Annotated in this window: 55 protein-coding genes, 1 rRNA gene and 1 pseudogene (1 of these 57 cut by a window edge); 24 read left to right on the top strand and 33 right to left on the bottom strand. The window is 69.3% G+C overall.

Features of this window, described 5'->3' with window-relative positions:
- The first annotated feature begins 4 nt into the window (after nt 1-4).
- A 5S ribosomal RNA gene (gene rrf / locus ABD331_RS55965) occupies nt 5-121 on the top strand.
- A gap of 104 nt (nt 122-225) precedes the next feature.
- Nucleotides 226-1173 carry a serine hydrolase gene (locus ABD331_RS55970; RefSeq protein WP_344494917.1) on the top strand — a complete coding sequence of 316 codons (948 nt, stop codon included), beginning with the start codon at nt 226-228 and terminating at the stop codon, nt 1171-1173.
- Here the strand turns inward: ABD331_RS55970 and ABD331_RS55975 are convergent.
- Genes ABD331_RS55975 through pstS form a run of 5 tightly spaced genes read right to left on the bottom strand, consistent with a single transcriptional unit; the run spans nt 1142 to nt 5633 of the window.
- Nucleotides 1142-1840 carry a winged helix-turn-helix transcriptional regulator gene (locus ABD331_RS55975; protein ID WP_344494919.1) on the bottom strand — a complete coding sequence of 233 codons (699 nt, stop codon included), beginning with the start codon at nt 1838-1840 and terminating at the stop codon, nt 1142-1144. The two genes, ABD331_RS55970 and ABD331_RS55975, sit on opposite strands and share 32 nt — an antisense overlap.
- 26 nt (nt 1841-1866) lie before the next feature.
- Nucleotides 1867-2646 (bottom strand): phosphate ABC transporter ATP-binding protein PstB, encoded by a 780-nt coding sequence (pstB, locus tag ABD331_RS55980; protein ID WP_344494921.1) that lies wholly within the window; start codon nt 2644-2646, stop codon nt 1867-1869.
- Nucleotides 2647-2661: 15 nt separating this feature from the next.
- Nucleotides 2662-3537 carry a phosphate ABC transporter permease PstA gene (gene pstA, locus ABD331_RS55985; protein WP_344494922.1) on the bottom strand — a complete coding sequence of 292 codons (876 nt, stop codon included), beginning with the start codon at nt 3535-3537 and terminating at the stop codon, nt 2662-2664.
- Nucleotides 3534-4514, bottom strand: a complete 981-nt coding sequence (gene pstC / locus ABD331_RS55990; RefSeq protein ID WP_344494924.1) for a phosphate ABC transporter permease subunit PstC — start codon at nt 4512-4514, stop codon at nt 3534-3536. Before pstC ends, pstA begins: the two co-directional genes overlap by 4 nt.
- 6 nt (nt 4515-4520) lie before the next feature.
- Nucleotides 4521-5633 carry a phosphate ABC transporter substrate-binding protein PstS gene (gene pstS, locus ABD331_RS55995; RefSeq protein WP_344494926.1) on the bottom strand — a complete coding sequence of 371 codons (1113 nt, stop codon included), beginning with the start codon at nt 5631-5633 and terminating at the stop codon, nt 4521-4523.
- 120 nt (nt 5634-5753) lie between these two features.
- On the opposite strand from pstS, the gene ABD331_RS56000 reads away from it, so the two are divergent.
- Both ABD331_RS56000 and ABD331_RS56005 read left to right on the top strand, forming a co-directional pair.
- Nucleotides 5754-6236: a low molecular weight protein-tyrosine-phosphatase gene (locus tag ABD331_RS56000; RefSeq protein ID WP_344494929.1), complete on the top strand. Its 483-nt coding sequence runs from the start codon at nt 5754-5756 to the stop codon at nt 6234-6236.
- Nucleotides 6223-7011, top strand: coding sequence for a fructosamine kinase family protein (locus ABD331_RS56005; protein WP_344494931.1), 789 nt, complete (start codon nt 6223-6225; stop codon nt 7009-7011). Before ABD331_RS56000 ends, ABD331_RS56005 begins: the two co-directional genes overlap by 14 nt.
- 16 nt (nt 7012-7027) lie before the next feature.
- Here the strand turns inward: ABD331_RS56005 and ABD331_RS56010 are convergent, their stop codons facing one another.
- Entirely contained in the window at nt 7028-7858 is an 831-nt protein-coding gene (locus ABD331_RS56010; protein WP_344494933.1) for a TetR/AcrR family transcriptional regulator, read from the bottom strand.
- Between the two features lie 60 nt (nt 7859-7918).
- Between ABD331_RS56010 and ABD331_RS56015 the strand changes: the two genes are divergently transcribed.
- Nucleotides 7919-9607: a right-handed parallel beta-helix repeat-containing protein gene (locus tag ABD331_RS56015; RefSeq protein ID WP_344494935.1), complete on the top strand. Its 1689-nt coding sequence runs from the start codon at nt 7919-7921 to the stop codon at nt 9605-9607.
- Here ABD331_RS56015 and hisN read toward each other — a convergent pair.
- Complete coding sequence (hisN, locus tag ABD331_RS56020; protein ID WP_425566278.1) at nt 9604-10437, bottom strand: histidinol-phosphatase; 834 nt, start codon at nt 10435-10437, stop codon at nt 9604-9606. The genes ABD331_RS56015 and hisN overlap by 4 nt on opposite strands.
- Nucleotides 10438-10500: 63 nt before the next feature.
- On the opposite strand from hisN, the gene ABD331_RS56025 reads away from it, so the two are divergent.
- Nucleotides 10501-10947 (top strand): DUF4442 domain-containing protein, encoded by a 447-nt coding sequence (locus tag ABD331_RS56025; protein WP_344494938.1) that lies wholly within the window; start codon nt 10501-10503, stop codon nt 10945-10947.
- Between the two features lie 308 nt (nt 10948-11255).
- On the opposite strand, the pseudogene rsgA reads toward ABD331_RS56025, so the two are convergent.
- Both rsgA and aroA read right to left on the bottom strand, forming a co-directional pair.
- Nucleotides 11256-12287 (bottom strand): annotated as a pseudogene (gene rsgA / locus ABD331_RS56030) (ribosome small subunit-dependent GTPase A); the annotation flags it as partial.
- 427 nt (nt 12288-12714) lie between these two features.
- Nucleotides 12715-14100, bottom strand: coding sequence for a 3-phosphoshikimate 1-carboxyvinyltransferase (gene aroA / locus ABD331_RS56035; protein ID WP_344494940.1), 1386 nt, complete (start codon nt 14098-14100; stop codon nt 12715-12717).
- Between the two features lie 209 nt (nt 14101-14309).
- Here aroA and ABD331_RS56040 point away from each other — a divergent pair, with 209 nt between their 5' ends.
- Both ABD331_RS56040 and ABD331_RS56045 read left to right on the top strand, forming a co-directional pair.
- The gene (locus ABD331_RS56040) at nt 14310-15056 is read left to right on the top strand and encodes an SOS response-associated peptidase (protein WP_344494942.1); all 747 of its coding nucleotides are present in this window, start codon (nt 14310-14312) and stop codon (nt 15054-15056) included.
- 156 nt (nt 15057-15212) lie between these two features.
- On the top strand, nt 15213-15545 hold the full coding sequence (locus ABD331_RS56045; protein ID WP_344494944.1) for a TraR/DksA family transcriptional regulator: 333 nt from the start codon (nt 15213-15215) through the stop codon (nt 15543-15545).
- A gap of 134 nt (nt 15546-15679) precedes the next feature.
- On the opposite strand, the gene ABD331_RS56050 is transcribed toward ABD331_RS56045, so the two are convergent.
- A complete protein-coding gene (locus ABD331_RS56050) occupies nt 15680-16423 on the bottom strand; it encodes a methyltransferase domain-containing protein (RefSeq protein WP_185101009.1) in 744 nt (247 codons plus the stop codon).
- A gap of 233 nt (nt 16424-16656) precedes the next feature.
- Here ABD331_RS56050 and ABD331_RS56055 point away from each other — a divergent pair, with 233 nt between their 5' ends.
- The 6 genes from ABD331_RS56055 (at nt 16657) to ABD331_RS56080 (ending at nt 21575) form a co-directional block, all read left to right on the top strand.
- Nucleotides 16657-17262, top strand: coding sequence for a sigma-70 family RNA polymerase sigma factor (locus tag ABD331_RS56055; RefSeq protein WP_043624264.1), 606 nt, complete (start codon nt 16657-16659; stop codon nt 17260-17262).
- Entirely contained in the window at nt 17259-17525 is a 267-nt protein-coding gene (rsrA, locus tag ABD331_RS56060) for a mycothiol system anti-sigma-R factor (protein WP_148442147.1), read from the top strand. Before ABD331_RS56055 ends, rsrA begins: the two co-directional genes overlap by 4 nt.
- Nucleotides 17526-17535: 10 nt before the next feature.
- Complete coding sequence (locus ABD331_RS56065) at nt 17536-18477, top strand: NAD-dependent epimerase/dehydratase family protein (RefSeq protein ID WP_344494951.1); 942 nt, start codon at nt 17536-17538, stop codon at nt 18475-18477.
- A gap of 221 nt (nt 18478-18698) precedes the next feature.
- A complete protein-coding gene (locus tag ABD331_RS56070; RefSeq protein ID WP_344494953.1) occupies nt 18699-20054 on the top strand; it encodes an HD-GYP domain-containing protein in 1356 nt (451 codons plus the stop codon).
- Complete coding sequence (locus ABD331_RS56075) at nt 20051-21346, top strand: HD-GYP domain-containing protein (RefSeq protein ID WP_344494955.1); 1296 nt, start codon at nt 20051-20053, stop codon at nt 21344-21346. Before ABD331_RS56070 ends, ABD331_RS56075 begins: the two co-directional genes overlap by 4 nt.
- A 16-nt stretch (nt 21347-21362) precedes the next feature.
- Nucleotides 21363-21575, top strand: coding sequence for a biotin/lipoyl-binding carrier protein (locus ABD331_RS56080; RefSeq protein ID WP_344494957.1), 213 nt, complete (start codon nt 21363-21365; stop codon nt 21573-21575).
- Here ABD331_RS56080 and ABD331_RS56085 read toward each other — a convergent pair.
- The gene (locus ABD331_RS56085; RefSeq protein ID WP_344494959.1) at nt 21565-21945 is read right to left on the bottom strand and encodes a thioesterase family protein; all 381 of its coding nucleotides are present in this window, start codon (nt 21943-21945) and stop codon (nt 21565-21567) included. The genes ABD331_RS56080 and ABD331_RS56085 overlap by 11 nt on opposite strands.
- A 241-nt stretch (nt 21946-22186) precedes the next feature.
- Between ABD331_RS56085 and ABD331_RS56090 the strand changes: the two genes are divergently transcribed.
- A complete protein-coding gene (locus ABD331_RS56090) occupies nt 22187-23905 on the top strand; it encodes a serine/threonine-protein kinase (protein ID WP_344494961.1) in 1719 nt (572 codons plus the stop codon).
- Between the two features lie 10 nt (nt 23906-23915).
- Here ABD331_RS56090 and ABD331_RS56095 read toward each other — a convergent pair whose 3' ends face one another.
- The 6 genes from ABD331_RS56095 to ABD331_RS56120 form a co-directional block, all read right to left on the bottom strand.
- Complete coding sequence (locus ABD331_RS56095; protein WP_344494963.1) at nt 23916-25562, bottom strand: acetolactate synthase; 1647 nt, start codon at nt 25560-25562, stop codon at nt 23916-23918.
- A gap of 40 nt (nt 25563-25602) precedes the next feature.
- Nucleotides 25603-26379, bottom strand: coding sequence for a DUF4097 family beta strand repeat-containing protein (locus ABD331_RS56100; protein ID WP_344494965.1), 777 nt, complete (start codon nt 26377-26379; stop codon nt 25603-25605).
- Nucleotides 26376-27032 carry a response regulator transcription factor gene (locus tag ABD331_RS56105; RefSeq protein WP_344494967.1) on the bottom strand — a complete coding sequence of 219 codons (657 nt, stop codon included), beginning with the start codon at nt 27030-27032 and terminating at the stop codon, nt 26376-26378. The genes ABD331_RS56100 and ABD331_RS56105 overlap by 4 nt, the downstream gene beginning before the upstream one ends.
- Nucleotides 27023-28183: a sensor histidine kinase gene (locus ABD331_RS56110; RefSeq protein ID WP_344494969.1), complete on the bottom strand. Its 1161-nt coding sequence runs from the start codon at nt 28181-28183 to the stop codon at nt 27023-27025. The genes ABD331_RS56105 and ABD331_RS56110 overlap by 10 nt, the downstream gene beginning before the upstream one ends.
- A gap of 65 nt (nt 28184-28248) precedes the next feature.
- Complete coding sequence (bioD, locus tag ABD331_RS56115) at nt 28249-28965, bottom strand: dethiobiotin synthase (RefSeq protein WP_344494971.1); 717 nt, start codon at nt 28963-28965, stop codon at nt 28249-28251.
- The gene (locus tag ABD331_RS56120; protein WP_148442136.1) at nt 28962-29681 is read right to left on the bottom strand and encodes a GntR family transcriptional regulator; all 720 of its coding nucleotides are present in this window, start codon (nt 29679-29681) and stop codon (nt 28962-28964) included. The genes bioD and ABD331_RS56120 overlap by 4 nt, the downstream gene beginning before the upstream one ends.
- A 462-nt stretch (nt 29682-30143) precedes the next feature.
- On the opposite strand from ABD331_RS56120, the gene ABD331_RS56125 reads away from it, so the two are divergent.
- Nucleotides 30144-31613 (top strand): histidine kinase N-terminal domain-containing protein, encoded by a 1470-nt coding sequence (locus ABD331_RS56125; RefSeq protein WP_344494973.1) that lies wholly within the window; start codon nt 30144-30146, stop codon nt 31611-31613.
- Nucleotides 31614-31686: 73 nt separating this feature from the next.
- Here the strand turns inward: ABD331_RS56125 and ABD331_RS56130 are convergent, their stop codons facing one another.
- Nucleotides 31687-31941 carry a WhiB family transcriptional regulator gene (locus ABD331_RS56130; protein ID WP_344494975.1) on the bottom strand — a complete coding sequence of 85 codons (255 nt, stop codon included), beginning with the start codon at nt 31939-31941 and terminating at the stop codon, nt 31687-31689.
- A gap of 272 nt (nt 31942-32213) precedes the next feature.
- Nucleotides 32214-33179, bottom strand: coding sequence for a diacylglycerol/lipid kinase family protein (locus ABD331_RS56135; protein WP_344494977.1), 966 nt, complete (start codon nt 33177-33179; stop codon nt 32214-32216).
- Nucleotides 33180-33267: 88 nt separating this feature from the next.
- On the opposite strand from ABD331_RS56135, the gene ABD331_RS56140 reads away from it, so the two are divergent.
- The gene (locus ABD331_RS56140; RefSeq protein ID WP_344494979.1) at nt 33268-33675 is read left to right on the top strand and encodes a hypothetical protein; all 408 of its coding nucleotides are present in this window, start codon (nt 33268-33270) and stop codon (nt 33673-33675) included.
- A 75-nt stretch (nt 33676-33750) separates the two neighbouring features.
- Here ABD331_RS56140 and ABD331_RS56145 read toward each other — a convergent pair whose 3' ends face one another.
- From ABD331_RS56145 to sodN, 3 genes are all read right to left on the bottom strand, one after another.
- Entirely contained in the window at nt 33751-34530 is a 780-nt protein-coding gene (locus ABD331_RS56145; protein ID WP_171074665.1) for an RNA polymerase sigma factor SigF, read from the bottom strand.
- A gap of 17 nt (nt 34531-34547) precedes the next feature.
- Nucleotides 34548-34985 carry an ATP-binding protein gene (locus ABD331_RS56150; protein WP_148442131.1) on the bottom strand — a complete coding sequence of 146 codons (438 nt, stop codon included), beginning with the start codon at nt 34983-34985 and terminating at the stop codon, nt 34548-34550.
- 128 nt (nt 34986-35113) lie between these two features.
- Nucleotides 35114-35515 carry a superoxide dismutase, Ni gene (gene sodN / locus ABD331_RS56155; RefSeq protein ID WP_148442130.1) on the bottom strand — a complete coding sequence of 134 codons (402 nt, stop codon included), beginning with the start codon at nt 35513-35515 and terminating at the stop codon, nt 35114-35116.
- A gap of 17 nt (nt 35516-35532) precedes the next feature.
- On the opposite strand from sodN, the gene ABD331_RS56160 reads away from it, so the two are divergent.
- Nucleotides 35533-35898: a S24 family peptidase gene (locus ABD331_RS56160; RefSeq protein ID WP_344494985.1), complete on the top strand. Its 366-nt coding sequence runs from the start codon at nt 35533-35535 to the stop codon at nt 35896-35898.
- A gap of 36 nt (nt 35899-35934) precedes the next feature.
- Here ABD331_RS56160 and ABD331_RS56165 read toward each other — a convergent pair whose 3' ends face one another.
- The 4 genes from ABD331_RS56165 to ABD331_RS56180 form a co-directional block, all read right to left on the bottom strand.
- On the bottom strand, nt 35935-36360 hold the full coding sequence (locus ABD331_RS56165; RefSeq protein WP_344494987.1) for a CGNR zinc finger domain-containing protein: 426 nt from the start codon (nt 36358-36360) through the stop codon (nt 35935-35937).
- Nucleotides 36361-36503: 143 nt separating this feature from the next.
- The gene (locus tag ABD331_RS56170) at nt 36504-37250 is read right to left on the bottom strand and encodes an amino acid ABC transporter ATP-binding protein (RefSeq protein ID WP_344494989.1); all 747 of its coding nucleotides are present in this window, start codon (nt 37248-37250) and stop codon (nt 36504-36506) included.
- Complete coding sequence (locus ABD331_RS56175) at nt 37247-38074, bottom strand: amino acid ABC transporter permease (protein ID WP_344494991.1); 828 nt, start codon at nt 38072-38074, stop codon at nt 37247-37249. Before ABD331_RS56175 ends, ABD331_RS56170 begins: the two co-directional genes overlap by 4 nt.
- Nucleotides 38075-38077: 3 nt before the next feature.
- The gene (locus ABD331_RS56180) at nt 38078-38929 is read right to left on the bottom strand and encodes an ABC transporter substrate-binding protein (protein WP_344494993.1); all 852 of its coding nucleotides are present in this window, start codon (nt 38927-38929) and stop codon (nt 38078-38080) included.
- 263 nt (nt 38930-39192) lie between these two features.
- Between ABD331_RS56180 and ABD331_RS56185 the strand changes: the two genes are divergently transcribed.
- Both ABD331_RS56185 and ABD331_RS56190 read left to right on the top strand, forming a co-directional pair.
- Nucleotides 39193-40401: an NAD(P)-dependent malic enzyme gene (locus ABD331_RS56185; RefSeq protein WP_344494995.1), complete on the top strand. Its 1209-nt coding sequence runs from the start codon at nt 39193-39195 to the stop codon at nt 40399-40401.
- 286 nt (nt 40402-40687) lie between these two features.
- The gene (locus ABD331_RS56190; RefSeq protein ID WP_344494997.1) at nt 40688-42046 is read left to right on the top strand and encodes an NsdA family TPR-like regulatory protein; all 1359 of its coding nucleotides are present in this window, start codon (nt 40688-40690) and stop codon (nt 42044-42046) included.
- Between the two features lie 46 nt (nt 42047-42092).
- Here ABD331_RS56190 and ABD331_RS56195 read toward each other — a convergent pair whose 3' ends face one another.
- The 7 genes from ABD331_RS56195 to ABD331_RS56225 all read right to left on the bottom strand — a co-directional run bounded on the left by ABD331_RS56195 (nt 42093) and on the right by ABD331_RS56225 (nt 52142).
- Complete coding sequence (locus ABD331_RS56195) at nt 42093-43595, bottom strand: trypsin-like serine peptidase (RefSeq protein WP_344494999.1); 1503 nt, start codon at nt 43593-43595, stop codon at nt 42093-42095.
- A 176-nt stretch (nt 43596-43771) separates the two neighbouring features.
- On the bottom strand, nt 43772-45277 hold the full coding sequence (locus ABD331_RS56200; protein WP_344495001.1) for a trypsin-like serine peptidase: 1506 nt from the start codon (nt 45275-45277) through the stop codon (nt 43772-43774).
- 434 nt (nt 45278-45711) lie between these two features.
- Nucleotides 45712-47223 carry a trypsin-like serine peptidase gene (locus ABD331_RS56205; protein WP_344495003.1) on the bottom strand — a complete coding sequence of 504 codons (1512 nt, stop codon included), beginning with the start codon at nt 47221-47223 and terminating at the stop codon, nt 45712-45714.
- 427 nt (nt 47224-47650) lie between these two features.
- Nucleotides 47651-48076 (bottom strand): transposase, encoded by a 426-nt coding sequence (locus ABD331_RS61215; protein WP_425566279.1) that lies wholly within the window; start codon nt 48074-48076, stop codon nt 47651-47653.
- 110 nt (nt 48077-48186) lie between these two features.
- Nucleotides 48187-49350, bottom strand: coding sequence for a trypsin-like serine peptidase (locus ABD331_RS56215; RefSeq protein WP_344495005.1), 1164 nt, complete (start codon nt 49348-49350; stop codon nt 48187-48189).
- Between the two features lie 196 nt (nt 49351-49546).
- The gene (locus ABD331_RS56220; protein WP_344495007.1) at nt 49547-50680 is read right to left on the bottom strand and encodes a trypsin-like serine peptidase; all 1134 of its coding nucleotides are present in this window, start codon (nt 50678-50680) and stop codon (nt 49547-49549) included.
- Nucleotides 50681-51017: 337 nt separating this feature from the next.
- Nucleotides 51018-52142 carry a trypsin-like serine peptidase gene (locus ABD331_RS56225; protein WP_344495009.1) on the bottom strand — a complete coding sequence of 375 codons (1125 nt, stop codon included), beginning with the start codon at nt 52140-52142 and terminating at the stop codon, nt 51018-51020.
- A 283-nt stretch (nt 52143-52425) separates the two neighbouring features.
- Between ABD331_RS56225 and ABD331_RS56230 the strand changes: the two genes are divergently transcribed.
- The 4 genes from ABD331_RS56230 to ABD331_RS56245 form a co-directional block, all read left to right on the top strand.
- Nucleotides 52426-53856, top strand: coding sequence for an acetyl-CoA synthetase (locus ABD331_RS56230; protein ID WP_344495011.1), 1431 nt, complete (start codon nt 52426-52428; stop codon nt 53854-53856).
- A 96-nt stretch (nt 53857-53952) separates the two neighbouring features.
- Nucleotides 53953-54216, top strand: coding sequence for a hypothetical protein (locus ABD331_RS56235; protein ID WP_344495013.1), 264 nt, complete (start codon nt 53953-53955; stop codon nt 54214-54216).
- Nucleotides 54203-54631 (top strand): type II toxin-antitoxin system VapC family toxin, encoded by a 429-nt coding sequence (locus ABD331_RS56240; protein WP_344495015.1) that lies wholly within the window; start codon nt 54203-54205, stop codon nt 54629-54631. Before ABD331_RS56235 ends, ABD331_RS56240 begins: the two co-directional genes overlap by 14 nt.
- 46 nt (nt 54632-54677) lie before the next feature.
- Nucleotides 54678-54982, top strand: partial view of a hypothetical protein gene (locus tag ABD331_RS56245; RefSeq protein WP_344495017.1) — the start only. It continues 577 nt past the right edge of the window; the window shows 305 of its 882 coding nt (coding positions 1-305); it begins with the start codon at nt 54678-54680; the stop codon falls past the right edge of the window.

Below are 54982 nucleotides of genomic sequence, written 5' to 3' on the forward strand. Positions count from 1 at the left end.
GGGTTACGGCGGTTATGGCGGGAAGGAAACACCCGGTTACATTCCGAACCCGGAAGTTAAGCTTCTCTGCGCCGATGGTACTGCACTCGGGAGGGTGTGGGAGAGTAGGTCACCGCCGGACAATCTTCAGATAAGGGCCCCGACCCCAACGCGTCGGGGCCCTTTCTTGTTTCGTTCTCGTTTCGCGTCTAGCGGTGGCTCGCGATTTTTCGTGATAATGCTGCAGTGATCGCGGTCGGGGCGAGAGCGATACCACGACTGATCATCGTGCTAGCCCTGGTCGCTCCGCTGCTGACGGCCAAGAACCAGGCGCCGGCCGAGGTCGGTGCCGCCACCGTGCCCTCTCCTGTCGCGGCGTCCACTGTGCGCCAGTCCGCGGCCGTTCAAGGGCTACGGCTGGCCGAGGAGAGCCTGAACAGCGAGACGGTGGTGAAGGTGCCGGCCAAGCGGATCTCCAAGCGGCTCGACGGCTTCCTGGCCGGCCGGCCTGGGGCGGTCGCGGCGATGGTGAAGGAGCTGGAGACCGGGCGGGTCTACCGGTACCACGCGGGCGAGCGGCTCATCACGGCCAGCACGGCCAAGGTGCAGATCCTCATGGCGTTGCTGCTGCGTACGCCGTGGAAGAAGCTTCCCGCGCAGGTGCGGCGCGACGCCGAGCAGATGATCCGCTACAGCGACAACCACGCGGCCGACCGGCTGTGGGTGCGGATCGGGGGCGCGGAGGGGTTCAGCGCGGCGGGGAAGGCGTTCGGGTTGAAGCACACCCGGGGCGTGCCGGGGAGCTGCGTCGACCTGTACTGCTGGGGCATCACGCAGACGTCCGTGGACGACCAGGTGCGGCTCATGCAGGCGCTGGTGTCCGGGAAGAGCCCGCTCAAGGCGGCGGAACGCGAGCAGGTGCTCAGGCTCATGGGCGCGGTCGTGGACGGCCAGGACTGGGGCGTCAGCGCCGCCGCGTGCCGGGGCGAACGGGTGGCGCTGAAGAACGGCTGGCTCAAGCGCGTCTCGAACAAGCTCTGGGCCACGATCAGCGTCGGGCTGATCAGAAGTGACGGGCGCGACTACGCCGTTGCCGTACTCACCGAGGGCAGCCCTGAGGTGGGGTACGGCATCGCGACGGTCGAAGGCGTGGCCGAGCGGATCATGCGTGACTTCCGGCGATGCCGGGCGTGACGAGCCGGTAGCCCACGCCGCGCACGGTCTGGATGAGCTGGTCGTCCTCGTCGCCCAGGCGGGCCCGCAGCCGCTTGACGTGCACCGCGATGGTGTTCGTCGAGGTGTTGGCGGCGGCGTGCCAGACGTGACGCATGATCTGCTCGCGGGTGACCGTGCGGTCGGCGTTGCGCATCAGGTACTGCAGCAGCTCGAACTCGCGCAACGGCAGGTGCACGGCCCGCCCGGCGACGCGTACCTGATAGGCCTGTACGTCCAGCTCGACCCCGCCCACGGCCAGCACCTTGCGGGACTCGGGCGAGGCCGCCTGGATGAACGGCAGCAGCTCAGGCACCCTGTAGGGTCTGGCCACGCAGGCGGCGGCGCCGGCCGCGAGCGCGCGTACGGCCTGCTCGGCGTGCCCCTCGCCGACGCCGAGCAGCACGGGCACGGCCCGGGCCCCCCGTACGGCGCGGACGAACTCGACCGCGTCGATGACCGGCAGCGTGGCCGAGACGAGAACCACGTCCGGCTGGAGGGCGCCTGCCTGCAGCAGCCCCTGCGCGCCGTCAGGGGCTCCGGTCACGGCCACGCCCTCGCGTTCGAGGGCCGTGGCCACGTCGTCCACGACGGAGTCGTCGGGGTCGGCGATGAGCAGTACGGGCTTGGTCCTCGTGTCCCCGTTCATCGTGGATGCCGCCTGCTGTCGGGTCATCAGCCGAAGCGCCCCGTGATGTAGTCCTCGGTCGCCTTCTGCGTCGGGTTGGTGAACATGCGCGACGTCTCGTCCATCTCGATGACCTTGCCGGGTTGCCCCTGCGCGGCCAGGTTGAAGAAGGCCGTGCGGTCGCTGACGCGGGCGGCCTGCTGCATGTTGTGGGTGACGATGACGATCGTGTACTGGTCCTTCAGCTTGGCCATCAGGTCCTCGATGGCCAGCGTGGAGATCGGGTCGAGGGCCGAGCACGGCTCGTCCATCAGCAGGACCTCGGGCTGCACCGCGATGGCGCGGGCGATGCACAGCCGCTGCTGCTGACCGCCGGACAGGCCGGCGCCGGGCTTGCTGAGGCGGTCCTTGACCTCGTTCCAGAGGTTGGCGCCCTTGAGGGAGGTCTCCACGATGCCGTCCAGCTCGGACCTGGCGATGCGGCCCCTGTTGAGGCGGAGGCCGGCGGCCACGTTCTCGTAGATCGACATCGTCGGGAACGGGTTGGGGCGCTGGAAGACCATGCCGATCGAGCGGCGCACGGAGACGGGCTCCACGGTGGGGGCGTAGAGGTCCTCGCCGTCGAGCAGCACCTTGCCCTCCACGCGCGCGCCGGGGATGACCTCGTGCATGCGGTTGAGCGTGCGCAGGAAGGTCGACTTGCCGCACCCGGAAGGGCCGATGAAAGCGGTGATCGAGCGGGGCTCGATGGTCATGGACACGTCCTCGATCGCCTTGTGCGACCCGTAGTACGCGTCCAGCCCCGAGACCTGGATCTGCTTGGACATTGTGGCGGTTTCCCCCTATCGGCCCCTGGCAGGCGAGCGCCACCAGGCGATCAGGCGCGCCACCAGGTTGAGCAGCATGACGATCAGGATGAGCGTGAGCGCTCCGGTCCACGCCCGGTCGATGGCGGTGTCGTTCGGACGGGCCGCCTGGTCGAAGACGAAGAGCGGAAGACCCATCTGCGGCCCGGTGAACGGGTCGTTGTTGATGGAGTTGGTGAAGAACACCGTCATCAGCAGCGGCGCCGTCTCGCCGGCGACGCGGGCCACGGCCAGCATGACGCCGGTGACGATGCCGGTGAACGCGGTCGGCAGCACGACCTTGACGATGGTGCGCCACTTCGGCACGCCCAGCGCGTACGACGCCTCACGCAGGTCGCCCGGGACCAGGCGGAGCATCTCCTCGGCGGATCGCACGACCGTCGGCATCATCAGGATGGACAGCGCCATCGCGCCCGCCCAGCCGGAGTAGTCGAAGCCGAGGAAGAGGATCCAGAACGCGAGGATGAACAGGCCCGCAACGACGGAAGGGACGCCGGTCATGACGTCCACGAAGAAGCTGATCGAGCGGCTCAGCCGGCCGTTGCGGCCGTACTCGACCAGGTAGATGGCGGTGAGCAGGCCGATGGGCACCGAGATGACGGAGGCCAGCAGCACCTGCTGGAGTGTGCCGATGATGGCGTGGTAGGCGCCGCCGTTGGCGTCCCTGGCGCCGATGCCGTTCATGGAGTGCGTCAGGAACTCCAGGTCGAAGCGCTCCAGGCCGTTGGAGATGACCAGCCAGAGCACGGAGACGAGGGGCACCACGGCCATCGCGAACGCCAGATAGACCAGGCCCTGGACGACCCGGTCCTTGATGCGGCGGCTGGTGGAGATGTGTTGGATCGTGGTCATGCGCCGGCCCTCGCGTACTCCTTGCGACGGTTGATCACGAACCGAGCGGCCATGTTGACCAGCAGCGTGATGATGAACAGCACCAGACCGGACGCGATCAGGGCGCCCCGGCCGATGTCGTTGGCCTCGGCGAAGCCGTTGGCGATGTTCGCGGCGATGCTGTTGGCGTTCGGGGTGAGGATCTGGAAGCTGATCTCGAACGTGGCGGGGAAGATCAGCGCGACCGCGATGGTCTCGCCCATGGCGCGGCCGAGGCCGAGCATGGCGGCGCTGATGACGCCGGGGCGGCCGAACGGCAGCACGGCCATTCTGATCATTTCCCAGCGGGTCGCGCCGAGCGCGAGCGCCGCCTCCTCGTTCATCTTCGGCGCCTGGAGGAACACCTCGCGCGAGATGGCCGCGATGATCGGCAGGATCATGATGGCCAGCACGATCGCGCCGGCGAGCATGGTCTTGCCGCCGATGATGCCGTCGCCGGCGAACAGCGGGAACCAGCCGAGGTTCTCGTTGAGCCACTGCGACGGGGTGCGCAGCAGCGGCACCAGGAACGCCACGCCCCACAGGCCGTACACCACGCTGGGCACGGCGGCGAGCAGGTCGATCAGGTAGCCGAGCGGGGCGGCCAGCTTGCGCGGCGCGTAGTGGGAGATGAACAGGGCCACGCCGACCGCGATCGGGGTCGCGATGATCAGCGCGAGCAGGGAGCTGAGCACGGTGCCGAACGCCAGGGCGGCGATGCCGAACTCGCGGCTGGCGTTGGGCTCCCAGGTCAGCTCGGAGAAGAAGTTGGCCTTGTTCGCCTGAAGGGCCGGGATCGCCTCGCTGATGAGGAACACGGCGATGGCCGCCATGATCGCCAGCAGGGTGACGCCGGCCGCGGTCGACAGGAAACGGAAAGGCGCTTCACCGCGGCTGCGCCGCGAGGCGGGCCGGCTCGTGGCCGGCCCGCCGTCACGGGTCTGTACGTTGGTCGCCATGGGGGATTAGGAGATCGCCTCGACCGCGGTCCGGACCTTGGTCAGCAGCCCGCCCGAGAGCGGGGCGTAGCCCAGCTCCTTGAGCGCCGCCTGGCCCTCGTCGCTGGAGGTGTACTGGAGGAAGGACTTGACGACCTTGGCCTCCTCGGCCGGCAGGCCCTTCTCGCAGGTGATCTCGTAGGTCACCAGGACGATCGGGTAGGCGCCCGCGGTCTTGGTGGCGTAGTCGATCGACAGGGCGAGGTCGTTGCCGGTGCCCTTGACCTCGGCGGTCTCGACCGTCTTGGCCGCGCTCTCCGGGGTGAGCTCGACGAACTCGCCGGCGCCGTTGGCGACCTTGGCCTTCTGCAGCGAGGAGTTCTCGGCGTAGGAGAGCTCGACGTAGCTGATCGCGCCCTCGGTGTCCTTGACGGAGGAGGCGATGCCGTCGGAGCCCTTGGAGCCCTGGCCCTTGGCCTCCGCCGGCCACGCCTTGGCGGGCTCGTACGGCCACTCGGCGGTGGCCTTGAGGAACTTCGTGAAGTTGTCGCTGGTGCCCGACTCGTCCGAGCGGTGGAAGGCCTGGATCGGGGTGGAGGGCAGCGTCGCGTCGGGGTTGTCGGCCTTGATGGCGGCGTCGTCCCACTTGGTGATCGTGCTGTTGAAGATGCCGCCGAGCGTCTTGGGCGACAGCTGCAGGCCCTCGACGCCGGGCAGGTTGTAGACGACCGCGACCGGGCCGGTCACCATCGGGATGTTGATGGCGTTGCCGGTCTTGCACCGGGCGTTGGCCTGGGTCGGCTCGTCCTCCTTCAGCGCCGAGTCGGAGCCGGCGAAGGACACCGTGCCCTGGATGAACGCCTGCACGCCCGCGCCCGAGCCGCTGGGCTGGTAGTTCAGGGTGACACCAGGGTTCGTGGCCGTGAAGTTCTTCGTCCACTCGGTGATCGCGTTGGCCTGGGCCGAGGAGCCCGCGGCGTTGATCGTGCCACTCAGGCCACCGTTGTCGTTGCCCGCGGCGGGTGCGCTGGCGCCGGCGGAGCTGGTGCTCCCGGCGCCGGTGTTGTTGTCTGTGCCGCACGCAGCGAGCGAGAGCGCGCCGACGACGGCGACGGCGGCGAGCCGGCCTGCATACTTCACGGTTGGGTTCCTCCCACTTGGTCCTTAGTCGCCATGAAGGTATGCAGTGAAGGTGACTCAGACCCCCTATCGAGGGTGAACGTTCGGTGAACGCACCAGGTCACCCTCATGATGGGGGCTATGACTTATCGCGTATGCGTGGTGTGCATGGGGAACATCTGCCGATCGCCGATGGCCGAGGTCGTCCTCCGTCAGACGCTCGCCGACCGCGGCCTGGCCGAGCGTGTCGTCGTCGAGAGCGCAGGGACGGGCGGGTGGCACGTCGGCGATCCGATGGACGAACGGGCGCTGGAGATCCTCGCCGATCATGGCTACGACGGGTCCACGCACCGGGCCCGGCAGTTCACCAAGGACTGGTTCGACCGCTACGACCTCGTCCTCGCCATGGACAGGGACAACCTGTCCAACCTCCGCCGGCTGGCGCCCGCCGGGGTGGAGGTGCGGCTGTTCCGCTCGTTCGACCTCGCGGCGCCGGACGGGGCCGAGGTGCCCGATCCGTACTACGGGGGCCGGGAGGGGTTCGAGGAGGTGTTGGGGCTCGTCGAGGCCGCGGCCGAGGGGGTCGCCAAGCACGTCGCCGGCGCGCTCGATGAGATTCACTGAGGAGCTCGGCTCGTCGCACGGCCGGCGGCTGCGGCGGGGCGTGCTGGACGACGGGCGCGAGGTGTTCGCCAAGAGCGGCGACGCCGCCCCGGAGCTGTTCGCCTCCGAGGCCGCGGGCCTGCGCTGGCTGGGCGAGGCCGCCACGGTGCCCGAGGTGATCGAGGTGCGGCCCGACCGGCTCGTGCTGTCCTGGGTACGCCAGGAGCGGCCCGGCGCGGCGGCGGCCGAGCGGTTCGGGCGGTCGCTGGCGCGGCTGCACCGGGCCGGGGCGCCCGCGTTCGGGGCGCCGTGGGCCGGGTTCATCGCCGAGCTGCCGATGGACAACTCGCCGTGCGACGACTGGCCCGCCTTCTACGGTGAACGGCGGGTGTTGCCGTTCCTGCGGGTCGCCGGGTTGCCCGCGGCCGAGGTCGCGCTGGTGGAGCGGGCCGTGGGGCGGATCGGGGAGGTGGCCGGGCCTGCTGAGCCGGTCGCGCGGATCCATGGGGATCTGTGGAGCGGGAACGTGCTGTGGGCCGGTGGGGGCGGGGTGCTGATCGATCCGGCCGCGCATGGGGGGCATCGGGAGACGGATCTGGCGATGTTGCAGTTGTTCGGGCTGCCGTATCTGGATCGGGTGATGGGGGCCTATCGGGAGGAGTGGCCGCTGGCGGAGGGGTGGCGGGAGCGGGTGCCGCTGCATCAGCTTCATCCGCTGCTGGTGCATGTGGTGCTGTACGGCGGGGGTTATCGGGAGAGCTTGATGGGGGCGGTGCGGCGGGTGCTGGCGCTCTGACGGGCTGCTTTCAGGTTCAGGTCGCAGTGCGCTTGCGGTAGGCGCGTTGCTGGCACGCGCGTGAGCAGTACACGCGGGGACGGCCTGACGCGGCGGGCTCCAGTGCCTTGCCGCACTCCCTGCATGTTTCATCACGGGATTCGTCACGTTCTTGGACGAGGGCCTCGATGCCGTCCAGGAGGCGGCGCAGACCGAATTCGAAGGAGTCCTCGGGCTGGTCCCAGCCGCCGGACTCCCACAGGTGGGTGATCGCGGGGTAGCGGTCGAGGCGTTCGTACAGGCTGTCGCGGCCGCCCCACCACTCCTCCTCGGACACCCCGCTGCGGCGCTCCTCGCGCTGCCTCTCGACCAGCACCAGCGCCTCCGCGTCCACGAACCGGCCGAGCAGGCCGATGGTCGCGATCACCTCGGACGGCCTGAGCGCGGTGCCCGTGAGCGTGGCGAGCATCTCGTCGTAGCGGGCGACGCCGTGCGGGCCCGGCAGGTGGCGGGTGCCGCGCACCTCGGCCAGCCACGGGTGCCGCTTGCGGATCTCCCACGCCTGCCTGGCGATCGCCTCCAGCCTGGCCCGCCACCCCTCCTCCTGCGGCGGGGCCGGCGGGTGCTCGCCCATCACCTCGTCGCTCATCAGATCGACGAGCTGGTCGCGGCCGGGCACGTGGCGGTAGAGCGACATGGTCGTGTAGCCCAGCCGGTCGGCGACCTTGCGCATGGACAGGCCCTCCAGGCCCTCGGCGTCGGCCAGCTCGACCGCGGCGCGCACGATCCTGGCCACGCTCAGCCCGGGCCGCGGCTCGGGCTCCTCCTCGTGCCACAGCAACTCGACGGGGTCCTGGCTTGTTGGCATGCCTCCTAGTTTATGGTGTACTCCTCTGTGTACGGCATATACAAGGCGGAGGTGGTTGAGATGTTCCATGTGTCTCCCGAGGGCGACGACTCCTGGGAGGGCTCCGCGACGCGTCCGTTCCTGACGCTGGAGCGCGCCCGGTCCGCGGCCCGCGAGGCCGCCGGCGACGTCGTCGTACGGCTGAGGGGCGGCGTGCACGTGCTGACCCGGCCGTTCGAGCTCACGGAGGCCGACTCGGGGACGGTCTACGAGGCCTACGGCTACGGGACCGCCGAGCAGGAGGAGCCGGTGGTGAGCGGCGGCCGGCCGATCAAGGAGTGGCGGGAGCGGGACGGCGTCTGGCTGGCCGGCGTCGGCGACCTGGAGTTCCGCCAGCTCTACGTGGACGGCCGCCGGGCCGCCCGCGCCGCCGTCCCCGGGCTGCCGGGGGCGGCGGAGGCGACCGCGACCGGATACGTCACGGACAGCGCGGAGCCGCTCGGGTGGCGGAACGCCGAGTTCGTCCACCGGGGCGTCTACCCCTGGACGGAGGCGCGGCTGGCGATGGCCGGAGCCTCGGCCGACGGGGGCAGGACGGTGATCACGATGGCCGAGCCCGGGTTCGGGCGGGCCGTCGAGCTGTACAACTCCACGTGGGAGGGCAACACCTCGCGCGGGCCCGGGCTGCCGACGGCGATCGAGAACGATCCGGCGTTCCTGCGCGAGCCGGGCACCTTCGTGCTCGACCGGTCGCGGCCGGGGGATCACGTGCTGATGTACCTGCCGCTGCCCGGCGAGGATCCGGCGCGGACGGTCGTGATCGCGCCGGTCCTGGAGACGCTGGTGCGGGTCGCGGGGGCGCGGGAGGTGGCGTTCAAGGGGCTGGTGTTCGCGGACGCCACCTGGTCGCGGCCGAACCGTCCCGAGGGGTTCGTGCACTACCACGGGAGCGGCTACTACGAGGGTGGCGGCGTCGAGACGGCCGTCCTGGGAGAGGGCGCCAGCGTGACGTTTCCTCGGGATTCCGTCACGGTCCCGGCCTGTGTGCGGTTCGAGGACACGGTGGGGGCGGCGGTCGAGGGCTGCCGGTTCACCCGGCTCGGGGCGTCAGGGCTGGGCGTGTCCGGGGGCGAAGGGCTGAGCGTGCGCGGCTGCGAGTTCGACACGCTGTCCGCCGGCGGCATCGTGGTGTCCGGCAGCCGGGCGACCACCCTGGAGGACAACCGGGTGCGGCGGATCGGGCTGGAGTTCAGCGGGTCGCCGGGGATCGCCGTCACCGGCACGCGGGGCTGCGTCGTCGCGCACAACGAGGTCCGTGAGGTGCCGCACTGCGGCATCGTCGCCGGGACGGGCGAGGGCATCCGGATCCTGCGCAACCTCACCGTGGACACCATGCAGGTGCTCGCAGACGGGGGCGGGGTGTACCTGAGCGGGCCGCAGGGCGAGGGGGCCGAGGTGCGGGGGAACGTGATCACGGACACGCGCACGCCGTACAACTTCGGGCTCTACCTCGACTACGGGGCCAGCGGGGTGACGGTCGAGGAGAACGTCGTCATGCGCGCCGACAACACGTCCGTCCTGCACGTGGGGCCGCCGCTGGAGGACGTCGTCTTCCGGGGCAACTTCTGGGACGCCGACCCGGTCGGGCACGACGACCCGCCGGGCGGGGTCACGTACGAGGGGAACGTGACCATCAAGGATGAACGGGAGCTGAACGCCGCGACCGAGGCCATCCGGTCGCGGGCGGGTCTGCTGCGGCCCCGTGGCTAGCTTCTGATCGAGGTGCCGTTGAGGCGGTTGATCACCTCGTCGTGCAGGACGCCGTTCGTGCAGACGAGGCTGCCGCCCTCCAGGCCCTTCACGCCGGCGGTGTCGGTCCAGACGCCGCCGGCCTCCTCGACGATCACGGTGAGCGCGGCCATGTCCCAGGGGGACAGCTCCGGCTCGGCCGACAGGTCCGCCGAGCCCTCGGCGACCATCATGTGCGACCAGAAGTCGCCGTAGGCGCGGGTGCGCCAGCAGGCGCGGCTCAGGTCGAGGAAGTTGTCGAGCTTGCCGCGCTTCTCCCAGCCGCCGAAGCTCGAGTACGAGAACGAGGCGTCCTCCAGCGCGGACACCGACGACACCCGCATGCGGGACGCCTTGGTCAGGCTCTTGCCCGTCCACGCGCCGCCCTCGGTCGCCGCCCACCAGCGTCGGCCGAGCGCGGGCGCCGACACCAGGCCGACCACGACCTTGCCGTACTCCATGAGCGCGATCAGCGTGGCCCAGACCGGCACGCCGCGCACGTAGTTCTTGGTGCCGTCGATGGGGTCGATGATCCACGACCGGGCGCCCCAGCCGGTCTTGCCGAACTCCTCGCCCACCACCGCGTCGCGGGGTCTGGCACGGCGCAGCGTGCCCCGGATGGCCTCCTCCACCGCGCGGTCGGCGTCGCTGACCGGCGTCAGATCGGGCTTGGTCTCGACCTTGAGGTCGACCGCCTTGAACCGTCGCATGGTCAGGTCATCGGCGGCGTCCGCCATGACATGCGCGAGACGAAGATCATCGTTATAACCCTGCACGATCGCCCACGCTACCGTGTCGGGTATACAGAACATCAGTCACTAACGCCCCTTTTCTGGTAACTCGCGTTCCAGTTACTGGCCAGTAGCATGTGCAGTATGTCGGTAGATGTCGGTGACTTGCTGCTGGATACAGTTCCGTTTGCCCGGACTCTGGGGATCGTCTTCGAATCGGTGGCTGATGGGCGGGCGGTCTGCCGCGTACCGGACCGTCCGGAATTCAGGAACCACGTGTCGGGGCCGCACGCGGGGGTGCTCTTCACGCTCGCCGAGTCCGCGTCGGGGGCCGCTGTGCTGTCGGCGCTGGGGGATCAGCTCGAACGGGCTGTGCCGTTGCCCACCACGGCCACCATCGAGTACCGGAAGGTGGCGGTGGGGGAGGTCCGGGCTGAGGCTCGGGTGCTGGGGGTGCGGGAGGAGATCGTGGCGGCGCTGGACGCGGGGGAGCGGCCGGTGTTCGACGTGGGGGTGGAGATCACGAACGGTGAGGGTGTCGTGGTGTCCGCTCTGACCGTCACCTGGACGCTCCGGCCTCATCGGCCCTGAGGGTTACGGCGTCCGACCTGGGACGTTGCCGTGCCGCCCCCGCCCCCCGTGGCCCCGTCCGCAGCGCCCCGGCAGCGGGCGGCAGGGGCGGCGGGCGGGGGTCAGGAGGCGTCGTGCTGGACGGGCTCGCGGTGGGGCGGGGACGCGTCGTCCTCGGTCTCGTCGTCTGCCGTCTCGTCGTCTGTGGCGTCGTCGTAGTCGGGGCCGGGCGTGTCGTCTGCGGCGTCGTCTGCAGGGTCGTCTGCGCTGTCGTCGCTCCGGAGCCCTGACGACTCGTCCTGGGCGCCTTCACGGCGCGACCCCGACGGGTCGTCCGGGGTGCCCTCGCGGCTGGCGAGCAGGCGGCGCAGCGACTCCAGCCGCGCCGGATCGGCCTTGCCCGCCGCCACCCACGCGTCCAGCGCGCAGTCCTCATCCAGGTGCGCGCACCCCTTGGGACAGTCGACCGTGCCCTCCACCAGGTCGGGGAAGGCCGCCAGCACCGTCTCCACCGACACGTGCGCCAGGCCGAAGCTCCGCACGCCGGGCGTGTCGATGATCCAGCCGCCCTCCGGCAGCTCCAGGGCCACGGCCGAGGTGGAGGTGTGGCGGCCACGGCCGGTGACGGCGTTGACGTGCGAGACCGCACGGTTGGCGTCGGGCACCAGTGCGTTGACCAGCGTCGACTTGCCGACGCCTGAATGACCCACCAGGACGCTGATGCGGCCGGCCAGGTGGTCGCGCAGCTCGTCCAGTGAGCCGCCCTTGTGGACCACCACGTGCTGCACGCCCAGCGGCTCGTAGAGCGCCACCAGCTCGTCGGGCGGCGCGAGGTCGGACTTGGTGAGGCAGAGCAGGGTGTCGATCTCGGCGTCGAACGCCGCCACCAGGATCCGGTCGATCATGCGGGGGCGCGGCGGCGGGTCCGCCAGGGCGGTGACGATGACGAGCTGGTCGGCGTTGGCCACGACCGGACGTTCGATGCCGTCGGTGTCGTCCGTGTCGTCGGCCGAGCGGCGCAGCATCGACGTGCGCGGCTCCACGCGTACGACCCTGGCCAGCGTGTCGGGGCGGCCGGAGACGTCTCCCACCAGAGCCACCCTGTCTCCCACGACGATGCCCTTGCGGCCCAGCTCGCGCGCCTTCATGGCGACCACGAGCCGGCGTTGCGGCGGCTTGCGTTTCTGGGCCGACCCCTTCGGGCGTTCCGGCTCGACCAGCGTCGTGTAGCGGCCACGGTCGACCGCCACCACGAACCCTTCCACGGCGTCCTCGTGCGCAGGACGAATGCGGGTCCTCGGGCGGGAACCCTTGCCCGGCCTGACCCGTACGTCGTCCTCGTCGTATTCCCGCTTTCTCAGCGGTCCGCTCCCATGCGCTCGCTTCCCCTCTGTCCTTGTGGTGGTCGTGATGCTTGTGCTGCCCGCGTGTGATGGTGACGGCCGTGCCGCGAGGCGAGGCTGTCGCGTCGGCCCGGCTCACCTGTGCCGCCGCCGGGCGAGGGGCGGCCCGCGTGGCGCCGCCGCACGGGGCTCGCGAAGGGACGGCACGTGCGGGCGGTGCTCACCGTATGCGTGTATGTGTAGCCGGTGTGAATGCTGCGGACGCCACCCTGGCCTGGACGGGTGGCGGTGTCGTGCTGGTGGATCTCTCGGTCGCCATGCGGGCAGCGCGCTGTCACGTGCCGCCCTTCTCCGAAGTGCCCGGCGTGCCCCGGGCGAAACCAGCCGCCGGGAGACGTTGCCGGGCTGCCGGCACCACCGGTCAGCGGGGTCTGGGCGTCGCCGGTCATCGGGATTCCAGCATCGCCGTCCACATCTGGACGAACTCCGGCAGGGTCTTGGCGGTCGTCGCGATGTTCTCCACCCGCACCTCAGGCACCGCCAGGCCGATCACCGCGCCGGCCGTGGCCATGCGGTGGTCGTCGTAGCTGTGGAAGGTGCCGCCGTGCAGCGGGCGGGGGCGGATGATCAGGCCGTCTTCGGTCTCCTCCGCGTCGCCGCCGAGGCGGTTGATCTCGGTGGCGAGTGCGGCGAGGCGGTCGGTCTCGTGGCCGCGCAGGTGGGCGACGCCGCGGATGCGGCTCGGGGTGGAGGCCAGCGCCGCCAGGGCGGCGATCGTCGGGGTCAGCTCGCCCACGTCGCGCAGGTCGGCGTCGATGCCGGAGACCCGGCCCGTGCCCGTGACCACCAGATCGGCGGTGCCAGGCACCAGATCGGCGGTGCCAGGCCCGGTCGGGTCGGAGGCGCCGGGCCCGGTCAGGCCGGAAGCGGCGGGCCCCGCAGAGTCGGCTCCGGGCGCCGCCAGGCCGGGGGTGCGGGTGACCGTGGCGCCCATGGTGGTGAGCAGGTCGCGCAGGGCGTCGCCCGCCTGGGTGGTGCGCAGCGGCCAGGCGGGGATCGTGACCGTGCCGCCCGTCACCAGGGCCGCCGCCAGGAACGGGGCAGCGTTGGACAGGTCGGGCTCCACCGTCATGTCCCTGGCCGCGATCGGGCCGGGCTCCACCCGCCACACGTCGCGCTCGCCTGCATCGACCCGGACGCCCACCGCTCTGAGCATCTCCACGGTCATCTCGATGTGCGGCAGCGAGGGCACCGGCGGGCCCACGTGGCGGATCGTGATGCCCTTCTCGAAGCGCGCCGCCGCCAGCAGCAGACCGGAGACGAACTGCGACGAGCCGGACGCGTCGAGCGTGACCTCGCCGCCCGACAGCGGCCCGCTGATCGTGAACGGCAGCGCGTCGTTGTCGATCCTGGCGCCGAGCGAGCGCAGGGCGTCGAGGATGGGGCCCATGGGGCGCTTGCGGGCGTGCGGGTCGCCGTCGAAGGAGACGGGGCCGTCGGCCAGGGCGGCCACCGGAGGTACGAACCGCATGACCGTGCCGGCCAGGCCGACGTCCACGTGGCCGCCGCCGCGGATCGGGCCCGGGGTCACCTGCCAGTCGACGCCCGCCGAGGACTCCCGCATGGGCGTCAGCGTCGTGCCGAGGGCTCGCAGCGCCGCCACCATGAGGTCCGCGTCGCGGCTGCGCAGCGCCTGGCGCACGACACCGGGGCCGTCGGCGAGCGCGGCGAGGAGGAGCGCGCGGTTGGTCACCGATTTGGAGCCGGGCAGCGGGACGGTGGCGGTGACCGGGGCGGTCGCCGTCGGGGCGGGCCAGTGCGGTGCGGGCATGGTCAAAGACTACTGGCCGTGGCGGGGAGGGGTCACAGGCTGGAGACCTCCCATCCCGTGGCCAGGGGCGAGGACGTGGCAGAGGTGAAGGTCATGGGGACGGCGCTGCGGGAGCGGCATCCGGATCGGGTGACGTTCGTGCTCGGGACCGAGTTCTCGGTCGCCGCGGCGGGCATGCGGGTGCGGCCGTCACGTGGCAGTGTGGGGTCATGTGCGGTAGATACGCCTCGGCGCGCAAGAAGCATGAGCTGCTCGAGGAGTTCCAGGTCGAGCAGGACGGCGAGCCCGACAAGGAGCTCGGGGCCGACTACAACGTCGCGCCCACCAAGAACGTCTACGCCGTGCTGAGCCGCGTGCCCAAGGAGGCCGAGCGGGGAGTGCGGCAGCTCAAGATCGTGAAATGGGGCCTGGTGCCGCCGTGGGCCAAGGACCCGTCGATCGGCTCGCGGCTGATCAACGCCAGGGCCGAGACGCTGGCCGAGAAGCCGTCGTTCCGGCAGGCGTTCGCCAAGCGCAGGTGCCTGCTGCCGGCCGACGGTTACTTCGAGTGGATGCCCGTGGAGGGCGAAAAGAAGAAGAAGCAGCCGTACTTCATCCACCCGGCCGACGGCGGGGTGCTGGCGATGGCGGGCCTGTACGAGTTCTGGAAGGACCCGTCGCGCGACGACGACGATCCGCAGAAGTGGCTGGTGAGCTGCACCGTCATCACCACGAACGCGGAGGACCAGCTCGGCCGCATCCACGACAGGATGCCCATGATGATCGACCGCGATCACTGGTCGGAGTGGCTCGACCCCAAGCTCACCGACACCGAGCAGGCGGGGCGGCTGCTGGTGCCGGCGGAGCCGGGGCGGCTGACCGCGTACGCGGTGTCCACGGATGTCAACAACGTCCGGAACAATGGCCCGGACCTCATCAAACCTCTCCCTGAAGAGGAGGAAACCGCGCTTTTCTAAAGGTGTAAGAAGCGCGGTTAGTGGGCATCCGGTGAGGAAAGCGATGCATCCGTTTACTCGGTGTCACCGCCAGAAATGCCCCCTAAATTGCACCGGGCGGGACATCCGGGGAGTCCTAGCTGCGGGTTGCCCTCATTCACCCGGAGGTGCGGATTCGTGGACGTCACGACCGCTCGTGAGCGGCTGGAAGAAATGCTCGCGGAACTGGATCGTTCGATCGGGGTCCTCCAGGGCGACCCCGTCGCGGTGCGTGAGCACTCCGCGGCGGACGCCGGCTCTGACCTGACCGACGCCGACCGTGCCCAGGCCATGCTGACCGTGGCCACCGCCCAACGCCAGGCGATCATGGAGGCGATCAAGCGCATCGACGAAGGCGTGTACGGCAGGTGCGTCGACTGCGCCAGGCCGGTGCCGGAGGGGCGGTTGGAGGCCCGTCCGGAGGCCGCGCGCTGCGTGCAGTGCCAGGGCAAGCAGGAGCGCCGCCGCTGAGGACGTACCGGTCCGAGGAAGGACGCACGCCGCCGAACACGAAGAACGGCGGCGCGGTGACTACGGCGGGTCGCCCCTGAAAGGCCCTGAAGGCCCTGAAGGCCCTGAAGGCCCTGAAAGGCATCAAAAGGGCCCTAGGAGGGACGGCGGGCGCTGGCGACCAGGTGGATGCCCACCGTGTCGTCGTCGTTGGGCTGGGCTTCGAGCTCGGTGCGCACCAGGTAGTTGAGCGCCCGCGCGTCGGAGCTCAGCACGTGGTCGACGGTCGACGGCGACAGCACGGTGCGCGGGCGCATCCACTCGACCTCCAGCCCCGCCCCGATCAGCAGCTCGCGCAACTGCCCGCTGCTGAAGCAGCGCGTGATGCTGCCGTCGGGCCAGGGCACGAGCATGACCTCGCCGGTCTGCCGCAGGTGCTGCCACTGCTCCTGCTCGGCCAGGATCGCCATGCCGAGCACCAGCGAGTCGACGCAGACGAGCGCCCGGCCGCCGGGCCGCAGCACCCTGGCCACGTCGTTCATGGCGGACTCGGCCATCAGCTCGATCGACATGACGCGTTCCTCCGCGAGCACCGCGTCGACGCTCGCGTCGGGGAGGAAGGCCAGGTCGTCGGCGCGTACGTGGCGGACCCTGTCGGCGTCGCGCAGCCGGGACAGCCCGTCGGGGGTCCGGCGGAAGTCGAGCACCTCGATCACCCGGTGCCCCAGTCTGGCGGCCTGGCCGGACCATTTGCCCCGGCCGCCGGAGAGATCGAGGATCACGGAGGGTTCGCCGGGGAGCCATCGGTTGAGTTGTTCGGCGGCGACGGCGCGGTAGAAGGTCCAGTACGGCCCGAGCGTCCCTGAGCCGTTCAGTTCCTCGGCCGGAATGGGCAGCACACGCGACTCCTGGGTTCCGGAAAAAGGGCTACCAGCCGGTACGTATGACGTTCCCCGCACCGGGTCCTTCGTACCTTCTATCTTGCGGGAACAGACAAGGGCGCGGGCGTGTTGCGACGAGCATGCTCACATTGGTAGAACCCCAGCCCGCTGACCGGGTGGTCGCGGGCCAGCGGGTATCCTCCCCTGAGTACGGTGTTCCGCCACAGCCGGCCACCGGTGATCTTAGGGGGGTGGGTCCGGTGCCCGCGACAGGCGCGGAGACGCTGGAGCAGCGAAGCGAGCGATTCGAGCGCGACGTCATGCCGTATCTCGAGCAGCTCTACTCCGCCGCGCTCCGGATGACCCGAAATCCCGCGGACGCGGAGGACCTGCTTCAGGAGACCTTCGCCAAGGCGTTCGCGTCGTTCCACCAGTTCCAGCAGGGCACGAACCTCAAGGCGTGGCTCTACCGCATCCTGACCAACACCTTCATCAACAGCTACCGCAAGAAGCAGCGGGAGCCGAAGCAGTCGGGCACCGAGGAGATCGAGGACTGGCAGCTCGCGCGCGCCGAGTCGCACACCTCGAGCGGGTTGAAGTCGGCCGAGGTGGAGGCGCTGGAGCACCTGCCCGACGGCGACATCAAGCAGGCGCTGGCGGCCCTGCCCGAGGAGTTCAGGATCGCCGTCTACCTGGCCGACGTCGAAGGCTTCCCTTATAAGGAGATCGCCGACATCATGGGCACTCCGATCGGCACCGTTATGTCGAGGCTGCACAGAGGACGCAGGCAGCTCCGGGGCCTCCTTGAGGACTATGCTCGCGAGCGTGGCCTGGTCCCGGCGGAGGGATCGAAATGAGCTGTGGCAACCCGCACGACACCGACTGTCGCGAGGTCCTCGACAAGGTTTACACCTACCTCGACGGCGAGCTGACCGAGGGGGACGTCGCGGAGATCCGCGTGCACCTCGACGAGTGCAGCCCGTGCCTGAAGGAGTACGACCTCGACAAGGCGATCAAGGCTCTGGTGCACAAGCACTGCGGTTGCGACCCGGTCCCGGCGGACCTGCGTTCCAAGGTGCTGGCCCGGATCGCGCAGGTGAGGTCCGAGCTGGCGGACTAGGATCTCCTCCATGCGCGTTCTGGTCACCGGGGGTGCCGGCTTCATCGGTTCGAATCTCGTCGATCGCCTCCTGGCCGACGGGCACGAGGTGCACGTCGTGGACGACCTGTCGTCCGGCTCGCGTGACAACCTGCTGGAGGCCGCGCGCAGCGACCGGTTCCGGCTGCACGAGCTGGACATCAGGGATCCGGCGCTGGTCGGGCTGATGGCCGAGTTGCAGCCGGAGGTCGTCTGTCACCTGGCGGCCCAGATCAGCGTCCGCAAGAGCGTGACCGACCCGGCGCACGACGCCAGGCTCAACGTTGAGGGCACGGCGGCCGTGCTGAACGCCGCGCACGAGGGGCGCACCCGCAAGGTGGTGTTCGCCTCCTCGGTGGCCGTCTACGGCCGGCCGGCGACGATCCCGGTGCCCGGCGACGCGGCCACCGACCCGCGCTCGCCGTACGCCGCCTCCAAGCTCAGCGGCGAGATCTACCTCGCCACCTTCCGCGCGCTGTACGGCATCGAGTACACCACGCTGGTCCTGTCGAACGTGTACGGCCCGCGCCAGTCGCCCGAGGGCGAGGCGGGCGTGGTGGCGATCTTCACCGACGCCCTGCTCGCCGGCACGCCCACGGTCCTGTACGGCGACGGCACCCAGACCCGCGACTACATCTACGTCGGCGACGTGGTGGACGGCTTCGTCAGGGCGTGCGGTTCCGACGGCAACGGCCGCCGCTACAACCTCGGCACCGGCATTCAGACCACCGACCGGCGGCTGCACTCGCTGATCGCCGACGCGGCCGGCGCGCAGGACAAGCCCGGCTTCGCGCCGCCGCGCCTGGGCGACCTGCCGGCGATGGCGGTCGATCCGGTGCCCGCGCACGAGGGTCTCGGCTGGCAGCCGCGCACCGACCTGTCGACCGGGGTGAAGAAAACCGTCGAATGGGCCGCGAATCGTCGCGCCAAGTAGTGGCTTGATTACGCTTTGCTTGCGATTTCCGACTCCGCCCTTGCGACCACGCCAGGTTCTGTAGCGTGAACCCCATAAGTCGACGTGGAGGCATGTGGATGTCCAAGGTTACGGTCGCCCGGCTGCTCACGGCCATCGTGCTGATCACCCCGGTGATCATGATGATCGGCGGAGCGGTTCCTCCTGGGGTGTCCTGGACCTGATCGCCGTGGGGGGCCGCAATGCGTGAACTGCCGTGGCCCGCAAGGGTCTATCTGGTCGCCGTGATCGCCGCGGCGGCCGCTCTCGTCGTACGCGGCGTGGTCGTCTCCGGTGCGCCCGTGGCCACCGGCGACCTCGACATCCTCCTGGTGCTCGCGCTGCTGTTCCTGGTGTGCGAGTCGATGCCGACGCTGCTGAACGTGGAGCAGTTCGCGGTGTCGGTGAGCTTCTCCGCCTCGCTCGCCGCCGTGGTGCTGCTCGGCCCGGAGGGCGCGGCGCTGGTCGGCCTGACCGCCGTGCTGAGCGTGCGGCCTGGGCTGCCGCTGATCAAACGGCTCTTCAACGGCGCGCAGTTCGCCATCTGCGGCTTCGTCGCCGGGCAGGTCTACCGGGCGCTGCAGGGCCAGGTGGGCGTGCCGGAGGTGAACGCCTTCGACGACCTCATCGGCCCGTACGCCGCCGCCACGGCCGTCTTCGTGCCGCTCAACATCGCGCTCACGCTCACCATGGTCGGCCTGGCGACCCAGGTGCGGGCCACCGAGGTGCCGATGCGCGGCATGGCGCAGTTCCTGCTGTCCTACCTGGGTTACGGGACGTTCGGGCTGCTGGTGGCGGGCCTGTGGGCCACGGTGGCGTCGATCTCGGCGGTGCTGGTGCTGCTGCCGCTGTTCGTGGCGCGGTGGGCGTTCGGGCAGTACCACGCGCAGCAGCGCTCGTACGACGCCACGATCGCGGCCCTCTGCCAGGCCGTGGAGACGAAGGACTACTACACCAGGGGCCACTGCACGCGCGTCTCGCACGCCTCCTCCATGATCGCCCAGGAGGTCGGCATGGGGCTGGAGCGGGTGCGTGCCATCCGCTACGCGGGCATGCTGCACGACGTGGGCAAGCTCGGCGTGCCCACCAAGGTCCTGCAGAAGGACGGGCCGCTGACCGAGGAGGAGTTCGCCGCCATCCAGCTCCACCCGATGCGCGGGCTGGAGATCGTGCGGGGCATCGGCTTCCTGGACGAGGCGTACGCCGGGATCATGCACCACCACGAGAAGCACGACGGCACCGGCTACCCGATGGGGCTGGCGGGCGACGAGATCCCCGAGTTCGCCAAGGTGATCGCGGTGGCCGACGCGTTCGACTCGATGACCTCCGACCGTTCCTACCGCGGCGCCAGGCCCGTCCCCGAGGCCGTGGAGGAGCTGCGCAAGAGCGCGGGCACGCACTTCGACCCGGTGATGGTGGCGGCCTTCATCCGCGCGCTGGAGCGCGAGCCGTGGCAGCCGCCGCGCCGGGTCGACGAGCCGCCGCCCGACGCCGCGGAGGCGACGATCAAGGACCACGACGACCCGACGATGCCCATCCAGGTCGTGACCGGCTCATGATCACCACAGAGCGCGTCAGGCGCGCCTCCGGCCGCTCGCTGAACACGGTGCTGCGCCGCCTCGACTCCGGCCAGCTCCTGCTCATCAGCGCGGCCGGGCTGGTCGCGCTGGTGGGCGTGGCGCACACGGCGGCCGTCGGGCTGGAGCGGCCGGAGATCGCGGTCGGGTTCGGCGCGCTGATCGCGGTCGGCGAGCTGGCCAGGCTCACCATGCCGGGCAACAGGGAGGTCGCGCCGATCGGCGCCGCCGCCGCGCTGGGCTACACGCTGCTGCTCGACCTCAGCCAGACCCCGCTGGAGCACTCCGCGCTGCAGGTCGTGGCCGTGATCGCCGTGGGCATGACGGCGGGAGCGCTCCCGCACCTGGCGGTGGGCCGCCCGCCGCGCCTCGACGCGATGGCCAGGCGGCTGCTCACCGGCGCGCTGCTGGCCTTCGCCTTCCGGCCGCTGGCAACCCCGCTGTACGAGATGACGAAGCCGCCGACCAGCACGTGGTGGCCGGCGCTCGTGGTGATGGTCACCCTCATCGCGATCACCCTGCTGATCGACGTGCTGGTCGCCGCGCTGCTGCGCGCCGAGCAGGTGCGCACGGCGTTCAGGGTGGCCGTGCGCGACGAGATCAACATGGCCTTCCCGCTGGGCGCCGCGGTGGCCTCGTCGGGCGTGCTGCTCGCCCTGGCCACGCACAGCATGGACCTGGTGGCGCTGCTGGTGTTCGCGGCGCCGCTGCTGGTCACGCAGGTGGCCTTCCGCAAGTACGCCGGCATCAGGGCGACCTACCTGCAGACCGTCCGCGCGCTGTCGCGGGTCACCGAGGTGGGCGGTTATGTCGAGCCGGGGCACTCACGCCGGGTGAGCCGCCTGGCCGTGGCGATCGGCAGGGAGCTGGGCATGGCCGAGCCCGAGCTGCTGGAGCTGGAGTACGCCGCGCTGATGCACGACATCGGCCAGCTCTCGCTGCGCGACCCGATCCCCGGCGGTGCGACCGTGCTGACCGAGCCCGAGCAGGCCCGCCGCATCGCCGAGCTGGGCGCCGAGGTGATCAGGCAGACGGGCGTGCTCGACCGGGTGGCCGAGGTGGTCAGCAGGCAGTGCGACCCGATCACCGACGACCCGCCGCTGTCGAGCCGCATCATCAAGGTCGCCAACGCCTACGACGACCTGGTGGGCCCCTCGACCGACCGCGACCGCGGCGGAGCCGCGCTGGAGCGCATCCGGCTGTCGTCGGGCAGCGCGTACGATCCTCATGCGGTCGAGGCGCTGGCCCGGGTGATCGACCGCGGGCGCGTGTGAGACGAGGGGAGTCCCGGTGGCTGAGGTGCTTGCCGAGATGGTGGCCGGTGTCAGGAAGGTGATCGTCCAGGAGGGCGACACCGTCTCCGAGGGCGACACGCTGGTCATCCTGGAGTCCATGAAGATGGAGATCCCCGTGCTCTGCGAGGAGAGCGGCGTGGTCGCGCGGATCGGGGTCGCCGAGGGCGACACCGTGCAGGAGGGCGACCTGATCGCCGTCATCGAGTAGCGCGGGCGAGGAACTTGGCGCGATCGACCACGACGCGCTCGATGGTGCCCTTGCCGACCACGGTGTGCTGGTCGTGCGCCTCGAACGCGAAGACCAGCCGCCGCCCGTCCACCTCGGTCAGCTCCACGCCGACCTGGACGTGGGCGCCGAGCGGGCTGGCGGCCAGGTGTTCGAGCTCGACCCGGGTGCCGACGGACGTCTCGCCGGGCGCGAGATGCCGCTCGACGGCGCGTACGGTCGCCGCCTCCGCCAGCGCGAGCAGCCGGGGCGTGGCCAGCACGGGCACGTCGCCGCTGCCGATCCGCTTCGCGGTGTCCTCCATCTCGACCATGATGAGCAGTTGGGCACGGAGACCAGGCGTGAGCGTCATGTCACGAGCCTCTCATGAGGCCGCTGAGTTACCGGAAACGCGGACAAGTGAGGTCGTAAGGCCCCAGGATAGGCTTTGTACGGCTTGAGGCATTTGAGTGGCATGTGGGTCAGGTGAGTCGTACACTCTCTGAGTTCCGTGACCACTGTGTTACCTCACCGCGACAAAACTTCGCTTTGTTGGAGGTCCGCGGGGTGGGCGAGGTAAGAGGGTTACGGAAGTAGGGGGTAGCGGGGGAATCATGGTGGCCCAAGGGACGACACTGGCGGGGCGGTATCGGCTGGATACCCGCATCGGTGCCGGTGGCATGGGCGAGGTGTGGCGAGGCGAGGACGTCGTGCTCGCGCGCACCGTCGCCGTCAAGGTGCTGCTCCCAGGCCGTATGGAGGACCCCGGGTTCGTCGCACGCTTCCAGGGGGAAGCGCGGGCGATGGCCACGATCAACCACTCCGGCGTGGTGGACGTCTACGACTACGGCGTCAGCGGCGACACCGTCTACCTGGTGATGAAGTTCGTCGACGGCGAGCCGCTCGACCGCCTGCTCGCCAGGCTGGGGCGCATCCCGCCGCAAGCGGCCATGGAGCTCATCGCGCAGGCCGCCTCGGCCCTCCAGGCCGTGCACGACCAGGGCATCGTGCACCGCGACGTCAAGCCGGGCAACCTGCTCGTGCAGCGCGACGGCACGCTCGTCCTCACCGACTTCGGCATCGCCCGCTCCGACATCGCCAGCCGGCTCACCGACGCCGGCATGGTGCTCGGCACCGCCGCCTACTGCGCCCCCGAGCAGGCCGAGGGCGCCCCCGTGACGCCCGCCGTGGACATCTACGCGCTCGGCGTGGTCGCCTACGAGTGCCTGGTCGGCCAGCGGCCGTTCGACGGCGACAGCGCCGTCACGATCGCGCTCAAGCACATCCGCGAGGCTCCGCCGCCGCTGCCGCAGGACATCCCCCAGCCGGTGCGCACGCTGGTCGAGATCGCCCTGTCCAAGGACCCCGCCAGGCGCTACCCCAGCGCACGCGCGATGAGCGAGGCCGCCAGGGCCATCGCCAGCGGCCAGACGCCCGCCGTCCCCGAGCTGGCCACCGGCTCCACCATGGCGCAGGCGCCGCAGCAGCAGGCATCGCAGCAGTATCAGCAGGCCCCGCAACAACAGCAGTACCCGCAGACGGGCCAGCAGTACGCCCAGACCGGCCAGCAGTACCAGCAGACGGGTCAGTTCCAGCAGACCGGCCAGCACGGTCAGCACGGTCAGCAAGATGCGAACCCGTACCAGACGGGCGCCAGGATGGCGCACGAGGACACGGCGGTCTCCGACCGGCGCGGCGGCAGCCGCCGCGCGGCCAAGGCTCCGCGCAGGACCGGGCTGATCGCGGGCATCGCGGCGGCGGTCGTGCTCGGCGCGGGCGCCACCGCGGTCGCGCTGACGGGCATGCCACTCGGCTCACCGGAGCCGACGACCAGCATCACCAACGCCGCCGACCCGGCGACCACCAAGCCGCCCAAGCCCACCGGCAGAACCACGAAGCCCGAGCCTGACCCGACGACGGAGGAGCCGACCAGGCCCCCCACCACCAGGCAGCAGAGGCCCACCGAGACCGCGGAGGAGACCGAGGAGCCGACGCAGACGCCGTCGAACACGCCCTCCACCACCCCGCCGACCTCGAAGTCGCCCACCCCCACCGTGTCCACCAACAAGGTGCTGATGCCGAACGTGATCGGCAAGCGCTACCCGGACGCGGTGAGCATGGTGGAGGCGGCCGGCCTGCTGTCCAACCCGGAGGACCAGACCACCACCACCGACGGCATGCGCTGCGGCAGGGTCAAGGCGACCACGCCGGGCGCGGGCAAGCCGGTGACCAAGGGCACCACCGTCACGCTGGTCGTCGTCGACAGCGTCTGCCCCGAGGACGCCTCGCCCACGCCCACCCCGACGCCGACCCCCACGGCGAAGAAGTCGTAGGGGCCGCCGCTCACACCCCCGTCGTGTTGCGGGGGTAGGCGATCTGCGGGTCGGTGGCGATGTTGACCAGGTACGGCACGCCCGAGTCGAACGCCCTGCGCAGCGCGGGCCCGATCTCCGACGGCTTGGTCACCAGCTCGCCGCCGCCGCCGAGCGCGGTCACGACCTGGTCGTAGCGGCACTGCGGCTGCAGCTCCGCCGCCACGTCGTAGCCGTACAGCATCTGCATGGGGTGCTTCTCCAGGCCCCACATGCCGTTGTTGCCGCAGACCATCACGACCGGCAGGTTGTGGCGGACGAGGGTGTCCACGTCCATCAGTGAGAAGCCCGCGGCGCCGTCGCCGAGCAGCAGCACCACCTGCGAGGACGGCCTGGCCAGGCGGGCGGCGATGGAGTAGCCCAGGCCGGTGCCCAGGCAGCCGTACGGGCCCGGGTCGAGCCAGTTGCCCGGCTGCTTCGGCTCGACGTACTTGCCGGCGTAGGAGACGAAGTCGCCGCCGTCGCCGATCACCACGGCGTCGTCGTCGAGGACCCTGTTCAGCTCGCCGTAGACGCGCATGGGGTGGATCGGGTCGGACTCGGAGGACAGCAGCTCGGCGTCGCCCGCGATGGCCGCCGCGGCGGCCTCCGACAGCTTCGACACCCACGAGGCGTACGCGTCGGGCTTGACCCCGGCGTCGCCGCAGGCCGTTCCGAGGCTCCAGAACACCACGGACAGGTCGCCCGCGGCGGACGCGGCGGGCTGCATGTGGGTGGCGAGCTGTGAGGGCGCGTCGGCGATGTGCACGACCCTGGCCAGCGGCGCGCCGTCCTTGCCGCCGAACCAGCCGTAGCCGAGGCGGAAGTCGAGCGGCGTGCCCACCACGATCACCAGGTCGGCCTGGGCGAAGGCGAGGCCGCGGGCCCGGGTGACGAGCAGCTCGTGGCCGGCGGGCAGGATGCCGCGGCCCTGGCCGTTGGGGATGACCGGCAGCCGCCACGTCTCGGCGAAGTCGCGGGCGGCCTCCTCGGCGCGGTCCATCCACACGTCGGAGCCGTACACCAGGACCGGCCGCTCGGCCTCCGACAGCAGCCGCGCGATGCTGGCCAGGTCGTCGGCGTCGGGCTCCAGCGGCGACGGCGACTGTGTGCTCACCTCGTGGATCGGCGAGGGGGAGAACAGGTGGTCCATGTAGAAGTCGAGGAACACCGGGCCGCGGTGGGGCGCGACCGCCGTGCGGAAGGCGACCTCGACGTCCTGGCCGACGGAGTCGGCGCCGGACGCGGTGAACGCGAGCTTGGTGACCGGGTCGAGCAGCGGCGGGTGGTCCATCTCCTGGAGGGCGCCGCTGCCCCAGCGGGACTGCGGGGCCCGGCCGCCCAGGACGACCACGGGGGAGCCGTTGAAGTGGGCGGTCGCGACGCCGCTGACGCCGTTGGTGATGCCGGGGCCGGCGGTCAGCACGGCCAGGCCCGGTTTCCTGGTCAGCCTGGCGGTCGCCTCGGCGGCGAAGACGGCGCTCTGCTCGTGGCGGACGTCGAGGATGCGCATGCCCTCGTGCACCGCGCCGTCGTAGAGCGGGAAGACGTGCCCTCCCGACAGGGTGAACATGGTCTCGACACCGTAGGCCTTGGACACGGCGACGGCGGCGTCACCGGCGTGCTTCGCAGACTCCATGCCGGGAACTTACCAACCAGTCACAGAGGTAAACAGTCCTTCATCGGCAACACACGGTGACGACGCCGTCGGGAGCCTTTGCGGTGATCTTTCTTGACGCGTTTCCCGCCCTCCTGACGCCGATGGTGGTGTTGACGCCGTCGGCGGTGACGTCGTACAGGCTCGGCGGCACCGACAGGTTGACGTCGCCCGAGGTGCGCACGACCGCCTTGACGTCGGACGGCGCGCTCTGGAAGTCCAGCCGCACGTCGCCCGAGCCGACCTCCACGTCGGCCCTGTCGCTGCGCAGGCGGTCGCCGTCCACCTGGCCCGTGCCGGTCCGCACCCACAGGTCGCCGGACAGGGCGCTGACGCGGACGTTGCCGGACACGGTGGTCAGGCGCAGGTCGCCGAACAGCTCGCCCGCCGACAGCTCGCCGCCGGAGGTGCGCGCTTCGAGCACGGTCTCGGGCGGCACGGTCACGATGTAGTCGGCCTTGCAGAGCGGGCCCCTGGGCTGGTCGGAGCCGGGGCACAGCGCGTCGAGCCGCAGCGTGGCCGAGGCGGAGTCCCAGTCCTCGGTGATCGCGGGCCGGTCGCGCGACCAGCGCAGCGCCCGCTGGATGAGCAGCTCACCGGCCTGGCCCGGCACGACGGTCAGGCTCACCTGGCCCTTGCCCGCCTGGATGCGCACCTGGTCGCCGTCGAAGGGGATGGACCTCATGGTGACGTCCGTGGGGGTCCTGGCCCTGGCGAAGCCGTACCAGAGGCCCACCGTGGAGATGGCCAGCGCGATCACGGTGGCCACGGCGCCGGCGGTCAGCCAGAGGGCCCTCATGGAGAGCTCCGGATCTTGAGGAACTGCAGGACGGCGAGCACTCGCCGGTGGTCGCCCTCTGCGGGCGGCAGGTCGAGCTTGCTGAAGATGTTGCCGATGTGCTTGCCCACGGCGCCCTCGCTGAGCACCAGGGACTGCCCGATGCCCGCGTTGGAGCGGCCCTCGGCCATCAGCCTGAGCACCTCGTGCTCGCGCGGCGTGAGCCGTTCCAGGGGGTCGCTGTTGCCGCGCAGCAGGAGCTGGGCGACGACCTCCGGGTCGAGGGCGGTGCCGCCGGAGGCGACCCTGCGCAGCGCGTCGATGAACTCGGTCACGTCCGCCACCCGGTCCTTGAGCAGGTAGCCGACGCCGCCGGCCGAGGCGGAGGCGAGGAGCTGGGCGGCGTAGCGCTCCTCCACGTACTGCGAGAGCACCAGCACGGCCAGGCCCGGCTGCTGGCGGCGCAGCACGAGCGCGGCCCGCAGGCCCTCGTCGGTGTGCGTGGGCGGCATTCTGACGTCGGTGACGACCAGCTCCGGCTTGTGCTCCTCGGCGGCCCGCAGCAGGCCCTCCGCCTCGTCCACGGCCGCGACCACCTCCATGCCCGCGGCGGCCAGGAGCCGGATCAGGCCCTCCCTCAGCAGCACGGAATCCTCTGCGAGCACTACTCGCACGGCAGCTCCACCTCGATCGTCGTCGGTCCGCCCAGCGGGCTGGACAGCCGTAGCGTCCCGTCCACGGAGTCGATGCGCTGGGCCAGGCCGCGCAGCCCTGTTCCGCCGTCCATCCTGGCACCGCCGCACCCGTCGTCGTGGACGAGCACGTGCAGGCGGTCGCGCTCGCGCCGCACGCTCACCTCGGCCCTGGTGGCCGCCGCGTGCTTGGCGATGTTGGTCAGCGCCTCCGACACGGTGAAGAACGCCACCGCCTCGATGGTCGGGGTGGTGCGCCGCTCGATGTCGACGCGCAGCTTGACGGGGAAGGGCGCGCGGGCCGCCACGCCCGACAGCGCCGCGTCCAGGCCCTGGTCGTTGAGCACGGCCGGATGCAGGCCGCGGACGAAGTCGCGCAGCTCCTTGAGCGCCTGCTTGGCCTCCTCGTGCGCCTGCTCGATGGCCTCGCGGGCCGGCTCGGGCAGGTCGGTCAGCGTGGCCCTGGCCAGGCCCAGGTTCATGGCCAGGGAGACGAGCCGCTGCTGGGCGCCGTCGTGCAGGTCGCGCTCGATCCTGCGGCGCTCGGCGTCGGCCGCGTCGATCACGCCGGCGCGGCTCTCCGTCAGCGTCTCGATGCGCTGGCCCAGCTCCGTACGGCTGGGCCCGAGCAGCGTACGGGCCACCGACAGGTCGAACGAGGCCATGCCACGGGCCAGCAGCGGCGCCAGCACCAGCAGCGCCACCCCGACCATCGTGAAGGTCGCCACGACCCGGTCGTCCCGCAGGTCGAACAGGAACTCCAGCGGCGGGTCCTGGACCCTCGGCGGCAGGAACGACATCAGGCCCACCAGCGCCCCGCCCCACGCGAGCGCCACCAGCACGGCGCTGGCCACCCCCACCACCGGCGACAGCAGGTGGTAGCCGATCTGCCGCCACGTCATCGCGTCGCGCCAGCCGGCGGGGGAGGGCACGGGCGGGATGCGCACGCCCTGGAAGGCGAGCAACCGCGAGCGCTGCACCCTGGTGAACCACGGCAGGGCCCGCCACAGCAGCGGCGGCACCACGGCCAGCAGCAGCGTGAGCCCGCCGAGCAGCACGGCGACCGGGAAGCCGATCATCACGTGGGCCGTGTCCAGCCAGGCCCGCGCCGACCAGGGACGGGGGACTTTCATGCCTCAACGGTATTGACCGGTGGCGAGGACGCGAAATGGGTCTGGTGTGCCGGTGCGTGGTGGGGCTAGCCCCACCCTTGCCTGAACGCGGCGGGGTCGAACGCGCCGCCCAGCGTGGCGCCCAGCCCCGCGCGCGCCGCCTCGGCGAACTCCCGGCGCCCGCGCAGGCCGCCCAGCCCCTCGGGCAGCGCTCCCGCCAGCGGCCTGGCCGCCAGCATCTCCAGATCCGGTACGCCGCAGCGCTCGGCGGGACCCGGCGCGGCCGGCCAGCGTCCGATGACGATCCCGGCCAGGTCGAGCCCGTGGTGGGCGAGCGACTCCAGGGTGAGCGCGGTGTGGTTGACGGTGTCGCGGCCGGGCCGCACCACGACGAGCACCTGGGCGCGCAGGGCGCGGGCGAGGTCGGCCAGGGTGCCGCCCTCCTCGTCGTAGCGGTCGAGCAGCCCGCCCGTGCCGTCCACGACGACGAGCCGGTTGCTCTCCGCCAGCTCCCGCACCAGCCCGGCGGCCGTGGACAGCGACACGGGCGGCGCTCCCGCCGCCCTGGCCGCCGCTGCGGGCGGCAGCGGGCCGGGGAAGCGGGCCAGCTCGAACGTGGTGGTGACGCCCGACAGCCGGATGACCTCGTCCACGTCGCCGGGCTCGCCGTCGGCCAGGCCGGTCTGCGCGGGCTTGACCACCGCCGCCGCGGACCCGCGGCCCAGCGCCAGCGCGCTCACCGCCGCCGTCACGACCGTCTTGCCCACGCCTGTGCCGGTGCCCGTGACGACGAGGACGCTCATGGGCGGCGCAGGCGGGTGACGAACTTGTACCGGTCGCCGCGGTAGAGCGACTGCGCCCACTCGACGGGGTTGCCGTCGGCGTCGAAGGCGTGCCGGGTGAGCAGGAGCATCGGCAGGCCGACGTCCACGCCGAGCGCCTTGGCGTCGTAGGGGGTCGCCAGGACGGTCTCGATGATCTCTTCCGCGTCGGTCAGCCGGACGTTGTAGGCGTTGTGCAGCGTCTCGTACAGGGACGCGTGCACCTCCAGCTCGCGCCGCAGGCGGGGGAAGCGGCGCGCGGACAGGTGGGTGGTGTCTATCGAGACCGGCTCGCCGTTGGCGAGCCTGAGGCGGTGGATGCGCAGCACGCGGCCGCCCGGGTTGATGGCCAGGCGCCGCGCGAGCGCCTCGTCCGCGGTGATGTAGCCGATCTCCAGTATCTTCGTGTCGGGCTCCAGGCCCGCCGTGCGCAGATCCCCGATGTACGAGGTGAGCTGCAGCACCTGGGCGACCTTGGGCTGCGCCACGAACGTGCCCTTGCCCTGGATGCGCAGCAGCCGTCCCTCGACGACCAGCTCGGTCAGCGCCTGCCTGACGGTGGTGCGGGAGGTCTCGAACCGTACGGCCAGCGTGCGTTCAGGAGGCAGGGCCGTGCCGGGGGGCAGCGTCTTGGTGAGCTCGAGCAGGGCCCGTTTGACGTCGTAGTACTTCGGAACGCGGGGGCTGTCGTCTGTCACGCTCTCACCTTCACTTCTGCCACGGCGGTGAGGGCGTGTCTGATCACCGCGAGATCATCGGAACTCACTTCGGCCCGAGCGGTCAACCACGGGCAGGAGCGGCCCGCGGGCTCCGGGCGCGTACGGGTGTGAGCACACGCGGATCCGGGCAGCTCAGGTTGATTGTGAAGGATATCCACAGCAGCGCGCGCGATCGTAACCGAGGCCTGTTCACGCGCCGTGTCGCGGTTGAGCCACCTGCCCGTGTGGATCACCTCCGGCTCGACGTGCACCGCCCCATCCTGGGATCCGGCTGTTTCGGCCATGTGACGGTTCTCACAATATGAGATTGACCCTCCACCGTATGGTGTTATGCCCCCGCTGGCGGGAACTCTGCCTGCTCGTCCCGTATCGGCTCAACCCTGCTCGCTCTCACCGGGAGTCGGTTTGGTTGTTGCGGGGGAAAGCACGCATGATGCACTCGTGCCGACTCTCAGCGACCTCGTAGCCCGCCACACAGCGCTCGACGAGGCGGACCTCGACTGGCTGCACTCGCTGGTCTCCGACTGGCAGCTGCTCGCCGACCTGTCGTTCGCCGACCTCATCCTGTGGGCGCCGCTGCTGGGGGAGAGCGGCTGGATCGCGATCGCCCAGATGCGCCCGACGACCGGCCCCACCGTCTACCACGACGACATCGTCGGCACCGTGGCCGCCAAGGGCGAGCGCAACCTCATCGACACGGCCTGGAATGAGCGCCGCATCTGCCGCGAGGGCGACCCCGACTGGTCGACCGGCGTGCCCGTGCGCGAGGAGACCATCCCCGTGCGCCGGGCGGTCGAGGGCGGCGAGGGCCGCTTCCTGGCGGTCATCCAGCGCTCCACGAACCTCTCCTCGGCGCGCACGCCGTCCCGACTGGAGCTGACCTACCTGCAGAGCGCCTCCGACCTGGCGCAGATGGTGGCGGAGGGGCGCTTCCCGTTCTCCGGCGAGGAGCCCATCCTGGTGCGCTCGCCGCGCGTCGGCGACGGCCTGCTGCGGCTCGACAGGGCCGGGCGCGTGACGTACGCCTCCCCGAACGCGCTGTCCGCCTACCGCCGGCTCGGCCTGCACGCCGACCTCGTCGGCGCCGAGCTGGGCCGGGTCACCGCGACGCTGTGCTACTCCGACGAGCCGATCAACGAAGACCTGATGATCGTGGCCAGCGGGCGCGCGGCGAAGGAGACCGAGGTCGAGTCGGGCGGCACGATCGTGCAGCTCAGGGCCATCCCGCTGATCGTCGGCGGCGGCCGCATCGGCGCGCTGGTGCTCATCAGGGACGTCACGGAGCTGCGGCGGCGCGAGCGCGAGCTGATGACGAAGGACGCCACGATCCGCGAGATCCACCACCGGGTCAAGAACAACCTGCAGACCGTGGCCGCGCTGCTGCGGCTCCAGGCCAGGCGGCTGCAGGTGCCCGAGGGGCGGGAGGCGCTGGAGGAGGCGGTGCGCAGGGTCGGGTCGATCGCGATCGTGCACGAGACGCTGTCGCACGCGCCGGAGGAGTTCGTCGACTTCGACGAGATCGCCGATCGGGTCATCGCGATGGCGGGCGAGGTGTCGTCGCCGGAGGTGGCGGTCACGCCGCGCCGCGCGGGGGCGTTCGGGGTGCTGCCCTCGCTCATCGCCACGCCGCTGGCCATGGCGCTGACCGAGCTGTTGCAGAACGCGCTGCAGCACGGGCGGCCCAAGCGGCTGCAGGTGGTGGTCGAGTCGGCGCACGAGCGGCTCAACGTGACCGTCTGGGACGACGGGCGTGGCCTGCCCAGCGGCTTCGACCTCGACAGCTCCACCAGTCTGGGGCTGCAGATCGTGCGTACGCTGGTCGAGGGGGAGTTGTCCGGGCGGCTCACCATCGAGCCGCGCCTGGAAGGCGGCACGGAGGTCGTGCTGTCGATCCCGCTCCCGCCCAGCTAGGTCTGGTCCTCAACGCCTGCTGAACGACGGCGCCGCTGCTGCGTCGCGGGCCGTCTCGTCGTGCGGGGGATCGTCAGGCGGTGGCGCGGGCGCGGGCCCGGGCGGAGCGGCGCTTGAGCGCGCGGCGCTCGTCCTCGCTCAGACCGCCCCAGACGCCGGCGTCCTGGCCGGACTCCAGCGCCCACTTCAGACAGGATTCGACGGCCGAGCAGGAACGACAGACCTGCTTGGCCTCCTCGATCTGCATGAGTGCCGGGCCGGTGTTGCCGATCGGGAAGAACAGCTCGGGGTCCACGTCACGGCAGGCAGCTCGGTGGCGCCAGTCCATGCGTCCACTCCTTAGTAGATGGAGCCTCTGGTCGGCTCCGTGCGGCTACTACTTTGTGAAGAGTTTCACTAACTCGCGCGAACAATTACCCGGATCCTGTGAGGACCGGGGTCGCCCGCTGATCATCGGAGGACCCTGGGGTGTTTAAAGGTCCTACGTTCCGACGTCATGAACGAGCCTGTCAGCCACGCAGAGTGCACGCAAGGGGGTTGGCGGGAAGTTTTGGCGGTTATGGATGTCGGATGCGTCACACAATGACCGAATGTAACCGGCTAGACCAGAACTTGTAACGCGTTCGGTGTAGACCGGAATGTTACGGTTTCGCGTTCTCCCAGGTAGTCGCCGTCCAGCTGAAAGGCCACGGGGCGGTCGGCGGTGAGCGTGATCTCGGCCTCGTCGTGCATCTGGACGAGGTGCCGGCCGGACGGAAGGATGTCACTCTCCGTGAGGATGTGACTGATCACCTTCGCCAGCGTCATCGGCCCCATGCGCCGCATCCCGAGGAGATCGAGGCCCGTCTCGAAGCTCGCCCACGGGGTGGGACGGACCGGCTTGCTGCCCACGTACGTCCACGGTGAGGTGTTGGAGACGATCGCCATGAACACCCCTCCGGCGGACGGGATGCCCGGGCCGGTCACGGTCATCGCGGGATGCCGCTTGTCCGTGGCCAGATAGTGTCTCAGAGCCGTGTTCACATACCGTGCAGGGGTAGCCTTACGCCCGGTGCCCCGAAGACCCTCCACGGCCCGTACAACCTCTGCGTCGTACCCCATCCCCGAGCAGAAGGTGAAGTAGCGGCTCTGCCCCTCCCAAAGGGCCTGGCCCAAACCCACCGTCCTGCGCCGGTCGTCCCTGAGCGCCTCCAGCACCTGGCCGGTGGACTCCACGGGGTCGTTGGGCAGGCCCAGCGCGCGGGCGAAGACGTTCGCGCTGCCGCCGGGGATGACGATCAGGCCGGGGCGGCCGGCGCTCGGGTCGTCGCCGTACGCCGGATCCTCGCCGTTGACCGGGTTCAGCAGGCCGTTGACGGTCTCGTTGATCGTTCCATCGCCGCCGAGCACCGCGACCACGTCGTAGCCCTTGGACCGCGCGGTGGCCGCCAGGGAGGCGGCGTGCCCGCGGTAGCGGGTCTCCTCGACGGACAGCTCGACCGCCGCGCCGAGTGCGCGGATGAGCACGTCCCGCGTACGGGCGTTCGTGGTCGTGGCCTTGGGGTTGACCAGCAGCATTGCGCGCATGACGCCAGCGTAGCCGGTGGCCTTGTCCGATTTATCGGCCGAACGTCCTATTTCCCGCCTCGTCCGGCCCGAGAGGTAAGGTACGGACGTGAACGGTCGCCCGCTTACTCTCCTGATCGCCGCCGGGGTCGTCGCCCTCGAAGGGCTGGTCGCGCTCGGACTCGGCGTCTACGTCGCGGTGGAGACCCTCACGGGGGCGCCCGACGACATCACCACCGCCCTCGCGGAAGCGGTCTTCGGCCTGCTCATCGGGGCCGGTCTGCTGTGGGTGGCGTATGGCGGGCTGTTCAGGACCGAGCGGTGGGGGCGCTCGCCGGCCGTGCTGACCCAGATCTTCCTCGTGCCCATCGGCGGCACGCTCATCACCTCGGGGCTGCCGCAGCTCGGGATCCCGCTGATCGTCGTGGCCCTGGCGGGGCTCGTGACGCTGCTGTCCCCGCCCACCACGCGGGCGCTCTACGGCGACGATCAGACGACGGACGCTCCGCGGCGTTGAAGCCGCCTCGGCCCTGGAGGGGTGGTTTCCGCACATCGGCCCGTGAGGGGCGGCGACGCGCGGAAGACCGGGGCCTCAGTCGTCGGCGGTCAGACCCTCGCGCAGCTGCGCCAGCGTGCGGGCGAGCAGACGCGAGACGTGCATCTGCGAGATGCCCAGCTCGGTGGCGATCTGCGACTGCGTCATGTTGCCGAAGAAGCGCAGCAGCAGGATGCGCTTCTCGCGCGGCGGCAGCCGTTCGAGCAGCGGCTTGAGCGACTCGCGGTACTCCACGCCCTCCAGCGACTCGTCCACGATGCCGAGCGAGTCGGACACCGCCGGGGCGTCGTCGTCGCCCGAGTCGGGCGCGTCCAGCGAGACGGTGGAGTACGCGTTCGCCGATTCGAGCCCTTCGAGCACCTCCTCCTCGGTCATCTTGAGGTAGGAGGCCAGCTCCGCCACGGTCGGGGCGCGCCCCTCCCGCTGGGACAGATCGCTTATCGCCTTGGTCAGCGACAGCTTCAGCTCCTGCAGCCTGCGCGGCACGCGGACCGCCCAGCCCTTGTCGCGGAAGTGCCGCTTGATCTCGCCCACGATCGTGGGCGTGGCGTAGGTGGAGAACTCCACCCCCCGGTTCAGGTCGAACCGGTCGATGGATTTGATCAACCCGATGGTGGCGACCTGGGTGAGGTCGTCGAGCCACTCGCCCCTGTTGCGGAAGCGGCGAGCCAGGTATTCGACCAGGGGAAGGTGAAGCTCGACCAGCTCATCCCTGATGCGCTGGCGGCGCGGCTCCTCGGGGCCCAGCTCGGCCAGCTCGGCGAAGAGCATGCGGGCGCGCACCCTGTCGGGCACGGCGTGTTCGCTGGTGGCCATGGCTCCAGTCCTTTCCGTCACGCCGGCCCTGCCGTACTCCGGGCCGCGCCTCGGCGCTTACGCAGGACGATCGCCATGCGATCGGGGGAGTCTGTCACCGCGTCGACGTCGTCGGCCAGGGCGGTCAGCACCATCCAGGCGAAGTCGTCACGCTTGGGCGCGGAGCTGCCGACGGTCGCCACCTCGACCCTGACCTGCATCTCCTGCCCGGTGAGCTCGAACTCGGCGGTGAGGTCGGTGCCCGGCACAGCTTCGTTGAGAAGCATGGCGCAAGCCTCGTCGACCGCGATCCGCAGGTCCTCGATCTCGTCCAGGGTGAAGTCAAGCCGCGCCGCCAAGCCGGCGGTTGCCGTACGCAGCACAGACAAGTAGGCACTCGCCGCGGGGAGCCTGATGCTCACCACGTCACGGATGCCTGCCACGCCCTCCGCGCGCGTCTCGGTTTCCTCGGTCACGTTCCTCCTCGCGAATCCGACGCTGACTGCAACTTACCGCCCTTCAGAGGTGCTTGGATGAATCAGACTCGCCATCTACGGAAAAGGCTCTGTGCGGTTGGTAACCGCACAGAGCCCTATGTGCCGTTTTAGGCGGCCTTGGTCTCCCAGAAGATCTTGGAGATTTCGTCGATCTTGCCCAGCAGGTCCTCCGCCTTGGCGACCTCCACGGTGCCCTTGGCGCCCGCGGCGCCCGCGAGCTTCGTGGCGTCCCAGAAGAGCTGGTGGAGCTGAGGGTACTGCTCGAGGTGCGGGGGCTTGAAGTAGTCGGTCCACAGCACCCAGAGGTGGTGCTTGACCAGCTCGGCCCGCTCCTCCTTGATCTTGATGGCGCGGGCGCGGAAGACCGGGTCCTCGTTCGCCGCGTACTTCTCCATGATCGCCTTGACCGACTCGGCCTCGATACGGGCCTGAGCGGGGTCGTAGACCCCACAGGGCAGGTCGCAGTGTGCGGAAGCGACATGCTTGGGTCGTAGCAGTCGTGCGAGCATCAGAAAATCCTTCCTGGATGCTGAATCAGCTTGGTCCTTCAACGACCTTACTCGGGTCCCAATGCCTGCGGAGTAGGGGGTCAACGACGATGAGAGTGCGTGTCGAAGGGGATTCGATGCGGCCCGCGCTGGTGCCGGGAGACTGGCTCCTCGTGCGCCGGGGGGCCGCCGTGCACCCCGGCGACCTCGTGGTGGCGAGGCTGCCCGGTGATCCCGATCGGCTCATCGTCAAACGGGCGCAGTGGCACGGGGCCGACGGGTGGTGGCTGGAGAGCGACAACCAGCGGGCCGGCGGGCGGCGGGACAGCTGGGACTTCGGGCCTGTGAACGAGATCGTGGGGCGCGTGGTGCTGCGCTACTGGCCGCTCCTGCGCCGGCGCTGACGCCGTCCGGTCTTCAGGCGGCGTCGTCCTCGCGGGTCAGGCGCGGTTCCTGCGGCGGGCGCGGAAGGCGGCGACGTTGGCGCGGCTCGCGCAGCGGGGCGAGCAGTAGCGGCGGGAGCGGTTGGAGGAGGTGTCGAGGAAGGCCAGGCCGCAGTGCGGCTCACGGCAGCGTCCCAGACGGTCCGCGCCCAGCTCGGCGACGACCGCGGCCAGGCCCATGACGGCGGTCGCGGCGGGGTCCTCGGCCAGGTGGAGGTGCCATTGGCGGCCGTCGTGGTCCGAGAGCTGGGGGCGTACGGGATAGCGCACCAGGAGGGCGTTCAGGCGCTCGGCCACGGCACGCTCGTCGCCGGCGGCGTCGAACACGGCGGCCAGCTCGTCGCGCAGGCCGGTCAGCTCGGGCGGCGGGTCAGGGTCGTTGGCCAGCCGGACCGCCCACTCGGCGTAAGAGGTCAGGTCCATGCTGGTCTATTACAGCAGAAGACAGGGGTGTCGTTCCGGTGGGAGACGGCGCGCGCGGGCGGGGGCGCGCGGACGGTCGTGTGTGGCGCGGCGCGGCTGGGAGGTGGTGTGTGGACGTGCCCCAGCCGCGCCGTTCCGGGCGGTCAGTCCTCGGGGTGCAGGACGCGGTGCAGGAACGTGCGGGTGCGCTCATGCCGCGGGTCGCCGATGACCTGCGCCGGAGCGCCGTCCTCGACGATCACGCCACCGTCCATGAACACCACCCGATCGGCCACCTGCCGCGCGAACCCCATCTCGTGGGTGACCACGAGCATGGTCATGCCCTCCTCCGCCAGCTTGCGCATGACGGTGAGCACGTCGCCGACCAGCTCGGGGTCGAGCGCCGAGGTGGGCTCGTCGAAGAGCATCAGGCTGGGGTTCATGGCCAGCGCCCTGGCGATGGCGACGCGCTGCTGCTGGCCGCCGGAGAGCTGGCCCGGCAGGGAGTCGCACTTGGCGCCCACGCCGACCTTGTCCAGGTTGTCGCGGGCGACGACCTCCGCCTCCCGTTTGCTCCGCTTCAGCACCCGCTGCTGGGCGATCATGACGTTCTCCAGCGCCGTCATGTGCGGGAACAGGTTGAACTGCTGGAAGACCATGCCGATACGGCGGCGTACGGCGTCGATGTCCACGTCGGGGTCGGTGACCTCGGCGCCCTCCACGAACACCTTGCCCCTGGTGGGCGTCTCCAGCAGGTTCACGCAGCGCAGCAGCGTGGACTTGCCCGAGCCCGACGGGCCGATGACGCAGACCACCTGGCCGGGGTCGACGGTCATGTCGATGCCCTTGAGCACCTCGTTCTTGCCGAAGTGCTTGTGCAGGTCGCGCAGCTCGATCGCGTGCGTTGTCATCGGCTCCTCCCCTTACGCCCCTCAAGCCGGGACGCGAGGTAGCCCAGCGGGATGGTCACGATCAGGTACGTGACGCCGGCGACCATGATGGGCGTGGCGTTGGCGTACTGGGAGGCCAGGTCGTTGCCGAACTTGGCCAGCTCGACGTACTCGCCGGACACGCCGAGGAACAGCACCAGCGACGAGTCCTTGAGCAGCGCCACGAACTGGTTCGTGGTCGGCGGGATGACCATCCGGATGGCCTGCGGGATGACCACGGTGATCTGGGCGCGGGTGGCCGACATGCCGAGCGACCTGGCGGCCTCCGTCTGCCCCTTGGGCACGGCCTGGAGGCCGGCCCTGAAGATCTCCGCCTGGTAGGCCGCGCCGACCAGGCCGAGCCCGAGTATGCCCTGCCCGTACGTGCCGCCGGGCACCTCGAAGCCCGGCAGCGCCAGCGGCAGGAACACGATCAGCAGGAAGATCAGCAGCGCGGGCAGCCCGCGGAAGATCTCGATGTAGATGAGCGAGATCCAGCGGTACGGGCGGACCTGCGAGAGCCGCATGAGCGCCAGCACCAGGCCCAGCACGAACGCGAAGACGAACCCGCCCACCGTGTAGATGATCGTGTTGCGCAGCGCGATGGTGAACAGCTCGGGCAGCGCCTCCTCCGCCACGTCGAGCTTGGCGAAGTTCTGCGCGAGGCTGGGCCAGTCGGCGTACAGGACGACGGCGACGAGCGCGGCGGCCAGTACGACGTACTGGATGCCCCGGCTGATCCGCTGCTTCTTCCGAGGGCTGAGCCTGGCGCGCCCAGGCTCAGCCGTCTTCGGCTGGTCGGCCATGGATCAGCCCAGCTCGCCGGGCTTCTTGCCGAACCACTTCACGTAGATCTTCTCGTAGGTGCCGTCCTGCTTGGCCTTGGCGATCTCCTCGTTGATCGTCTTCAGCAGCGTCGGGTCGGCGCCCTTCTTCAGGCCGATGCCGTACTGCTCGCCGGTGTCGAGGCTGCCGATCATCTCGAACTTGGCCGCGACGTCGGGCTTCTTCAGCCAGGTGAGGACGACGGGCAGGTCCTGGACGATCACGTCGGCCTGGCCGGCCTGGAGGGCCAGCAGCTCCTTGGCGGAGTCGGCGTACTCGGTGGGGTCGAAGCCCTGCTTCTTGACGTAGTCGAGGCCGGTGGTGCTGGCCTGGGCGCCGAGCTTGAGCCCCTTGGCCTTGACGTCCTCCAGCGAGGTGGCGCCGGTGCCCTTCTTGGCCAGCAGGGCCTGCGTGGCGTCGAAGTAGGGCTCGGAGAAGTCGATGTTCTGCTTGCGTTCGTCGGTGATCGTCATGCCCGCTGCGGCGACGTCGCACTTGCCCGCGGCCATGGCGGCGCCGGACTTGATGACGGCGAAGTCGATGTCCACGATGTTCTGGGTCAGGCCCAGCTTCTTCGCGGCGAGATCGACGATGTCCACGTCGAACCCGACGATCTGGCCGCTGTCGTCCTTGAACTGGAACGGCTCGTACGGAATGTTGGTGCAGACCGTGAGCTTGCCCGGCTGCACCACCTTGACGCCGCCCGCGCCCGCGGAGGCGCTGGCGCTGGTGGAGCCGGAGCCCGTGTCGCTGCCGCACGCGGTCAGCGCGAGAGCAGCCGTCAAGGCGAGCGCGCCGGCGGCGTACCCACGGCGGCCCAGGGGTCTGAGGGCCATGTACGGCCTCCTCGATGTGAAATGCCACGAAACTTGCGTTTTGTGCAGTTTAAATGGGGTTTTGCCCCAGGCTGTCACCCGCCGTTTAACGATGCGTCAACAGAACGGCGTCATCACCGACACCGAACACCATCTCACCATGTGGCACTATGGGGAGACGGGTGACCCCCGAACCCCCTCACCAGACGATCGGCGAGGGGATCCTGGCAGCTACCGAAGCCAGCCCGCTCGCGCTCGTCCGCCGAAGGTTTCTTCCGCTACCGATGACTACAGGGGTCGCTGTGGCTGCCACGCCCGCTTCTGCTTCCGTCGAAACACCCGACCTCGATCCCGCCTTCGCCCTGCACAGGGGAGGCAAGATCGAGATCCGCTCCACCGTTCCCGTCCGCGACGCCGACGACCTGTCGCTCGCGTACACGCCCGGCGTCGCCCGGGTCTGCACCGCCATCGCCGACAAGCCCGCGCTGGCCGACGACTACACCTGGGTCTCCAACGTGGTCGCCGTCGTCTCCGACGGCACCGCGGTGCTCGGCCTCGGCGACATCGGCCCCTCCGCCGCCATGCCCGTCATGGAGGGCAAGGCGCTGCTGTTCAAGGAGTTCGCCGGCGTGGACGCCGTGCCCATCTGCCTCGACTGCACCGACGTCGACGGGCTGGTGGAGACCGTGGTGCGCCTGGCGCCCTCGTTCGGCGGCATCAACCTCGAGGACATCAGCGCCCCCCGCTGCTTCGAGATCGAGAACCGGCTGCGCGACCTGCTCGACATCCCCGTCTTCCACGACGACCAGCACGGCACCGCGATCGTGGCGCTGGCGGCGCTGAAGAACGCCGCCCGCCTGACCGGCCGCGAGCTGGGCGACCTGCGGGCCGTGGTGGCCGGCGCGGGCGCGTCCGGCGTCGCCGTCACCCGCATCCTTCTCGAAGCGGGCATCGGCGACATCGCGGTCTCCGACTCCAAGGGCATGATCTACGAGGGCAGGGAGGGACTCAACCCGGTCAAGCAGGCGCTGGCCCGCGACACCAACCGCGGCGGGCACACCGGCTCCACGGAGGAGGCCCTGGAAGGCGCCGACCTGTTCCTGGGGCTGTCCGGCTCGACCGTGTCGGAGCAGGCGATCGCGTCCATGTCGCCCGACGGCATCGTGTTCGCCCTGTCCAACCCGACGCCCGAGGTGCACCCCGACGTGGCCGCCAAGCACGTCAAGGTCGTGGCCACCGGGCGCAGCGACTTCCCCAACCAGATCAACAACGTGCTGGCCTTCCCCGGGGTGTTCCGCGGCGCCCTCGACGTGCGGGCCACCGCGATCACCGAGAACATGAAGGTGGCCGCGGCCAACGCGCTGGCCGGCGTGGTCGGCGACGACCTCACGGCCACGTACATCATCCCGAGCCCCTTCGACGAGCGCGTCGCGCCCGCCGTGACGGCCGCTGTGGCGGCTCAGGCGCGGGCTGACGGCGTGGCCCGCGTCTAGGCGTCACGGGGCGGCTTAGGCGTCGCAGGGCGGGCGAGCGGCCTTTCCGGCCCTCGTCCGCCCCTTTTTTGCTGCCCCCGGGCAGGTTTGGGTTATGGGGGCGCTTCGTGGGTAGTTGAGATCCCCGTCCAGGAGCCAGGCCCGCCTGATCACGCGCAGAACGGGCCTGGGGTGTGGGATGGAGTTTGGGTGACCTTTGGGAACTGCCATAATCCCTTTACGCAAGGTGCTATAACAGTAGCTCTCTGTAATGATGTGGGCGCCGACTCCTGCGACGAGGAGAGCGATGGAACGCGAGCCGAATCGCCTGCTGCAGCAGCTCATCGCGGAGGCGGGGTTTTCCCACAAGGGACTGGCCAGGCGCCTCAACGATCTGGGAGCCGCACGTGGCACACCGGGACTGAAGTACGACCACAGCTCCGTCCTGCGCTGGATCGGAGGCCAGCGGCCGCGCGACCCGGTGCCGTGCCTGCTCGCCGAGATCTTCGCACTCCGGCTCGGCAGACCCACCTCGTCAGAGGACCTGGGCATGCCGGCCGTCACCACACCCCTCGATCTCGGACAGGAGTTCACGCACACCTGGCAGGAGGGGGTCGCGACCGTGACGGCGCTGTGGCGGGCCGATGTAGAGAGACGGAGGTTCCTGATCGACTCGACGTTCGCGATAGGAGCAGGCTCTGTTGGAGCCGTACGCTGGCTGACATCGCCCTCTGAGGGGCGCCCGAGCGGCACAGGGGTGCGGCGGGTGGGCCGCGCCGACATCGCCGCCATCCACGAGGTCACCCGCTCGTTCGGTGAGCTCGACAACCGCTTCGGCAGCGGACGCGTCCGCTCGTCCGTCGTCAAATACCTCGACACCGCCGTCTCCCCCCTGCTCAAGGACGGCTCGTACGGCGAATCCACCGGCAGGCAACTGGCCGCCGCGGCCGCGGAGCTGACCCGCCTGGCCGGATGGATGGCCTACGACATGGAGCAGCACGGCCTCGCCCAGCGCTACCTCATCCAGGCACTCCGCCTGGCCAGAGGCGCCGACGACCAGACGCTGGGCGGCGAGATCCTGGCCGGCATGGCACACCAGGCCATCTACATGGGCCAGCCGGCCCACGCCCTCGACCTCGCCAGAGCCGCCCAGATGGCGGCCCGCACAGCCGGGGTCAAGACCCTCCTCGCCTCCGCGCACGTCCTGGAGGCCCACGCACACGCCGGCCTGGGCGACGGCCGGTCCTGCGGCCACTCCCTGCACGAGGCCGAGTGCGCCTTCGACACCCGCAAGCCCGCCGAGGAGCCCAAGTGGCTCAGCTACTTCGACGAGGCCTACCTGTCCGCCAAGTTCGCCCACTGCTTCCGCGACCTGGGGGAGGGCGAGCGGGTCGTCCGGCAGGCGCGGCGGTCGCTCGACATGGACTCCCGGTACGTGCGGGGGCGGATGTTCAACCTCTCGCTGCTGGCCGCCGGGCTGTTGCAGTGCGGGGAGCTGGAGGAAGCCTGTTCCGCTGCGGCCAGTGCGCTGACGCTGGCCGCTGAGCTTCAGTCCGTGCGGTCCCGGTCCTATGCGGCTGATCTTCGGCGGCGGTTGGAGCCGTACAAGCATGAGCGGGTGGTGGCGGCGTTGCGGGAGCGTACTCGCGAGCTGACCGCCGTGTGACCCCTGCGATGGGCCCAGGCCACTGCTGCCCGGGCCCATCGTGGACCTACTTCAGCAGCTCGCCGTTCGGGCCGACGATCTTCTTCGTCTCGGCGTAGTTCGCCTTGTTGTAGACGTCGGCGGTCTCGCCGTCGAAGATGGCCGAGCTGATCGTGTCGACCCGGTCGTTGCCGTCGTTGTCGGCGAACAGGCTGGTGACGCCGTTGACGTAGCCGGTGCGCTTGCTGTTGTTGTACTTCATGAGCCAGGGGCCGCCGTCGGCGCCGAAGGTCATGGAGCACTTGAGGGTCTGGTGGGTCTCGACCTTGAAGGTGTTGACCTGGACGCTCTTCGTGCCGGTCTTGCCGGAGCACCACTTGGGGGTGACGCCGGTGAAGGGGCGGTCGCCGTCGGGGTGGGGGGCGCTGGGGTAGCCGAAGACCGTCACCTGCTGGCCGAGGGGCTGGTTCCAGGCGAAGCCCTGGCCGCCGACCACGTCGCCGAGGCGGCCGAGGTCCTTGGCCAGGCCGACTGTGAAGACGGTCTTGTAGTACAGGGTCTTCGTGGTCTCCTTGACCCAGTAGCCCAGGAAGTAGTGGGTGATCGTGTAGTTGCCGCGAGAGTCGATCTTGCGGTACCCGACGCCCTTGTACGCTTCGTATTCCGACTTGGTCACCATGTCGACGACCGTCTTGAGCGGCTCCTGGGCCCCGTTCCCGTTGCCGGTGGGCGCCTTGTCGTACTCCTCCTTGGACACTTCCTTGAAGGCGCGCTTCTTCTCACCGGTGTAATCGGGCCCGACAACGTCGGCGTTGGTGGCGAGCTTCGCCCAGCAGTCGGACGTCTCCCCACCGTGCAAGTCAACGCACTTCGTGTACTCCGCTTGGGTGATCTCTACGTCCTTGGCCCACTTGTCACCCAGCCACTTGTCGTAGTCGGCCTTGGAAACCTGCTTCGAGCCGTCGAGGGCGAAGCCGTTGTGCACGGCCACGAACGCGAAGTCGCCGTCGTAGTCGTCGTAGGTGTCGAGGTCGTAGGTCGTGAACGCGTAGGCGCCCACGTAGACGCCCCAGGGCGCCTTGCCCTGGTAGTAGCCGGGGACGAAGATCCACTTGTCGAAGACGTCGTCCTTGCCGTTGGCGAAGACGCAGTGGCCCGCGGTGGCGACCAGGTTACGGTTCCTGGACTGGATGGACGTGGCCGTGCACCAGCGGTACTTGCCTTCCTTGTCCAGGAAGAACACCTTGCCGATGGTCTTGGGCAGGTTGACGTTCTTACTGGCGGTGGCCTTGGCGGTGGTGGTCGGGCCGGTCATTCCGGGCTTGCCGTCGAATTTGCTCGAACCGCCCGAACTGACGAGCTTGGGCACGTCCTTGGCGTCGATGTTGTACTGGGTGGCCTTGCGGAGGGCTGCTCCGTTGGAGTCGAGCCAGAAATATGCGGCACCGTACGCGTCGGCCGGCTTCGGCTGCAGGTTGTCCTGCGCCCAGTCAGGGGCGGCGGCGGCGGGAGAGGCGAGTACGGCGGCGCTCAGGCCGACGGCGGCGAGGGGGATGAGCAGGCGCTTCAAGGGGAGGCTCCACAGTTGTCAAAAAGGGTGTAAAGACCCTATCGACTCACTAGTCACACTGGTAAGGGCGAAAACCAGATTTCTGGCAGAAAGGCCAAAGGGCCCGGCTGGATGCCGAGCCCTTTGGGTTACTGCTGTCGAACGCCGAACAAGTCGCCGTCCACGGTCCGCAGCTACTACTTGATGAGCTTGCCGGACCACACGGCCGCAGCGGCCTTGTAGATCGCGGCGGTCTCACCGTCGAAGTAAGCCGAGGTGATCGTGTCGTAGCGGTTGTTCTTGTCGGTGTCAGCGATGAGGCTGGTGACACCGTTGACGTAGCCGAGACGCTTGGCGTTGCTGTACTTGTACAGCCAGGGGCCACCGTCGTAGCCGGCGGTCACGGTGCACTTCAGCGACTGCTGCTCCTCGACCTTCTTGGAGGGGATGAGGAGGGCGTTCTTGGCGGTCTTGCCGTAGCACCACTTCGGCGTCACACCGGTGAACGGCTTGTTGCCGTCCAGGTGCGGGCCGTAGGGGTAGCCGAAGGTGCGGACGTACTTGCCGGAAGGCTGGTTCCACGCGAAGCCCTGCCCACCAACGTTGTCGCCGAGGCGGCCAACGCTCTTGAGGGCGTGGACGACGATGAAGAGCTCGCTACGGTAGTACTTGACGCTCGTGCTCTTCTTCACCCAGTACTTGAGGTAGTAGTGGGTGATGGTGAAGTTGCCCTTGTCGTCAATCTTCTGGTAGCCCGGGCCCTTGTACGCCTTGTACTCCGACTCGGTGACGAACTCGGTGACCGTGGCCTGCTCGGCCTTGGCACCGTTCTTCTGGCCGGTGGGAGCAGCGTCGAACTGCTCCTTCGAGACCTCCTTGAGCACCTTCACGGCACCCGGGGTGTCGGGGCCGGCCAGGTCCTCAAGGTCGGTGCTCTTCGCCCAGCAGTCGGGGGTCTCGCCACCGTTGTAGTCGACGCACTTCTGGTACTCAGCGGCCGAGATCTCGTAGTCCTTGGAGAACTTCTCGCCCTGGTACGCGTCGTACTCGGCCTTGGCGACCTTCTTCGGCGTGTTCAGCACACCGCCGATGCCGTCGTAGACGGTGACGAACGCGTAGTCGCGGTCGAAGTCCTCGTAGACGTCGAAGTCGTAGTGGGTGAACGCCTGCTTACCCACGTAGATGCCCCAAGGCGCCTTGCCCTGGTAGTAGCCCGGGACGAAGACCCAGCGGGACACGACCTCGTCGTTGCCAGCGATGTCGTAGACGCAGTGACCGGCCGTGGCGACCAGGTTACGGTACTGCGACTGGATCGAGGTGCCGGAGCACCAGTACAGCTTGCCGTCGCGGCCCTCGAAGAAAACCTTACCGATGGTCTTCGGCAGGTTCACGTTCTGAACCTTGACGGTGGTCTTCTTCTCCTCGCCGATCGGCGCGGTCGAGCCCGGCTTGGTGTCCGAGCTATAGCCGCCACCGCTCTTGATCTGAGAAACCTCGAGGGCGTCGGGGTTGAAGGCCACAGCGTTCTTCAGGGCCGCGTAGTTGGAGGCGGACCAGAAGTTCAGGGTCTCGATGGCCTTCGCCTCAGCGGCGAGGACGTCCGAGGCGACGGTGTCGTCGGCCTGGGCGGTGCCGGCGAGGCCGGCGGCAAGCAGACCAGTGGCCAGAATGGCGCCACCGGCCGGAAGGAGGATGCGCTTCAAGGTAACTCCTTGCGCTGTCGTGGAACGCCTCTTGCGTCCCATGCGTCAGTAAAGGGATAGCCAGGAACATACAGTGTCGATCTTGAAATCCGGTAGCCGCTTTGGGAGGAAAAGATGGGACAAGCCGGTCGTGATCGTTCTGTGATGTTTAAGTGGCTGATGGGCAGGAGCTGAGTAAAGCGGGCCTCTAAGCCGTTTGCCCTGATCAACATAAGGAAGTTGTCAGTGTGACTGGCGGGGTCGCGGCACCCCTCTGATTCGGTCCGGTGAGAGCGTGTGACGCAGATCACATCAAGTTGATGGCACCGTCTGGACGTCCCGTGCGTCCAAACGCCTTCACATTCGGGCGGAAAGCAAAAGGGCCCGGCGGGATGCCGGGCCCTTCGCCTCTAACAGCTACACGATCGGGCTACGCCCGGTCGCTAAGCGTTACTTCAGACAATCTTGCCGGACCACGAGGCCGCGGCGGCCTTGTAGACGGTGTTCGTCTCGCCGTCGAAGTACGGCGACGAGATGTAGTCAACGCGGCCGTTGCTGTCCTGGTCGTTGAAGGTGCTGGTGACACCGTTCACGTAGCCGAGACGCTTGGCGTTGCTGTACTTGTACAGCCACGGGCCACCGTCGGCGCCCTCGGTCATGGCGCACTTGAGGGCGACGTGCTCCTCGATCTTCTTGGCAGCGGAGCCCACCAGCTTCTTCGTGGTGGAGCCGTAGCACCACTTCGGAGTCACGCCGGTGTAGTTCTTGTTGCCGTCGGGGTGAGCAGCGGCCGGGTAACCGAACACGCGAACGGCCTTGCCGGTCGGCTGGTTCCAGGCGAAGCCCTGACCACCAACGTTGTCGCCGAGGCGACCAGCATCGAGGGACGAGGTCTCGACGATGAAGAAGGTGGTCTTGAAGTACTTGACGTCCTGGCTCTTCTTCACCCAGTACTTGAGGTAGTAGTGGGTGATGGTGAAGTTGCCCTTGGCGTCAATCTTCTGGTAGCCCGGGCCCTTGTACGCCTTGTACACCGACTCGGTGACGAACTCGGTGACCGTGGCCTGCTCGGCCTTGGCGCCGTTCTTCTGCCCAGTGGGAGCGGCGTCGAACTGCTCCTTCGAGACCTCCTTGAGCACCTTCACGGCACCCGGGGTGTCGGGGCCGGCCAGGTCCTCAAGGTCGGTGGTCTTCGCCCAGCAGTCGGGGGTCTCGCCACCGTTGTAGTCGACGCACTTCTGGTACTCAGCGGCCGAGATCTGCTCGTCCTTGGCGTCCTTGATGCCGTTGTGCTTGTCCCACTCGGCCTTGGACACCTGCTTGGCCTTGCCGCCACCGTCGACCTTGACGCCGTTGTAGACGGTCACGAACGCGTAGTCGCGGTCGTAGTCCTCGTAGACGTCGAAGTCGTAGTGGGTGAAGGCCTGCTTGCCCACGTAGATGCCCCAGGGGGACTTGCCCTGGTAGTAACCGGGGACGAAGACCCACTTGGACAGGACGTCCGTGTTGGCAGCCGTGTCGTACACGCAGTGGCCGGCCGTGGCGACCAGGTTGCGGTACTGCGACTGGATCGAAGTGGCGGAGCACCACTTCTTCTCGCCCTTGCTGTTGACGAAGAACACCTTGCCGATGGTCTTCGGCATGTTGACGTTCTGGGTCTTGGCGGTGGTCTTCTTCTCTTCACCGGTGGGGGCCGTGGAGCCCGGCTTGGTGTCGGAGCTGTAACCACCCTTGCTCTGCAGCTTGGCGACGTCAGCCTTGTCCCAGACGTTGGACTCGGTAGCGGCCTTGAGGGCAGCACCGTTGCTCTCCGCCCAGAACTCGGCGATGGCCTTGGCGTTGGCCGCGGTCGTCGCCATGTTGTCCTTGGCGACGGTGTCGTCGGCCTGAGCGGTGCCGGCGAGGCCGGCGGCCAGAAGGCCGGTGGCCAGGAGGGCGCCACCGGCGGGGATGAGGATGCGCTTCAAGGGAACTGCTCCTTGCTCTGTCGTGGGTCGCAACTTGCGTCCCATGCGTCAGTAAAGGGATAGCAAGGAACATAGCGTGGTGATCTCCGCAGGTGGAACCCGCTTTGGGTGATCCGGTAGGCGCCCCTGTCGCCGTTACCTTTCCGTGACTTGTCAGAGACATTTGCGCGTCGTGATCGTCGCGTGACGTTTGTGCTGGGTATGTACGGGAAGTCGCTGCTGGGACGAAAGTGCCGTTAGGTGTTCAGTACTGTGTGTAGTCGCTTGAATATGACTCAGATCACAGGAACCAGATTCGAGCCAACTCCGTCTAACTTCGCCTGTTTCTCACAGGAGATCTTCAGGTTCGCTCAGAAACCCGTATCTGGAGGGGTTCTGGGCGCATGAGAAAGGCCCGCCGACGGGTGTCGGCGGGCCTTGAAGAGGGTCAGTGTCCCTTGGGTTTGACCGAGCCGCCCAGGAGGGCCTGGAGGCCGGCGAGTACCGCTGAGTCCTTGTGGGGGGACGGGTCCGGGGGCGCGTCGGGGTAGTCGTGCGAATGGGTGCGGACCAGGTCGAGGGCGGCGGGGCCGGCTCTGTGGGGGTGGCGGGGGGTGGGGGCGCCGGTGTGCAGGGCGAGGGAGAGGCGTTGCCAGGTGCCGTCCGCGAGCCACCGCCGGTGCCGTTTGTAGATGGTGACCCAGCAGCCGTAGCGGTCGGGCAGGGAGCGCCAGCGGACGCCGGTGCGGGCCTGGTAGAGCAGGCCGTTGATGACGGTGCGGTCGTCGGTCGTCCGGCCGGGGTGTAGGCCGCCCTGGGGGAGGAGGCAGGCCACTCGATCCCACTCGGCGTCCGTTAGATCTTCGCGACGCATGCGCCCATGGTGACAAGGCAAACACGGTCTGTCAGTTGAACCAAGAAAGATCTTCAGGCAGCAAGCGAGGGCCCCGGAAGCCGAGGCCCTCGCTGTTCCCCTGGTAGGGCTTACTTGTACAGCTCCCCGTTCGGGCCCACGATCTTGCCCGAGGGGGCGCTCGTGGCGGCCCGGTAGACGGAGGCCGTCTCGCCGTCGAAGTACGGCGAGGTGATGTAGTCGATCCGGTCGTTGCCGTCCTGGTCGGCGAAGGTGCTGGTGACGCCGTTGACGTAGCCGGAGCGCTTGGCGTTGCTGTAGTTCAGCAGCCACGGGCCGCCGTCGTAGCCCGGGGTCACGGCGCACTTGAGGCCGACGTGCTCCTCGATCTTCAGCCAGGAGGCGCCGACCGTCTTGGCGGTGGTGTTGCCGTAGCAGTGCTTCGGCGTCACGCCGCTGTACGGCTTGTTGCCGTCGGGGTGCGGAGCCGCCGGGTAGCCGAAGGCGCGCACGGGCTTGCCCGTGGCCTGGTTCCAGGCGAAGCCCTGGCCGCCGACGTTGTCGCCGAGGCGGCCCGCGTCCTTGGACAGCAGGATGTAGTAGTGGCCGCCCCAGGAGCGCTTCGGGCCGGTGAAGCGCTCGTAGTCCCTGCGGTCCACCTGCTTGACGCCGTTGAACTGGATGCCGTTGAAGACGGTGACGAACGCGTAGTCGCGGTCGTAGTCCTCGTAGGTGTCGAAGTCGTAGTGGGTGAAGGCCTGCTTGCCCACGTAGATGCCCCACGGCGTCTTGCCCTGGTAGTAACCGGGGACGAAGACCCAGTTGTCCATGGTGGCCGAGTTGCTGTCGGTGTCGTAGACGCAGTGGCCGGCCGTGGCGACCAGGTTGCGGTTGGCCGACTGGATGGAGGTGGCCGAGCACCAGCGGAACTTGCCGCCGCCGTCCACGAAGAACACCTTGCCGATGGTCTTGGGCAGGTTGATGTTCTGGGCCTTGCCGGTCGACTTCGTCTCACCGGTCGGGGCCGTGGTGCCGGGGCGGCCGTCGGGGTCGGCGCCGCCCTTGGAGACGACCTTCCGAACTTCCTTTGAGTCCCACGTGTACTGGGTCGCGGACCGGAGTGCGGCTCCGTTCGAGGCCAGCCAGAAGGAGGCGACGGAGACGGCGTCGGAGTTGTTGCGGGCCATCGGGTCGTGGGCGACGTCGCCGTCGGCCTGCGCGGTGCCGGACAGGCCGGCGGCGAGCAGACCGGTGGCCAGGAGGGCTCCGCCGGCGGGAAGAAGGATTCGCTTCAAGGTAACTCCAGGTTGCGCTGACATGAGGCGCCTTGTGCACCTTCAAAACTCAGCAAACGGACAGCCCGGAAACTACAGGTTTGACTCGGGACGTGCGGATTACCGGTACGTCCTGTCAGCGTTCCAAAGCTGGCCGTGACCTTGTCGTTACAGAGAAGCCGCTGATCACCCGTAGTGATCGAACGGTTGCTATGACTTAGGTCACATTTGGGATGGTGCCGAGCGACGCGGCGCGTCGGTACACCTCTCCGGTGACCGTGTCGAAGTACGGGGCCGACACCGAGTCGTAGCGGCCCTTGGCGTCCCTGTTCCAGGTCAGGCTGTTGACGCCGGCCAGGCTGCCGAGCCTGCGGGTCTCGTCGTAGGAGATCACCCACGGGCCGCCGCTGGCGCCCGGGCTGAAGTCGCACGGCGTCAGCTCGACGCCCTTCTGGAGGTCGCGGCCCGGGGCGACGGTGTAGCGGGTGGCGCCGGGGCGGCACTTCTGCAGGGTCTTGCCGTCGTACGGGTGTGACCCGTCGGGCTGCTGGCCCGCCGGGTAGCCGAACGCGGTGACCGCGTACGTGCCCGGCTTCTTGTTCAGCTCCAGGCCGAGGCCGCCCACGTTGTCCTGGAGGCGGCCGACGTCCTGCATGACGTACGCGCCGTCCTTGGCGACCCAGGTGAAACCGCGGTGCACGGTCACGAACGCGTAGTCGAAGTCGTAGTCACCCTTGCCCGACCAGTCCTCGTGCAGGCTGATCGAGGCGCCGACGTAGATGCCGTCGGGCGCGCTGCCGCCGGGGCCCGGGTTCGGGACGAAGATCCAGTAGTCGGCGGGCTTGGCCGTGCGCGAGTCGTACGCGCAGTGCCCGGCCGTGGCCACCACGCTGCGGTTCTTGGCCGAGACCGCGCTGGCGGAGCACCAGTACTCCTTGTCCCCGAAGCGGAAGAAGACCTTGCCCATGGTGTTGGCGGCGGTGCCCTTGCGCGGCAGCGTGGGGGAGACGCCGGCGGTGCTCGCCGTCCGCTTGACGGAAGCAGCGGAAGCGGCGGAGGCGGCTGGGGCGGCGGGTCCCGCGGCGGCGCCTGACGAGGTGGTCGAGGCTGCGGCGCCGGAGCCGGGCGTGGCGGGGGTGGACAGGTCGGTCTTCTGGAGGCGGTCCGGGCGCCAGTAGTCGGCGACTCGCTTGACGTCCGCGAGGGTCTTGGCGAGGGGGACGGCGTAGACCTTGCTGTCAGAGGCAGACGTGGCGGCGGACGTGGCGTGGGCGATCCCCGTGAAGGCAGGCACGATCAGCAGCGCGCTGCTGAGGGCAGCGGCCACGAAGTGCCTGGCTCGGGGGATCATGAAATGCCTTTCTTGGGGTCGTAAGGGTGGATTTTTCCAGATGTACAGACGGTATTGCAGCTTGGATAGAGATTCGTTACCTGATCAAGAGTGCATCGTGAACCATAAGGACACCGTCAGCCGAACGCCGCGGATACACGTAAATGATCATTAGTCGGGCCGCGTAGCCGCAGGTCAGAGCCAGGATGAGCAGAGAGATGCGGGTTCGGAATTCGAGCCCATTCGCGGTCGCATTAGTTCGTTCCAGTGGCGTACGCCACGTTCGCCCGCATCCCTCCATTCCGCCCAGGGGATGGCCCCGGCTCCCAGGGGAACCGGGGCCAAGGGTGCCGATCGATCACCGCCAGTTGCCGGTCCAGCGGTTGGCGGCGGCCTTGTAGACCTTGTAGGTGTCGGTGTTGAAGTACGGCGAAGAGATGTGGTCGTAGCGGTCGTTGCCGTCGGTGTCCCACGCGACGCTGTTGACGCCGACCAGGTAGCCGGTGCGCGACGCGCTCTTGTAGTTGTAGATGAACGGCCCGCCGCTGGCGCCGGCGGTGAAGGAGCACTTGAAGCCGACGTGCTCCTGGAGGTTGTACTTCTTGGCCTCGGGCATCGCCTTGGTCTTGCCGTAGCAGTACTTCATGGTCCGGCCGGTGTACGGCTTGTCGCCGTCGGGGTGCTCACCGGCGGGGTAGCCGAACGAGAACACGTTCAGCTTGGTGCTCCGGTTCCAGGTGAAGCCCTGACCGCCGACGTTGTCGCCGAGACGGCCGACGTTCTTGACGGTCCACTTCCACTGACCGTTGACCTTCTCCCAGTTGACCTTGATGCCGTTGAAGACGTTGACGAACGCGTAGTCGTAGTCGTAGTCCTCCTTCACGACGAAGTCGTCGTGCGCGTTGAACGTCTTGGCTGCGTAGATGCCGTAGGGAGCCTTGCCGTTCCAGACCTTGTCGCCGTCCCAGTAGGACGGGATGAAGATCCAGTTGTCGTAGAAGGTGTTCTTCTTGGTGTCGTACACGCAGTGGGCGGAGGTCGCCACGAGGTTGCGGTACTTGCTCTGCACCGAGCTGGCGGAGCAGTAACGCCAGTTCCTCGGGTCGCGGGGGTCGGCCTTCGGCAGCGTGAAGAAGACGCGGCCGACCGTGTTCGGCAGGTTGACGTGCTTGCTCTTCTTGGCCGTGGTCTTCTCGGCGCCGATCGGCGGGACGGAGCCGGCCGGCCCGTCAGGGGCGTCGTTGCTGCCCTTGACGCCCTTGGTGGACAGGTCGATGCCGTCGTCGTGGTCGGTGGCCGCCTTGACGCGGTCCGGCGTCCAGAACTGGACCGCCTGCTCCGCCGGGGTGGCGGAGTTCTTGGAGACGACGTCCGAGGGTGCGGTCGTCGCGTTCGCCGCGGATCCGCTGACCATTCCCGCCGCCAGCCCGATGGCCACGAGGCCGGCGAGGGGGATCGCGATGCGCCTTGCTCGGGAATACATGGAGCTCCTCTCAGCTTTCGGCGGCCCAGAGCGGGGTACTGCGCCCCGGTGGGCCAGGAAAACGATCGGAACGTTAGTGAACGGCGCGATCCGGCGGCCAGGAAACGACGTTAAAAAGCATGAGCCGGTTCCATTCCGTTATAGAAATAGCAAAAACGCATGTATTCAAGATTGGCATCTCCGCAGGTCAGAGCATGGATGAATTTTCTTGAGTCACAGCGGTAACGCCAATTATCAAACGCCACTCCTTATCAACCGAGCGATGTTCTGGTTGACTTGTGGCATGGACCCTCGCACCCCCTGCCTCATCGGTATCGCACAGCGCACCATTCGCGAGCAGCCCGGCCCCGAACCGCTCGACCTCTGGGAGTCCGTGGCGCGTGAGGCCGCCGCCGACGCGCGGCTGCCCGTCGAGCGGCTCGACTCCATTCAGCTCGTCTGGACCGACTCCTGGCAGTACGACGAGCCCGTCGGCCGCCTCGCCGAGCGTCTCGGCGCCGCACCGCGCCACCGGGTCTACTCCAAGGTCGGCGGTACGGCTCCGCACCTGCTCATCGGTGCCGCGGCGGCCTCGATCGCGGCCGGTGAGCTGGACTGCGCCCTCGTCGCGGGGGCCGAGGCGCTCGCCACGCGCAGGGCGTACAGAAAAGCGGGGGAGCACGTGCCGTGGAGTCACGCCGCCGACCCCAAGCCGCCCTACGGATGGGAGCGTCCGCCGCACCCGTCCGCGCTCGCGCACGGGCTGTTCCTGCCGGTGCACACCTACCCGATCATGGAGACCGCGCGGCGGGCGGCGGCCGGGCTCACGATCGAGGAGGAGATGCGCGAGCGGGCCCGCATCATGGCGCCGATGACCGAGGTGGCGGCGGCCAACCCGCACGCCTGGCGCAGGACCGCCCGCACGGCCGGCGAGCTGGGCGACCGCTTCGTCGGCTGGCCCTACACCAGCGACACGGTGGCCGTGCTGGAGGTGGACCAGGCCGCGGCCGTCGTCCTGGCCAGCACCGAGCTGGCCGACCGGCTGGGAGTGCCGCGGGATCAGCGGGTCTACCTGCGCGGATGGGCGTACGCGGAGGACACCTGGGAGGTCGCCACGCGGCCGGAGCTCGGCTCCTCGCCCGCCATCGCGCTGGCCGCCGAGGCCGCCTTCGAGCGGGCCGGGCTCGGGCTGGACGACATGCACGCGCTGGACGTCTACAGCTGCTTCGCGATCGCGCTGCGGCAGGCGTGCGACGCGATCGGGCTCGACCCGATGGACCCGCGCGGGCTGACGGTGACCGGCGGGCTGCCGTACGCGGGCGGCCCTGCCAGCGACTATGTGCTGCACTCGACGGCGACGATGGCGGGGCTGCTGCGGGCGCAGTCGGGGCACGGGCTGGTGACCGGGGTGGGGATGCATCTGACGAAGCACACGTACGCGGTGTGGTCCAGCGAGCCTGGCGGGCGCCTCGGTGACCCTGCCCCGGTGCACGTGGGCAAGGAGGTTCCGCTGGTGGAGGCCTGTGAGGGGGTCGGGGTGGTGGCGGGGTACACCGTGGCGCACGGGCGGGACGGAGCGGCTGAGAAGGGGTTTCTGGTCGTGGACGTGGACGGGGGGCGGGGTTACGCGGTGGTGGAGGAGGGTTTGTTGCTGGTGGAGGCGGAGGAGCGGGAGCTGGTGGGACGGCAGGTGCGGCTGGCGAGTGATGGGAAGGTCAATGTGGCTACTTGGTGAGGTACTGGGGACGTAAAGACTGTGACCGAGTGACTACTATCTGGTGTTGACATTTTTGTGTCACGCGCGGACGCTGGAGTCATGCGGAGGACAACTGTGCGCATCGACGAGACGCTCCTCAACGAGGCGAAGGCGTACGCGGCCAGGAACGGACGCAGTCTCAACTCGGTCATGGAGGATGCTTTGCGGCAATTGCTTCATCGGTCCACGGAGGTGGCCGAGCGGCCACGCGTGGAGCTGGTCACCACCGACACGCGGCTCAAGCCGGGCATCGAGCTCACGCCGGAGTTCATCTACAGCCTGTTCGAGCACGACGAGATCGAGACCTCATTGCAGGTGCGAGCCGATGCTGCTCAATGACATCAACGTCCTCGTCAACGCCTTCCGCACGGAGGCGCCAGATCACATCAGCTGCTACAAGCTGGTCGACGAGATGGTCAACGGCGTCACCGCCTACGCGGTTTCCGACTATGTCGTCAACGGTCTCATCAGGGTTCTCAGCATCGAGGCCATTCACCAGGATCCGCCTCCCATGGAGCGCATCCTCGCCTTCGCCGACCAGGTGCGTAACCAGCCGCACGCCATCGTCGTCACGCCCGGGGAGCGTCACTGGGCGATCTTCACCAGGTTGTGCCGGGAGACGAACGCGCGAAGAAAGCTCATCCCCGACGCCTACCTTGCCGCACTCGCCATCGAGCACGGTTGTGAATTCGTGACCTGCGACAAGGATTTCGCCAGGTTCCAGGGCTTGCGCTGGCGGTCGCCGCTCAACTGAACTGAGACGTAAGGGCGCAAGCCGGCACTACTCGGCTAGGAACGTCGTGGCTGACCAGTTCGACGTCATCGAGGCAGGCGAGCGCGGCCGCCGCCGGTGGGTCGGCCTGGTGGTGGTTCTGGCGCTCCTGCTGGTTCCGGTTGTCGGCCTGCTCGTGAGCCGGGACCCCGATCCCGAGACCGCTTCGGTGAACCGGACGCCCGCCCCCATCAGGTCGCTGACCAGGGTCAAGAGCGCGCCCAACATCCTGACCGTGCCCGCCAGGAAGAAGGGCGGCGACGAGGTCATCCAGGTGGTGTTCCCCGACGGCGCGCGGGCCGAGGTGCGGTACCCGGCGGGGCTCGGGCTGGC

Source organism: Nonomuraea monospora (genome assembly GCF_039531895.1).
In the GTDB taxonomy this organism is placed as follows: Bacteria; Actinomycetota; Actinomycetes; order Streptosporangiales; family Streptosporangiaceae; genus Nonomuraea; species Nonomuraea monospora.

Bases quoted from the DNA above. Each gene is read 5' to 3' on its own strand.
- ABD331_RS55975 (WP_344494919.1), bottom strand. From the start codon at position 1,840: ATGAACGGGGACACGAGGACCAAGCCCGTACTGCTCATCGCCGACCCC.
- pstB (WP_344494921.1), bottom strand. From the start codon at position 2,646: ATGTCCAAGCAGATCCAGGTCTCGGGGCTGGACGCGTACTACGGGTCG.
- pstA (WP_344494922.1), bottom strand. From the start codon at position 3,537: ATGACCACGATCCAACACATCTCCACCAGCCGCCGCATCAAGGACCGG.
- pstC (WP_344494924.1), bottom strand. From the start codon at position 4,514: ATGGCGACCAACGTACAGACCCGTGACGGCGGGCCGGCCACGAGCCGG.
- ABD331_RS56000 (WP_344494929.1), top strand. From the start codon at position 5,754: ATGACTTATCGCGTATGCGTGGTGTGCATGGGGAACATCTGCCGATCG.
- ABD331_RS56005 (WP_344494931.1), top strand. From the start codon at position 6,223: ATGAGATTCACTGAGGAGCTCGGCTCGTCGCACGGCCGGCGGCTGCGG.
- ABD331_RS56010 (WP_344494933.1), bottom strand. From the start codon at position 7,858: ATGCCAACAAGCCAGGACCCCGTCGAGTTGCTGTGGCACGAGGAGGAG.
- ABD331_RS56015 (WP_344494935.1), top strand. From the start codon at position 7,919: ATGTTCCATGTGTCTCCCGAGGGCGACGACTCCTGGGAGGGCTCCGCG.
- hisN (WP_425566278.1), bottom strand. From the start codon at position 10,437: ATGTTCTGTATACCCGACACGGTAGCGTGGGCGATCGTGCAGGGTTAT.
- ABD331_RS56025 (WP_344494938.1), top strand. From the start codon at position 10,501: ATGTCGGTAGATGTCGGTGACTTGCTGCTGGATACAGTTCCGTTTGCC.
- aroA (WP_344494940.1), bottom strand. From the start codon at position 14,100: ATGCCCGCACCGCACTGGCCCGCCCCGACGGCGACCGCCCCGGTCACC.
- ABD331_RS56040 (WP_344494942.1), top strand. From the start codon at position 14,310: ATGTGCGGTAGATACGCCTCGGCGCGCAAGAAGCATGAGCTGCTCGAG.
- rsrA (WP_148442147.1), top strand. From the start codon at position 17,259: ATGAGCTGTGGCAACCCGCACGACACCGACTGTCGCGAGGTCCTCGAC.
- ABD331_RS56065 (WP_344494951.1), top strand. From the start codon at position 17,536: ATGCGCGTTCTGGTCACCGGGGGTGCCGGCTTCATCGGTTCGAATCTC.
- ABD331_RS56070 (WP_344494953.1), top strand. From the start codon at position 18,699: ATGCGTGAACTGCCGTGGCCCGCAAGGGTCTATCTGGTCGCCGTGATC.
- ABD331_RS56075 (WP_344494955.1), top strand. From the start codon at position 20,051: ATGATCACCACAGAGCGCGTCAGGCGCGCCTCCGGCCGCTCGCTGAAC.
- ABD331_RS56085 (WP_344494959.1), bottom strand. From the start codon at position 21,945: ATGACGCTCACGCCTGGTCTCCGTGCCCAACTGCTCATCATGGTCGAG.
- ABD331_RS56090 (WP_344494961.1), top strand. From the start codon at position 22,187: ATGGTGGCCCAAGGGACGACACTGGCGGGGCGGTATCGGCTGGATACC.
- ABD331_RS56095 (WP_344494963.1), bottom strand. From the start codon at position 25,562: ATGGAGTCTGCGAAGCACGCCGGTGACGCCGCCGTCGCCGTGTCCAAG.
- ABD331_RS56100 (WP_344494965.1), bottom strand. From the start codon at position 26,379: ATGAGGGCCCTCTGGCTGACCGCCGGCGCCGTGGCCACCGTGATCGCG.
- ABD331_RS56110 (WP_344494969.1), bottom strand. From the start codon at position 28,183: ATGAAAGTCCCCCGTCCCTGGTCGGCGCGGGCCTGGCTGGACACGGCC.
- bioD (WP_344494971.1), bottom strand. From the start codon at position 28,965: ATGAGCGTCCTCGTCGTCACGGGCACCGGCACAGGCGTGGGCAAGACG.
- ABD331_RS56130 (WP_344494975.1), bottom strand. From the start codon at position 31,941: ATGGACTGGCGCCACCGAGCTGCCTGCCGTGACGTGGACCCCGAGCTG.
- ABD331_RS56135 (WP_344494977.1), bottom strand. From the start codon at position 33,179: ATGCGCGCAATGCTGCTGGTCAACCCCAAGGCCACGACCACGAACGCC.
- ABD331_RS56145 (WP_171074665.1), bottom strand. From the start codon at position 34,530: ATGGCCACCAGCGAACACGCCGTGCCCGACAGGGTGCGCGCCCGCATG.
- sodN (WP_148442130.1), bottom strand. From the start codon at position 35,515: ATGCTCGCACGACTGCTACGACCCAAGCATGTCGCTTCCGCACACTGC.
- ABD331_RS56160 (WP_344494985.1), top strand. From the start codon at position 35,533: ATGCTGAATCAGCTTGGTCCTTCAACGACCTTACTCGGGTCCCAATGC.
- ABD331_RS56165 (WP_344494987.1), bottom strand. From the start codon at position 36,360: ATGGACCTGACCTCTTACGCCGAGTGGGCGGTCCGGCTGGCCAACGAC.
- ABD331_RS56170 (WP_344494989.1), bottom strand. From the start codon at position 37,250: ATGACAACGCACGCGATCGAGCTGCGCGACCTGCACAAGCACTTCGGC.
- ABD331_RS56175 (WP_344494991.1), bottom strand. From the start codon at position 38,074: ATGGCCGACCAGCCGAAGACGGCTGAGCCTGGGCGCGCCAGGCTCAGC.
- ABD331_RS56180 (WP_344494993.1), bottom strand. From the start codon at position 38,929: ATGGCCCTCAGACCCCTGGGCCGCCGTGGGTACGCCGCCGGCGCGCTC.
- ABD331_RS56185 (WP_344494995.1), top strand. From the start codon at position 39,193: ATGACTACAGGGGTCGCTGTGGCTGCCACGCCCGCTTCTGCTTCCGTC.
- ABD331_RS56190 (WP_344494997.1), top strand. From the start codon at position 40,688: ATGGAACGCGAGCCGAATCGCCTGCTGCAGCAGCTCATCGCGGAGGCG.
- ABD331_RS61215 (WP_425566279.1), bottom strand. From the start codon at position 48,076: ATGCGTCGCGAAGATCTAACGGACGCCGAGTGGGATCGAGTGGCCTGC.
- ABD331_RS56220 (WP_344495007.1), bottom strand. From the start codon at position 50,680: ATGATCCCCCGAGCCAGGCACTTCGTGGCCGCTGCCCTCAGCAGCGCG.
- ABD331_RS56225 (WP_344495009.1), bottom strand. From the start codon at position 52,142: ATGTATTCCCGAGCAAGGCGCATCGCGATCCCCCTCGCCGGCCTCGTG.
- ABD331_RS56230 (WP_344495011.1), top strand. From the start codon at position 52,426: ATGGACCCTCGCACCCCCTGCCTCATCGGTATCGCACAGCGCACCATT.
- ABD331_RS56240 (WP_344495015.1), top strand. From the start codon at position 54,203: ATGCTGCTCAATGACATCAACGTCCTCGTCAACGCCTTCCGCACGGAG.